This is a genomic window from Sphingomonas sp., assembly GCF_013816785.1.
In the GTDB taxonomy this organism is placed as follows: Bacteria; Pseudomonadota; Alphaproteobacteria; order Sphingomonadales; family Sphingomonadaceae; genus Sphingomicrobium.
This window is the reverse complement of record NZ_JACDDV010000013.1, coordinates 1-41,795: the sequence shown is the minus strand read 5'-3', so window position 1 is coordinate 41,795 and position 41,795 is coordinate 1. Positions and strand designations below refer to the sequence as shown.

Genomic DNA, 41,795 nt, shown 5'->3' with positions numbered 1-41,795 from the left:
TGAGCAGCAGGGGCACTTCGCCCGTGACATGGAACAGGGGCACGCCGACCAAAGTGCGCGGCGGATTGACCGGGGGGCGCCCCTCCGACTGTAGAATGCGGAGAAGGGTCAGGATGCTGGCCGCATAGACGTAGGCGCCGCTCGTGACCGCGCGGTGGGTCGACAGCGCCCCCCTGGCCTCGCCGGTCGAACCCGAGGTGAACAGGATCGTCGCGTCATCCTCCGGTGAGAGGTCCGGCAGCTCCGCTCCCTCGCCTTCGCCCAGCCAGTCCGCGAAAGCCCGCTCGATCGGTTGTTCGATCGCGATGGTGGCGACGTTCAGAGGCAAGTTGGTCGACGCGATGCGCTGGGCGCGCAGTTGATCGGCCAGGATCAGCGTGGGCTGGGTGAGCGCCAGCGCGTGGGCCAGTTCGCCGACCTGCCACCAACCGTTGATCAGCGTGACGATCGCACCGGCCTTGAGCGCCGCCATATACCCGACGATCCAGGCTGGGCAGTTGCGCATGGCGATGCCGACCCGGTCGCCCTTGGTAACGCCGCGCGCGACCAATGTATGGGCCAACTGGTCCGAGATCGCGTCAAGGTCGGCAAAGGTGAGCCGCTCGGCCCCCGCCACGACCGCCTCGACCGCGCCGTTCAATTCGCAGAAGACCTTGAAAAAGCCCGGCAGCGTGGCCGGGAAATTGGCGACCACCTTGCGCCCCAGCTCGTCCTGCTCGACGACGATCCGCCCACCCGGACCGGTGACCGCGGCGAGCGCCGCGTCATACTTCCGGTCGAGCTCGGACGCCGCCATTCGTCACTCCTTGGCCTTTGCTTCGCGTCACCCTATGAGGCGGCAACGGCAAGGGGAAGCCCCATGAGCGCATCACGATGAGTGCAATATTTTCGACGATCGCGGCCTCAACGGCGATCGCCTTTCCCGACCTCCATCTGTCGCCGGTCGCGCTCGACCTAGGCTTCTTTCAGTTGCGTTGGTACTCGATCGCCTATCTCGCCGGCATCTTCCTCGGCTATTGGTATCTGCTGAAGCTGCTCAAGCAGCCAGGCGCGCCAATGGCCCGCCGCCACGCCGACGACCTCGTCTTCTATGCCTCGCTGGGGATCATCTTCGGCGGCCGGCTCGGCTATGTCCTGTTCTACAATTTGCCCTTTTACCTCGCCCACCCGCTCGACATTTTGAAACTGTGGGACGGCGGGATGAGCTTCCACGGCGGGGTGATCGGCACCTCGCTCGGCATCCTCTATATTGCGCGCAAGGAAAAGCTGCCGTGGCTGCGCATCCACGATTATGTCGCGGCGTGCGTTCCCTTCGGGCTGTTGTTCGGGCGCCTCGCCAATTTCGTGAACCAGGAATTGTGGGGTGCCCCCACCACCGTGCCCTGGGCGATCCGCTTCGTCGAGCATCCCGGAGGGATCGCCACCCTCGGCCCGCCGCGCCATCCTAGCCAACTGTACGAGGCCGGACTTGAAGGCATTGTCCTGTTCGCCATCCTCGCCTTCCTGTTCTGGCGTACGCCGGCGCGCTATCAGCCGGGCAAGCTCGTCGGCGCGTTCATCTTCTTCTATGGAATCTTCCGCTTCGGCGTGGAATATATCCGCGAGCCCGATGCCCAGCTCAGCGAATTCGCCGCAGCGACCGGCCTCCATATGGGCCAGTGGCTTACCGTGCCAATGATCGTCGGCGGCCTTTATTTGATGGCCACCGCCGCCAAGCGACGCGTCCGCATCGAGCCGACCGTCGGGTCGGCCAGCGTGGCTTGAGCGGACTGGCGGACAAGCTGAAGGCGCGAATCGCCGCCGACGGCCCGATCGGGGTCGATGAGTTTATGGCCGCGGCCAACACCCATTATTACGCCACCCGCGACCCACTGGGCGCAGTGGGCGATTTCGTCACCGCGCCCGAAATCAGCCAGATGTTCGGCGAGATCGTCGGCGCCGCGCTCGCCGAAACCTGGGCACGCGCGGGGCGGCCGGGCGATGCCATCCTTGCCGAACTCGGCCCGGGGCGCGGAACGCTGGCAGCGGACGCACTTCGAGTGATGCGCAAGGCCGGGTTCGCGGGCGAAGCGCATCTGGTCGAAACCAGCCCAACACTCCGCAACGTCCAGGCTTCGCGCGTACCCAGCGCGATCTTCCATCACTCGCTCGACACTCTTCCGGATCGTCCTTTGTTGCTAGTCGGCAACGAATTTTTCGACGCTCTTCCGGTCCAGCAATGGATCGACGGCGGGGAGCGTCGCGTCGGGCACGACGGATGTCGGTTCCTCTTCACCGCCAGTGGCCCGATCGAGGAACGATCGCCCGCCCGCAGCTTGGCGGCCGAAGCAATCGGCAACCGGCTAGCCGTGCATGGTGGGGTGGCGCTGATTATCGACTACGGTTTCGCGTCGGGCGAGCGCGGCGACACCTTGCAGGCGGTCAAGAATCACCGCTTCGCCGAGCCCCTCGAGGCGCCAGGCGAGCAGGATCTGACCGCATACGTCGATTTTAGGGCCATGGCCGCGGCCGCATCGCGCGGCGGCGCGGTCGTCAGCCGCCCGGTCAGTCAGGGGACATGGCTCGAAACGCTTGGGATCGGCGCGCGGGCGATCGCGCTTGCCGCGAGAAATCCGGATCAGACCGCCGCTGTAGCCGAGGCCCGCCGCCGCCTGTGCGACGAGGACCGGATGGGGCGGCTGTTCAAGGTAATGGCATTGCGCGCGCCAGGCTGGCCCGCGGTCGCCGGGCTCGAGCCATGAACGTCGCCTACCGTACCGCAGCCCTCGCCGACGCCGATGCCTTGGCCGACTTTGGCGCGCGCACTTTCGCCAACACGTTCGGGCATCTCTATGATCCGGACGACCTAGCCATCTTCCTCAAGGCCCACACCCCGGAGTCTTGGGCCAAGGAGCTTGGCGATCCGGCGTTTGCCGTGCGCCTCGCCGAAGCGGACGGCGCGCTCGTCGGATACGCCAAGCTCGGTCCGCCGCATTTGCCGTTCGAGCCGCGCGGCGAAGCGGCGGAGCTTCGCCAGCTGTACGTGACCGAGGAGGTCAAGGGGCGAGGCGTCGCCCACACCTTGATCGAGTGGGTGATCGCCTGCGCCCGCGCCCGGCGCGCCGACCATCTCTATCTGTCGGTGTTCACCGACAATCCCCGCGCCCGCCGCTTCTACGAAAAGCTTGGCTTCGAGGCCGAGGGCACGCATCATTTCATGGTCGGCAGTCAGGCCGACGAGGACATTGTCATGCGGCTCGCCTTATGAGCCTCGATATAGTCCGCGCCGCCGCGCTCGACACCATTCCCCACGGTTTCTTTGGCCGGACCGGCGGGGTCTCTACGGGCGCGATGGCCAGCCTCAATACCGGTCTCGGCAGCGGCGACGATCCCGCCTCGGTCGAGATCAACCGCCGCCGCGCCGCCGACGCGATCCTGCCGGGCGCCCCGCTTGCCAGTGCCCATCAAATCCATTCCCCAGTCGCGGTCATTGTCGATGAGGCCCTCCCCCATGGTCGGCGTCCCCGCGCCGATGCGCTGGTTACCGACCGGCCCGGCCTGCTGCTCGGCATCGTCACCGCCGACTGCGCGCCGGTGCTGCTCGCCGACGTGGAAGCCGGGGTGGTCGGCGCTGCCCACGCGGGCTGGCGCGGCGCGATGGCCGGCGTCACCGATCAGGCGATCGCGGCGATGGTCTCGCTTGGCGCGAACATCGACCGCATCGCCGCCGCGGTCGGCCCCTGCATCGGCCTCGCCAGCTACGAGGTCGATCGGGCGTTCACGGAGCGCCTTCGGGCCGAGGACGCCGCCAATGAGCGCTTTGTGTCTGAGAGCGCAGGCAAACGGCCGCATTTCAACCTCGAAGCCTATGTCGTCTCGCGCCTGGCAGCGGCCGGGGTGCGGCAGATCGAGGCCGTCGGACTGGATACCTATGCGCTCCCAGGCCGCTTCTACAGCTATCGCCGCGCCACTCATCGCGGCGAGCCAAGCTATGGACGTCAGATCAGCCTGATCGGCCTTGCCGGGGGCAGGGCCGTGGATGGCTGACCTGATCGGCCTTGCGCCACTAGCGCCGCTATCGCACCCAAGCTAAGGCGCCCGGCAACAAGGAGAACGACGCGTGACCGACAGCCGCCGCCCGAAGGACGCCGAAACCCATATCGGCAATCACAAGCTCGACGCCTCGACGCTGATGATGGGCTATGGCTTCGATCCGGCGCTCAGCGAGGGTTCGCTGAAGCCGCCGATCTTCCTCACCTCGACCTTCGTGTTCGATTGCGCCGCCGACGGAAAGCGCTTCTTCGAAGGCATCACCGGGCGCCGTTCGGCTAGCGGCGATGGCCTGGTTTATTCGCGCTTCAACAACCCCAACCAGGAAATCCTCGAGGATCGTCTCAAAATCTGGGAAGATGCCGAAGCGTCGCTCAGCTTTTCAAGCGGCATGACGGCGATCACGACGCTATTCCTGACATTCGTCAGGCCGGGCGATGTGATCGTCCATTCGGCTCCGCTCTACGCCGCGACCGAGACGATCATCGCCAAGATTTTGAGCCAGTTCGGGGTCAAGTACGTCGACTTTCCGGCGGGCGCAGCGCGCGAGGAAATCGACGCCGCGATCGACAAGGCCAAGACGATGGGCCGCGTTTCGCTAATCTATCTCGAAAGCCCCGCTAACCCCACTAATGCCCTGGTCGATGTCGAGGCGGTCCGTGCCGCCCGCGACGCCGCGTTCGACGCCGACGCCCTCCCGCCGATTGCGATCGACAACACCTTCTTGGGCCCGCTGTGGGCGAAGCCGATCGACCAGGGCGCCGATATTTCGGTCTACAGCCTGACCAAATATGCCGGCGGCCACAGCGACCTCGTCGCCGGCGGCCTCACCGGTTCGAAGAAACTGCTCAACCAGGTGCGGTCGATCCGCAACACGATGGGCGGGATCGTCGATCCCAACACTGCCTGGATGCTGTTGCGCAGCCTCGAGACGCTCGAACTTCGCATGACCCGCGCCGGCGAGAATGCCGTGAAGGTCTGCGAATTTCTACGCGATCATCCCAAAGTCGAGCAGGTCGGCTATCTTGGGTTCCTCGATCCCGGATCGCGCCAGGCCGACATTTACCGGCGTCACTGCCTCGGCGCCGGATCGACTTTCTCGCTCTATCTGAAGGGCGGCGAGCGCGAGGCGTTCGCCTTCCTCGACACATTGAAGATCGCCCAGCTGGCGGTCAGCCTCGGCGGCACCGAAACGCTGGCGTCGGCCCCCGCGGCGATGACCCATTTGTCGGTCCCCGACGAACGCAAGGCCGCGCTGGGGATCACCGACAATCTGGTCCGCATTTCGATCGGCGTCGAGAAGGCCGAAGACCTGATCGCCGACTTCGATGCGGCATTGAACGCGATCTAGGGGGCATGTTCGACCGTCCCCTGACGGCCGAGCTTCAACCCCAGTCCTCCACTTGCCAGCCGCGCTCGGCGGCGAGCTTCCTGAGCCTATCATGGGGGTTCACTGCGACCGGCTCGTCGGCCCACTCGAATACCGGTGCATCGCTGGCATGGTCGGAATAGAAACGGACATGGCCGCGCTCGAGGCCGCTCTCCGCCAGCCATTCCGCGACCATCTTTAGCTTGGCCGGACCATAACAATTGTCGCCGTCGATCTTCGCATGAACCCGCTCGTCGAGGCCGAGGATGGAGTTGGTGCCGATGCAGTCGTTGAAGCCCAATTGTTCGGCGATTTCGCGGGCGTAAAAGCGGTAGCTGGCGGTGGCCATCACCACACGGCGCCCCTCGGCCCTGTCGCGAGCAATCGCGGCGCGCGCGCCGGGGCGGACGTTGTTGGCGAGCGTCGCGTTGGCAAAACTGTCAATGAGTAGCTTCAGTTCGGCCGGGTGCCGTTTATGCCCCAGCAACAGGCGATGGTTGATTTCCTTCAACCGCGCGCGGTCAATCGCCTTCGCGACATAGGCCAGCATCGACAGCCCCACGATCGGCAACAGCAGCAATCGCCACGGCGCGCGGTGGAGCGCGCAGTGCAGCAGAAACGGCGTATAGGTCGCGCGCCTGGTGACCGTTCGATCCATGTCGTAGATGGCAAGGTCGGTCATGCCCGCCCTTCGAGGATGGCGGTCACCAGTGCATGGTCGGCTGGCTTGTCGACATCGATCGCTGCCAGCGGATTGGCGAGCTCGACCTTGCGGATTGACAGACCGAGGCGCCGTCCGAGCGAGGCCAGCGTTTGATCAAGGGTGCGCAATCTCAGCGCTGCCCCAAGCAAGGCGACCGGCCCAAGCGCCGCGATCATCCGCCAGCCTTTCTTGCGATCCTGTTCGACCGAGCGCCACAGGCGCACGGCCGTCGCCGCCCTTGCGCTGTCGAAGGCGAACAAATTGGCGCCCGAATAAGCTCCGCCGCGAAACCGCAGCCAGGTCCGCTCGATTTGCGGCAACAGCGCATCGAGCGCCTGCTGTTCGACCAGCCCGATCGCCAGGTCGGCACCCGCCGCCCGTCCGCAGAAATCGGCGATCATCGCGGGATCGAGCAGCGCATGGTCGGCAGTGGTCACGAGCAATGGAAAGCGAGTTGTGGGATCGCTCAACATCGCCTCGATCGTCGCCGCGATGGTCGCGCCCGACGGTTCGACCGACAGGCGCTCATTGTTCGGCAGCACCCCCGCTATCCGCTCGACTTGCTGAGCCAACACTCGCACCCGGCCGACCTCGGGCGACGCCAGCAGGGCCGCCACCGGCCGCGCCACCATCGGCATCCCGTCGACAGAAATCAGCGCCTTGAGGTCAGTTCCATGCTGAGCAGCGAACTGGTCTATGCCCGGTCGCGATCCGGCCAGCACCAGCGCGGTCCAGCCAGTCATGAAAGCCAGCTAGTTACCGGAAGGCCCCGGTCGCGTCGGGCATTGGCCTTCGCCAGCCGCACGGCGTGGAAAATCAGCGACACTATCGTCCACAGCGCGACCAACTCGATGCCCAGGTCGGGCCGCCTCACCGCCAACGCGGCGACCAGGATCACCATGTTGGGGTTGCGCCGCGCGGTGATCAGCCGGAATCGGCTGTCGATCGGCTTCCACACATGGATGTGCATTCCGAAACGGCGCATGAAAATGCCTTCGATCACGCGCTGGGCGACGTAGCCCAAAACGATCGCGCCGACGATCAACAGCTCGAACACCCGCTCGAACGGCCGCCCGTACGCCGCCAGCCCCTCGGACCACGCCCACCACCAGAAGGGTGGATGGATCAAATCGATGCCATGGTCGAACACATTGCCCCATTTCGACGACTGACCGGTGCAGCGCGCCAACTTACCGTCGACCGTGTCGAGCACCATGAAGCCGAACGACGCCGCTACCCCGGTCCAATACCAACCCTGGTAGAAGAGGAAGAAGGCGGCGACGCACAAGGCCGCGCCGACCGCAGTCACAATGTTGGGCGACAATCCCGCTCGCGCCGCCCAGCGCGTCAGGTAGAAGGCCGAGCGCCGCCACAAATAAAGCGTCAGCGCGTCGGTCACCCCCTTGTAGCTAGCGTCGTAGGCGGCCCGCTCGACCGGCTCCGGGTCGGCCGGGTCCAGCTTCATCACAAATGGCCGCTCGCGCTTGCGCAGCTGGTGGTTGCTGATCTCGGCCTGCTCCGGGTCGAGCGCCTCATAACCTTCGCCCGACCAGCGTCCGTTCCGCATCGCGTCGACCACGGTCCCGGCGTTGCCGTCCGACGGCACGTGAACCAGAACAGTCGCCCCGTCGGCGACCAACCGCGCGCCGGGCCGCCGCTCAATCACGCCCAGCCAAACTGGATCCCAGGTGTAGGCAAGGTCGGCAATAATTGCTGATCGCCCAGGCTCGGCACTGTCGGCCGGCTCCAAGCCAGCTTGGGCCGCTAGCGCCCGCGCACGGTCGGCCGCGTCCATTCCAAAGGCCCGCGCCTCATTGGCTCCGACCGTCAGGAACAGCGGCCGCAGGCCGACGGGGGGATCACTCGTCATCGAACGCCGCTATAAGCCAACAGCTCTGGCAGCAAAGGGGCAAATCGTTCGGGCTTGCCGCTGGCAATCAATTCGAGCAGGGTCCGCTACCATGGGGGCTGCGACCACCTCGACCGAATCCGGCACCGACCGGGATGCGTTCCGCTGCGTCGGGTCGCTGACCATCGCGCGCGTCGGCTCGATCCAGCGCCAACTCGCCGAGGCTCCCGACCCGCTGACCATCGACTTGAGCGGCGTCGAGAAGATCGACACGGTCGGTGCCTGGCTGATCCACCGCACCGTGCGCGATCGCGGGGCGAAGGTAGTCGGCGCTTCGAAGGACGTTCAGGGCCTGCTCGAGCAAGTCGCCGAGGCCGACCACCCCGCGCGAATCCGCCCCGAGGAGCGCACTGGCCCCACAAAGACGCTCGACGAGCTGGGGCTTTGGGTATCGGAAACCGGCAAGACCCTGGTTGGTTTGGTCGGTTTCCTCGGTGCGGTCCTGGTCGCCTTCGCCGCGATTGCCCGTCGCCCAAAGCGGTTTCGTATCAACGCCGTCATTCAGCGGTTCGACCTTGTCGGAGTGCGCGCGCTCGGCATCATCGGGCTGATGACCTTCCTGATCGGCGTCGTCATCGGACAGCAGGGCGCGGTCCAGCTGCAGCAGTTCGGTGCCGAAGTCTACACGATCAACCTGATCGGCCGAATCTCGGTGCGCGAGCTGGCGACGCTGATGACCGCCATCATGGTCGCCGGCCGTTCCGGTTCGGCCTTCGCCGCTCAGATCGGGACGATGAAGATCACCGAAGAAGTCGACGCGATGCGCACCATCGGCGTCTCGCCGATCGAGGCGCTGGTCGTGCCGCGAATGCTGGCGGCGATCGTGATGATGCCGCTGCTCGCATTTTTCGCCATGATCATGTCGCTTCTGGGTGGCGGAATTTTCGTTTGGGTTTCGCTCGGCATTCCGCCTTCGACCTATATCCAGCGGCTGCAAGAAGTCGTCCCGATGTCCGACCTGTGGGTCGGCTTGATCAAGGCGCCGGTGTTTGGCTTCATCATCGCCCTGGCCGGCTGCTTTCAGGGCATGCTGGTCCAAGGCAATAGCGAGGAGGTTGGCTCCCGCACGACCAACGCGGTTGTCCAGTCAATCTTTCTGGTGATCGTGCTCGACGCGGTATTCGCCGTGTTCTTTTCCTCGGTTGGCTGGGCATGAGCGACGACACGATCATCACCGTCCGCGGACTCAAGAATGCGTTTGGCGAACAGGTCATCCACGACGGCCTCGATCTCGACGTCCGGCGCGGAGAGATTCTCGGCGTGGTCGGCGGGTCGGGGACCGGCAAGTCGGTACTAATGCGCTCGATCATCGGGTTGCAGGTTCCGCTTGCCGGCGAAATCGAGGTACTCGGCGAGACGATGATCGGGCGCGAAGAGGATGAGGCAAAGAACATCCGCCGCCGCTGGGGCGTCCTGTTCCAGAATGGCGCGCTTTTCTCGACGCTGACCGTGGCGGAGAATGTCGAGGTCCCGATCCACGAGTATTTCCCCTTCATCAAACCGCCGCTGCTTGACGAGATCGCCAGCTACAAGATCGCCATGTCGGGCCTCGAAGCCGACGCCGGGCCCAAATTTCCCTCTGAACTGTCGGGCGGGATGAGGAAACGTGCCGGCCTTGCCCGCGCCTTGGCGCTCGATCCCGAACTGCTGTTTCTCGACGAGCCGACCGCCGGCCTTGATCCGATCGGCGCCGCCGCGTTCGACGAATTGATCGAGGGATTAAAGCAAAAGCTTGAACTGACCGTGTTCCTCATCACCCACGACCTCGACACGCTGTGGGCAATCTGCGACCGAGTCGCGGTGATTGCCGATAAAAAGGTGATCGCGGTTGGAACGATTGAAGAATTGCTCGCATTGGACCATCCTTGGATCCAGGAATATTTTAACGGGCCCCGCGGACGCGCCGCCGTCGCCGGGCTGAAGGGGCAGTAAGCGCCGATGGAAACGCGTTCGAACCATGTGCTCGTCGGCACCGTCACCCTTGTCCTCTTGGCTGGGCTGCTATTGTTCATCGTCTGGCTCGCCGGCCTGTCGAACAGCGCCACCAAATGTTTCGACATTTATTTCAGCCAGGGAGTCGGTGGCCTGAACAAGGGCTCGGCGGTCAATTTCCAGGGAGTCCCGGTCGGCCAGATCGAAAAGATCAGTTTGCTGCCCGAACGGCCCGAATTCGTCTGGGTCCGGGTCACGGTCGATGCGCAAACCCCGATTCTCCAGGGTACCACCGCCCAGATCAAGGGGGTCGGCTTCACCGGGGTCAGCGAGATTGCGCTGGAAGGCGCAGTCAAGGGCGCTCGGGCGCTGCAGCAGTTGGGGCCCCAGGGCTGCCCGGTGATCCCGGCCAGCTCGGGCGGTCTCGGCGCGCTTTTGAACTCGGCACCGGAGCTGATCGACCGCATCCAGCGCCTTACCGAGCGCCTCACCGAGTTGCTCAGCGACAAGAACCAGAATTCGATCGCCGACATCCTCGAGAATGTCGACAAGACGACGCGGGTTCTCGCCGAGCGCGCGCCCGATCTCGCCGACGCAATGAGAGATGCCAGGATTGCCGCTCAGAATGCGGGCATCGCCGCGCAGCGTGTCGGCATCCTCGCCGATTCGACCAACCGCCTGGTCAACGAGCAGGGCAAACCCGCCGCCCAGGATTTGCGCAAGGCCATCGCCGGAGTGCAGCGCGCGACTGACAATCTCGATGCGATGATCGCCGATGCGCGGCCGGGCATTCAAAATCTGACCAAGTCGACGCTGCCCGAAGCCAACCGACTGGTGCGCGATCTGCGCGACCTGTCGGGCTCGCTCAGCCAATTCTCCGACCGCCTCAACAATGACGGCGCGCTGGGGGTGCTCGGCCCCGAGAAGCTGCCCGACTATAAGCCTGGAAAGACCAAATGATGCGCACGTCCCGCCGGTTGCTGATCGCCTTGGGCACGCTGTCACTCGCCGCCTGCTTCGGCGGCAAGAAGGTCCCGCCGACGCTGCTTACCCTGACCAGCGTCGCTCCCGCTCCGGCCAGCATTGCGCGCAGCGCAGCGCCTGGCGAAGCGCTGACCATCGACGTTCCGGTAATCCCCAAGGAACTCTCGACGACCCGCGTCCCGGCGCTCGTCGGCCCGACCGCGGTCGCTTATGTCACCAATTTGCAATGGGTCGAAAGCCCCGACAAGCTATTCCAGAACCTGCTCCAGGAAACGACCAAGCGGACTACGAGTCGCGTCGTGCTCGATCCGCGCCAAGCGACGCTCGACCCGGGCCTGAACTTGAGCGGAACGCTATCGCGCTTCGGCTATGATACGCAGACCGGCGCGGTCGTCGTGCGCTATGACGGCGCGCTGTCGAGCGCGGGCGGGACGCGCGTCGAAACCCGCCGCTTCGAAGCAAGCGTTCCCGCCGACGGCACCGCGGCGACGGTCGGCCCGGCGCTCAACGCCGCCGCCAACCAGGTCGCGGCCGAAGTCGCGAACTGGATCGGCGGCCGCCCCTAAGCCAAGCTCTTCGACGCCTGCTCGAACACGTCTCTCGATAGACCCGGCGTCCCCACAATTCGCTCCAATTCGGCGCGCATCAGGTCGGCTCGCCTGGGCTCCATCCGCCGCCAACGACCGAATACCGGCACTTGCCGCGCCGCGACCTGCGGATTGAGTTTGTCGGCCGCGATAATCATCTCAGCGACAAAACCATAGCCACGGCCCGAGGCATCGTGGAACGCCATCTGGTTGGCAGCAAGATTGCCGACCAGCGCGCGCCAGCGGTTGGGGTTCTTGAGCGTGAAGTCGGCATGCGCCGCTAGCCGTTCGACCACGTCGAGAGTGTCGCCGCGCATCGCCGCCGCCTGCAGCGCGAACCATTTGTCGAGCACTAGCGTGTCGCCGCGGTAGCGCTCGTAAAAATCGGCGAACGCGGCCTCGCGATCGGCCCTCTCGAGGCTGGCGAGCACTGCGAGCGCGCCTTGCCGGTCGGTCATATTGTCGGCCGCGTCATATTGCGCCTTGCCGAGCGCTCCACCGCGAGCAGGATCGCCCGCTGCAAGCAGCGAGAGCGCCACGGTCTTCAGGCGGCGAACGCCCTTGGCGCTGGGCGATAGGTCGCTACCTGGGGCGCTCGCCGATTGGGCAGCGGTGAGATCGTCGACCAGCGCGACGCCCACCGCCTGGCGCAGCGTCTCTCGGCTCGCGTGAATGGCGTCAGGGTCGACGATTGCCATTCGGTCGCCGATCAGGCTTTCCGAGGGCATGGTCAGCGCCTCGCCCTTGAAGGCGGGATCGAGCGCGTTGGAGCACAGCGTGCCGCGCATCGCCTCGATCACCGGCGCTCGATTGACTTCTTCACCTGCTGCGACGGCAATGAGCGCGCGCAGCATAAGCTCCTGCCCCGCCTCGTAGCGCGCAAAAGGGTTGGGATCGACCGCCGCTAACCGCTCGAGCTCGCCCCCGCGGCGCGTTACGTCGAGGATCACCGGTGCCGAAAAATCGCGGTTGATCGACAGCAGGGGCACCTCGCCCACATTCCCAAAGTCGACGCTGACCTCCCCTGAATCGAGCAAGATCAGCTGCTCCTCGCCCAGCGCCGTGCCGCTTTCCGCGCCGAGCAGGGCAACCTTTAGCGGTACCACCATCGGCGCCTTGCCTGTCTGGCCGGGCGCATCGGGCACCGCCTGCGTCAACGTCAGGATAGCCTTCGCGGCTGCCGCGTCATGGTCGAGCCTCGCGGTGACGCGGGGCGTTCCCGCCTGGCTGTACCACAAGCGGAATTGCCCAAGATCGGCCCCGCTGGCATCCTCCATCGCGGTGACGAAATCCTCGCATGTCGCGGCCTCGCCATCGTGCCGCTCGAAATAAAGGTCGCTGCCTTTCCGGAACGCGTCCGCGCCCAAAATCGTGTGCATCATGCGGATGACTTCGGCGCCCTTATTGTAGACCGTCGCGGTGTAGAAGTTGGTAATCTCGATATAGGAGTCGGGCCGCACGGAGTGCGCCAGCGGGCCGGAATCCTCGGGGAACTGCGCTGACCGGAGCAGGCGCACATCGTCGATCCGCTTGACCGCTTCGGACCCGATATCGGCCGAAAAGCTCTGGTCGCGAAACACGGTGAAGCCTTCTTTCAACGATAGCTGAAACCAGTCGCGGCAGGTCACCCGGTCGCCCGACCAATTGTGGAAATATTCATGGCCGACGACCCCGGCGATGGCGTCGAAATCGGCATCGGTCGCGGTGTCCTGGTCGGCCAGGACGAAGCGCGAGTTGAAGATGTTGAGGCCTTTATTCTCCATCGCGCCGAAGTTGAAATCGTCGACCGCGACGATGTTGAAACGATCGAGGTCATATTCGCGGCCGTACGCTCGCTCGTCCCAAGCCATCGCCTGTTTGAGGCTGGTCATCGCGTGCGCAGTACGCGGCAAATCCGCTTCGCGCACCCAGATGCCGAGATCGACCTTGCGCCCGCTCATGGTGGTGAAGCTGTCGCGGTTGGGCGACAGGTCGCCGGCCACCATCGCGAACAAATAGGAGGGCTTTGGGAAGGGGTCGTGCCATTCCGCCCAATGAGTGCCGCCTTCGCCGTCACCGCTGTCGACGAGGTTGCCGTTGGCGAGCAGCACCGGATAGCGCGCCTTGTCGGCGCTCATCCGCACCCGATAGACCGACAGCACGTCGGGCCGGTCGGGATGGAAGGTAATGCGCCGAAATCCCTCGCTTTCGCATTGAGTGCAGAGCATCCCTCCCGAAGCGTAGAGGCCCATCAGCCGGCTGTTCGCGGTGGGCGCCAACTCGACCTCGGTCTCGATCGTCGCCCTGGCCGAACCGAGCTCGATCACCAGCGAGCCGCGGTCCATCGTCCAGCGCGCCTCGCCGCCATCAACATGAACCGTCAGCGGCTCCAACCCGTCTCCCGCCAGCCGCAACGGTCGGTCATGATCGCCGTTACGCGCGACATTGAGTGTCGATCGGACCCGCGTCCGCGCCTCGTCGAGCAAGACATCGAGCGCGACCTCGCTCACCCACCAGTCAGGTGGTTGATAATCCTTGCGATGAATGGCGACATGCTCCGGCGCGGGCGGAGCTTCGGGATTGAGGCGGGCATCGTACATGGCGGCGACGCCTAAGGGCTGGCGCTGCTCGGCGCAACGCCCCGATCATCATTCAGCCTGCATCGGGCGCCGCCGCGGGCAATGGTCGCCGCCGCCCGACCAGCGCGACCAGCATTCCGCCGATCGCCAGCGCGCCGCCGGCAATCGACAGCGTGCTCCACGAATAGCCCTCGAACATTGTCGACAGGCCCATCGCGATGATCGGCACCAGCACGCTCGAATATGCGGCCTTGCCGGGGCCGATCTTGCGCACCACGGGAAAATAGAGGCTGAAGCACAGCACCGAGGCGGCCAACGCAAGATAGAGCAGGCCTAGCCAATAGCTCGGGCGGGGATCGAAGGTTGGCGGCCCGGCGACGGCCAGCGCGATTACCGCGTCGATCGCCGCCCCAATCGCCATCGACCAGGCGAGCAGCGCGAACAGCGGATGGCGTCGTGCCTCTTCCCCCGCCTGATAGACATTGGCCGCTGACGCGCCGAGCAGTCCGACTAGTGTCAGTCCCAACCCGATCCCAATCTGGCCTGCCGCAGCGGGACTGGTTCGCAGCTCATGCATGAACAGCAGCCCAATCCCGGAGGCCGCGACCGCTCCGGCGGTGAGAAAACGGGCACTCGGTTTCTGCCCGAGGAAGCCCCAGGCAAGCAGGCTGTTGGGGATTAGCAGCAGTGCGAACACCGTCGCCACGACGCCCGACGTGATGAACCGTTCGGCGAGATAGACGCCGTTGAAGTTCAGGCAAAATTGCGTGAAGCCAATGATGCTGGCCGCGATCAGCCCGCCGCGATCCATCTTGAGCGAATGCCCCCGCCACAGCGCCACCACCGCCATTGCCACCGCGGCAATGGCGAAGCGGTAGGCGACGGACCATTGCGGCGAAACCACGCCAAGCTGACCCCGAATGACGATCCAGGTCGAGCTCCACACCAGTGTGAAGATGATGAATGGAATGATGATAGACGCATCGATTCGGACAGCGGCCCGTGGCTCTTCCCGGCTCAAAGCGCGGCGATCGCCGCGGCCAGCCGGCCAACCGCTTCCATGTCCTGGTTCCAGCTAGTCACGAGCCGCACCTCGCCGGGCGCCCAGTCGTAGAAGTCGAAGCCTTGGGCGCGCAGCGCCACCGCTTCGTTTGCTGTCATGCGCACGAACAGCTCATTGGCTTCGACCGGATGGACCAGCCGTTCCTGCCCCGCGCCTTCGGCCAACGCGGCCGCGGCGGCATTGGCGGCGCGCGCGTTGGTCAGCCACAAATCATCCTCGATCATCGCCAGCAGCTGCGCGGCGAGGAAGCGGCCCTTCGACTGGAGGTGGCCCGCGCGCTTGAGCATCCGTCGCGCATTTGTCGCCCGCTCGGGTCCGAAGAAGATTAGCGCCTCGGCGTTAATCCCGCCATTCTTGACGAAGCCGAACGACAGCGCGTCGACCCCCGCGCGCCAAGTCAGTTCGGCCGGCGTCTCGCCGGTGAAGGCGACGGCGTTCGCGAAGCGCGCCCCGTCCATGTGCAGCCCCAAGCCGCGGCGTTTCGCCTCGGCACCGATCGCCGCAACCTCCGCGGCGCGATAGGATAGCCCATATTCGGTAGCGTTGGTGATCGAGATCGCGGCCGGCTGGACCTGGTGAACGTCGGGGCGAATCCGCTCGCACAGGTCGACGATCGCGGCCGGCGCGATCTTGGCGCCCGCCCCGCCCAGCAGCATCAACTTGGCGCCGTGGGTGTAGAAGCCGGGCGCGCCGCCCTCGTCGACCTCGATATGGGCGTCCCGGTGACAGATCACCGCGCCGGTCGGCGGGCACATCGCAGCGAGCGCAAGGCAGTTGGCGGCGGTTCCTGTGGCGACCCACAGCGCCGCGACCTTGGTTTCGAACAGGGTCGAAAAGGCGGCGTCGAGCCGCTGGCTCCAGGCGTCGCCGTCATAAGGGATATCGACCCGGTTGGCGTCGCCCAACGCGCGCATCACCTGCGGGCAGGCGAGGGCAGCATTATCCGAGAAGAAGCGCACTCCTGGGCCCATGCGTCGGGCGGGCGGGTCCGTCAATTGCTATCCGCAACTTGTCGGCAAGACACCCCAGTCAGGTCGCCGCGCCGTCTCGAAGCTGATCGAGAACGCGTTCGGCCTTAGGTTTCAAAGCGATCGGGACGCCGCAATAATCGAAAATTCCGCCCCGGGCTGAGTTCTGGCCGCAGATCACGAACACGCCCGTTCCAAGCTCGGCTTTCAAATGCGTCGCCAGCCAGCGACGAAGCCGCTGTTGTCTAGGCCCTCTTCAAAATGGAACGAAAACAGTCCGAACGTCTCACCCGCGTCGCTGCCGGCCGGACGCAGCACACTCCACACCTCTGCATCGCGGACAAACGCTACGGCGTCGGCCAATCCCTGTGGGGGCCCAGCGGCAGCGGGAAATTCGTAGAACGCAAACGGCTCACTTCGCCACTGAAGCGAGGCGCGTGCAATCACCTTTCGGAGCCGCGCATCGGTCTCTGCCGGACTTTCAATGCTCACATACACGTTCGACCTCTTCGAAAATGTTCGTCCCTTGCCCGTCGCGCGTGATTCAGGTGAAATGTTCGACCAGCCTCAAGCGGCCGTTCGGCGCATATTCGAACATTCCGTCGGACACTCCCGCATCCAGCCGCCCGTCGGTATCGGCCTGCACATAGCGAAAGTGAAGGCTCAGCCCGGAAAGACGGCCGATCAGATAGCCATCGACGATCGAACCGCCGCGATACCGCGCGGAAACGACGTCGCCCGACTGTTCGAATGTCATCACGGTCGACGCCGACACCGTTCCACCGGCATCGGTTTCCACCGTGACCATTTGCAGCTGGTCAAGGCGCGGGGCCTCGCTGACGACGGGTTCAACCATTACGCATTGCGCAGTCAATCATCGAGATTCCTCGAGCCTTCGTGGCGCCTGCTTCCGCGTTCGAAACGGGAATTCGCCATCGCGATGCTGGTGCTGCCGGTGAGGATTGAACTCACGACCTCAGCCTTACCAAGGATGCGCTCTACCACTGAGCTACGGCAGCATGTCTGGAGGACGCGCGGCCTATGGCTGACCCCCGCGATACCGTCAAGACGCTTGCCGATATGGGACCGGGATATTAGCCCCTGCACCATGGTCAAGCATGATGAAGAGAAGGCGAAGCGCCTGGCCGAGGCGCTCCGCGCGAACCTGAAGCGGCGCAAGCAGCAGGAACGCGCCGTTCAGAACAGCGACGATACGAAGGCAGCCAGCGAATAGCCGCTATCGAGCCCGCGATTGAGCGCCGCGCGCGGGCCCAAAATATAATGCACTGCCAACTCTCATCCCGGCGCCATATGCTAGCGGCTTAGCGGCGCACACTGCTTTTCGAGCCATGCCTTGTCCTCCCCTTCGAGCTGCGGGCCGATCTTGGCCAGCACCTCGGCATGATAGTCGTTGAGCCAGCCAAGTTCGGCATCCGACAGCATCACCGCGTCGATCAGCGTCGGCTCGATCGGCGCGAAGGTCAGCGTGTCGAAGCCGAGCATCTCCTTTTCCGCGCCGGCGACCGTTCTCACGGCTACCAGCACCAGATTCTCGATCCGGATGCCGTACTCGCCAGTCTTGTAATAGCCCGGCTCGTTGGACAGGATCATGCCCGCCTGCAGCGGCTCGTCGCCGCCGGACTGCGAACTGCCGACCGGCGAAATCCGCTGCGGCCCCTCGTGCACCGCCAGGAAAGCACCCACCCCGTGGCCGGTGCCATGGGCATAATCGAGCCCCGCCTGCCACAGCGATGCTCGCGCGAAGCTGTCGAGTTGCGACCCGCGCGTACCTTTGGGAAATAGCGCGGTGGCGATCGCGATATGGCCCTTGAGGACCCGCGTGAAGCGGTCGCGCATTTCCGCCGTCGGCTCGCCGATCGGCAGGGTGCGGGTGATGTCGGTCGTGCCGTCGGCATATTGCCCGCCCGAATCGACCAGATAGAGCGAATTCATTTCGAGCGGCCGGTTGGTCGCTTCGCTCGCCTTGTAATGGACGATCGCGCCGTTGGGCCCGGCGCCCGATATCGTGTCGAACGACAGGTCGCGAAGCTGCCCGCCCTCCTCCCGCAACGCCTTCAGCTTGTCCGATGCGATCAGCTCGTCGATGCCGCCCTTGGGTGCTTCGACCTCGACCCAGCGAAGGAAACGCGAAATGGCCGCGCCATCGCGCGCCTGAGCCGCCTGATGCCCGGCGATCTCGGCCGCATTCTTGATCGCCTTGGGCAGGACGGCCGGATCGCGCGCCGCCAGGATTGTCGCGCCCGCTCCCTCCAGCGCCTGCGAGATCGCCGCCACCGACCGCTCGGGATCGACCACGATGGTCTTGCCGGCGAGCGACTTCAGATAGGGCTCGAATTGATCGCGTTCGTGCAGCCGCACGCCGTTGCCCAGGTGCGCGCGCACATCGTCGCCGACCTTTTCGCCATCGACGAACAGTTCGGCGGTCCCGTCGGCATTGACCAGCGCATAAGCCAGCGCGACAGGAGTGTGGGTCACATCGGCGCCGCGCACGTTGAAAGTCCACGCGATCGAATCAAGCGCCGCCAGCACCGCCGCGTCCGCCTTCGTCTCGACCAGCCAGTCGGCCATCTCATGCCGCTTTTCGGCCGATCCCTTGCCGGCCAGTGCTTCGGGCTGGACGACCAGTCGCGCCTTCGACGGCTCGGGCCGGTCAGCCCACACGGCGTCGATCGGGTTGCGCTCGACCGCGGCGAGCTCGGCACCCTTGGCCTTGAGCGCCTTGGTCGCGGACTTGACCCACTCGGCGGTGTGCAGCCAGGGGTCGTAGCCGATACGCGCGCCGTCGGGCGCATGCTCCTTGAGCCAGTCGGAAATGCTCGTCTCGGGGACCGATTGATAGCTCCAGTCGTCGCCGCTGACCTGCTGGCGAACCTGGATGGTGTAGCGCCCGTCAGTAAAGATCGCCGCTTCCTCGGGCAGCACCACCGCCGAGCCGGCCGAGCCCTTGAACCCGGTCAGCCACGCCAGCCGCTGAGCGTAGCTGCCGACGTACTCGCTCAAATGTTCGTCGGTCAGCGGGACGACGAAGCCGTCGAGCTCATCCTCCTTCAGCTGGACGCGAAGGGCGGTAAGGCGGTCGGCATAGCTGGACATTCGGGTCACCATCTCTTGATTAGCGGGAGTCGGGCCTTCCTAGCGCCGATTTGCGCTGGACGCGACGGTGCGCTCTTGCTTGAAGGCGCGGCCATGACCAGGCCCCAAAATCTCCCCGCCCCGCCCCGCGCTGAGCAGCGCCCCCACAGCTATGAAGCGCATGGCGTGACAATCGACGATCGGTGGCACTGGCTCCGCGACCAGGGCTATCCCGATGTCAGCGACCCCGACGTGCTCGACTATCTCAAGGCCGAGAACGCCTATTTCGACGCGGCGATGAAGCCGCATGAGATGCTGACCGAGGAACTTTTCGAGGAGATGAAGGGGCGGATCAAGGAGGACGATTCGACCGTCCCCCTTCGCAACGGCGCCTATACTTATCGGTCGGCCTTCCTCACGGGCACGCAATATCGCGATTGGTACAGAACACCTGTCCTGACCGAAGCCGAAGGTCCAATCGAGGGCGGCGAAGAGCAGCTGATCTACTCCGAAAATGCCGAGGCCGAGGGCAAGGATTATTACCGTCTCGGCGTGTTCGCGGTCAGCCGCGACGGCAAGCTGTTAGCGACGATGGTCGACGACGACGGGTCGGAACGGTTCAAGCTGATCGTCCGCGACCTCGCCACCGGGCAGGATCTCGAAACCGTGACCGGGATCGGCATCGGCAGCGCGGTCTGGACCCCGGACTCCAAGGGCATCGTCTTTACCGAGGTCAACGACCAGTGGCGGAGCTATCGCGCGCGCTACCACCGCATCGGCGACGATCCGGTCAACGCGGTGACCTTATATGAGGAAAAGGACGACATCGCCTTTTCGGTCGGGGTCGATCGCGCCACCGACGACAGTGTAATTTTCATCTCGACCGGCAATAATTCGTCGAACGAGGTGCGCATCGTCCCGGCCAACGACCCGCTGGCGACGCCCGTGCTGATCCGCTCGCGCCAGCCCGACCTTCAATATCAGGCCGACGCCGCGCACGGCAAATTGTGGATCCTGACCAACGACGGTCACGTCAATTTCCGCCTTGTCTCCGCCGATCCCGCCCGCCCCGGCGCGTGGTGCGAGGAAATCGCCGGGTCCGACCGCACCTACCTTCGCGATATCACCGCCCACCGCGACCATCTGTTGCTCACCAGCCGCGTCGACGGGCTCGATCAGCTTGTCCTGCGCGACTATGCCAGCGGCGACGAGGAACGCGTCCCCTTCGCCGAGGCAAGCTACAGCGCCAGCTTCGCCGGCAATCCCGAATATGCTCCCGCGGCCTACCGCATCAGCTACTCGTCGATGGTCACCCCGGCGACAGTCTATGACTATCACTCGGCGGCGAAGGAGCTCGTGACCCTTAAAGTCCAGGAAATCCCGTCGGGTTATGACCCGTCGCGCTACATCACTGAGCGCGTCAGCGTCACCGCCCGCGACGGCGCCCGGGTTCCGGTGTCGATCGTGCGCCTGGCCGACAGCAGGCTCGACCGATCGGGCAAGCTGTTTCTCTACGGCTACGGCGCCTACGGCATCGCCATCCCGCCCGCCTTCTCGACCAGCCGCCTCAGCCTGGTCGATCGCGGCTTCGCCTACGCCGTTGCCCATATCCGCGGCGGCGACGACCTTGGCTACCAATGGTTTTTGGATGGCAAGCTCGCCAAGCGCACCAATGCGTTCAACGATTTCGTCGATGCCGCGAAGGGCCTGATCGACCTCGGATATGCCAAACCCGGCCGCGTCGCCGCGCAAGGCGGGTCGGCCGGCGGCGAGTTGATGGGCGCGGCGGTCAACCAGGCCGGCGACCTGTTCGGCGCGGTCGTCGCCGACGTCCCCTTCGTCGATGTGCTCGCCACCATGCTCGACGACACGCTGCCGCTGACGCCGGGCGAATGGACCGAATGGGGCAACCCGATCGACGACAAGGCGGCGTTCGACCTGATCCGCAGCTACAGCCCGTACGATAATGTCGCGGCCAAGCCTTATCCGCCGATGCTCATCACCGGCGGCCTTCACGACCCGCGCGTGACCTATTGGGAGCCGGCCAAATGGGCCGCCCGCCTGCGCGCGACCAAGACCGACGACAATCTCCTCCTCCTCAAGATCAACATGGGCGCCGGCCACGGCGGCAAGTCGGGCCGCTGGAACGCGCTCCACGAGGTAGCGGAGGCCTACAGCTTCGTGTTGACGCAGGTTGGCGAGTGATAAATTCTCCCTGAAGGGGAGGGGGACCATGCGCAGCATGGTGGAGGGGTAATGCAGCGAACGTCACCACGCACCGTCAAAAATGCTCGCACTCTCAGAAGAAGCATGACACTGCCGGAAGTGCTGCTTTGGCAGGCCCTCCGGTTGCGGCCCGACAGTCTCAAATTTCGCCGCCAGCATCCAGCAGGCCCTTACGTCCTCGATTTCTATTGCGATGCTGCCTTGCTAGGTCTTGAAGTCGACGGCGAAATTCATGGGTTCGAGCGCAATCGTCTGCAAGACGAAGCTCGTGATGTATGGCTTCGCAGTCAAGGCGTTGAAATCTTGCGTATTCCGGCCCGCGCTGTCCTCGCCGACCTCGATGCCGTCGTCCGCCTGATCATCGATCGTTGCATACCCCTCCACCAGCCTGCGGCTGGTCCCCCTCCCCTTCAGGGAGGAATTTCTTGACCCGCCCCGTCTTCACCCACGCCGTCACCGCCGGGCCCGAACACATCGACGAGCTCGGGCACGTCAACAATGCGTTCCGGCTGAAGTGGCCGCGCCGTTCCTTGGCTGAGATTTTCGCTGTCCTACTCGCCTCTGCGATGCCATCATCGCCCGATGAACACCGGCACCCTCCTGCTTGATCTTGCGCGGCAAGCGGACCCCCTCCGCCGTGGCAAGTGCGCCGTCAGTGCGAACATTGGGAACATTCGGGGGGGTCGCTGACCCATGCCCGGCGCCATCCTTCACGATTATTTCCGCTCTTCCGCAGCCTATCGGGTGCGGATCGCGCTCAATCTGAAGGGGGTCGAATATGAGCAGCGTGCGGTCAACCTCGCCGAGGGCGCGCAGAAGAGCGACAGCTATCGCGACCTCAATCCGCAGCGCTTGGTGCCGATGCTCGAAATCGACGGTCACCGACTGACCCAGAGCCTTGCCATCTGCAACTACCTCAACTCAATCGTCCCCGACCCGCCTTTCATGCCTGACGATGCCGCCGACCGCGCCCATGTCCTTGCCCTGGCGTTGACCATTGCCTGCGACATTCATCCGCTCAACAATCTCCGCATCCTCAAATATCTGAAAGACGAGCTTGGCGCGCGCGAAGACGCGAAAGACGAATGGTATCGCCATTGGGTTGCCGAAGGCCTTGCCGCGCTCGAGGCGCTGGCCGCGCCCCGCGCCGGCGCGTTCCTGTTCGGCGATGCGCCGAGCCTTGCCGACATTTGCCTCGTACCGCAGCTCTATAACGCGCGCCGTTTCTCGGTCCCGATTTCCGACTATCCGTCACTGCGTCGTGCCGACGAAACGGCCAGCGCCCACCCTGCCTTCGCCGCCGCCCATCCCGACCGCCAGGAGCAGTCCCAATGAACCACCCGATGGACAGTGTCTCCGGCATGAGCCGCGGCATGGAAGATGCCCTGGCCATGTCCGAAGTCGACATCCCCTCGATGAAGGGCAAGGTCAGCGACGAGGAATGGGCGATCCGCGTCGACCTCGCCGCCGCCTATCGCCTGGTCGCTTATTATGGCTGGGACGATATCATTTTCACGCATTTGTCGGCGCGGATTCCGGGGCCGGAGCATCATTTCCTGCTCAATCCCTACCAACTGATGTTCGAGGAGGTGACCGCCTCGTCGCTGGTCAAGGTCGACGTCGACGGCAATCCCGTAGATCCAACTCCGTTCATCACCAACCCAGCCGGCTTTACCATTCATTCGGCGGTGCACATGGCGCGCGAGGACGCCCATGCGGTGATGCATCTTCACACCCCCGCCGGCCAAGCGGTCAGCGCGCATGAGGACGGGCTAATGCCGCTCACCCAGACCGCAATGCTGGTTCGCGGCGATCTTGCCTTTCACGATTATGAAGGCGTCGCCACCAACCTTGAGGAGCGCGAGCGGATCGTCGCCGACCTCGGCGACAAGGGCGCGATGCTGCTGCGCAACCATGGCACGCTCGCGGTCGGCGGCAATGTCGGCGAGTGTTTCCTGAAGCTCTATTTCGTCGAGCGCGCCTGCCAGGCGCAGATCATGGCGCTGTCCGCAGGCGACAAGGTCAGTCGCCCGCCCCAGGGCGCCGCCGAACTCGCCGCCGAACAGGGTGGCGTGGGATTGAAAATGGCCGCCAATTTGCTCGCCTGGCCGGCGTTGAAGCGGAAGGCGTACCGCCTCGACCCAGGGTTCGCGACGTAGAGGATTGAATTGATCCTCTCACCTGTCCGCCGGACAGGAGAGAGGAGAATATGGTCGGGGAGAGAGGATTCGAACCTCCGGCCCCTGCCTCCCGAAGACAGTGCTCTACCAGGCTGAGCTACTCCCCGACCGAACAGGCGCGACAAGCGCCGGTCCAAGGCGCGGGCTTCCTAGCCGCGAGCCCGGCGTTGCGCAACCGCCTTGTCAGTGACCGAGGACTTTGAGCCAATCGTCGTGCCGCACCAATTTCTCGCGCGGGCTATCGGGGCGCGCCGCGGCGACTTCACGGGCCTCGATCGCCCGCCAATCCGCAAAACTGGTCGCCTTGACGCCCCTCTCGACGAGCAACGCCGCCAATCCATCGCCGCCCGCTTTGCCGCCATCCGATCCCGGCGACAGCGCCGCCGCGATCGTCTCGGCAACCTCATACCCGTCGGGCCGGTTAGTGCCGATCGTCCCCGACGGCCCGCGCCGCGCCCAGCCGACCGCATAAAGCCCATCGCCGATAACCCCGTCCTCATTGGCGAATTTGCCGCCGCGCTCGTCGTAAGGCACGCCCTCGATCCGCGGCGTCTGGTAGCCGATGCAGCTGACCACCAGCTCGGCCGCTATGGCATAGATTTCGCCGGTGCCGACGCTCTGCCCAGCCTCGTCGAGCGCGGTACGCTCGACGATCAATCGCTCGGCGCGCCGGTCGCCTTCGATACGCAGCGGCCGGGCGAAGAAATCGAACTCGATATGTTTTGGCTTGTCATCGTGCGGCGTCGCGAAGTCGCGCAGATGTGCGACCGATTTGCGCACGCCGGGATCGAGCGCCGCGTCGGCGCCGCTCTCGGGCAGGTCGTCCGGTTCGACATGCGGCACCGCCGCCTCGAGATGACCAAGCTCGCCCAACTCCTTGGGGGTCATCGCGATCTGGTGTGGTCCGCGCCGCCCGACGATGGTGATCGTCCGGATCGCCGAGCCTTCAAGCGCGTCGAGCGCATGACCGACGATGTCCGACCCGGCGAATTCGGCGCGCGTCTTGGCGAGGATGCGCGCCACATCGAGCGCGACATTGCCATTGCCGATCACCGCTGCCGCCTGGCCATCCAAGAGCGGATCGAGATCGGCGAAATCGGGATGACCGTTGTACCAACCGACGAATGCGGCCGACCCGACCACGCCGGGCAGGTCCTCGCCGGCTATGCCGAGCTTGCGGTCGTGCGGCGCCCCAGTGGCGAGGATCACCGCATCATAGACCGATTTAAGCTCGTCGATCGACACCGCCTCGCCCACCCCGACGTTACCGACAAAGGCGACCTGCCCGCCCTCGGCCACCTTGTCGTAGCGTTTGCTGACCGCCTTGATCGATTGATGATCGGGGGCGACGCCGAAGCGGATCAGACCGTATGGCACCGGCAATTTGTCGATGATGTCGACCATCGCGGTCTCGCCATAAGCCTTGACCAGCGCCTCGGCGGTATAAAAGCCCGCCGGCCCCGACCCGATCACCGCGAAATGCCGCATGCGTTGCTCCCGCTCGTTGCGGGCGCAGCCTAGTCGCGCTTGTCGTCGAGCAGCAAGTCGCTTCCCTTGGCCTTGAGCATCGCCTCGATCGGCGCAGCGAACAGCGACAAGATGCCGGGTAGCTGGATGCGGCAGTGAACCTTGGTCTCCTCGACGTCGATCGCCGCTTCGACGACTTGTCCCATCGCCGCGACCGTCAGGTTGAGCCGGTCGCCCGCCCAATTCGCGGTGACATGGCTCGCTCCACCCGGGATATGGTCCTTCAGTTTGTGAATGTTGTCGGCCAGCCGGCGGCGGGCCTCGTCTCGGCCAAGCTGGTGCGGAAGGTCGACATCGATGGGGCGTTGCATGGGCTCACAGATGAGACGGACGGCGTTGCTTTTCAATGCCATGCGCGGTTTGATGCGAAGATGATCCGCTTTCTCCCCTTGCTGATGATGTTGGTTTCCGGCCCCGCGTTGGCCCAAGCTCCGATATTCAATCCGGCCGCCGATTACATCACCCCGGGCCAGGACGAACCCGGCTACCGCGCCTGGATGGCGGCGTCGAACTGGCGCCCTGTCTATGTCAAAGCGTTCAACAATTACCTAGTCACCTACGGCGTCGGCGGGGTGATGCCGACCTGGCAGCTGCTGCGCACCGCGACCGACTGGCAGAAATGCGGCGCCCAGCCGTTCGAGGTCCCGCCGACCAGCGAATGGCCCAATGTCGTTGCGACGCTGCGCTACGTCGGCACCTACATCGTCCCGCGCATCGGCCCAGTCGAGGCGGTGTCGGTTTATCGCAACCCTCAGCTCAACGCCTGCGCCAAGGGTGCGCCCGAAAGCACTCATCAAAGCATGGGCGCGGTCGACATGGTCCCGCTGCGCGCCGTCACCCGCGAGCGGCTGATGAGCCAGTTGTGCGCGATCCATGTCGCCAGCGGCCCGGCCAACGCTTCGGGACTCGGCTTTTACAAGGGCCTGCGCTTCCACATCGACGCTAAAAAATATCGCGAATGGGGCACATCGGGCGTCCACGGCGGCGACGGCTGCGCGGCGGTGCTGGCCGAGGGTGCGCTTCCGTTCAGCGAGCCAGGCGCCACCCCCTCACCCCCGCCCTTTTCCGCCAAGATCGTCGTGCCGCCGTCCGACCCGCTAGCGCCGCGGCGCTGATCTTGTGTTACGGCGCTAACACACCACATCTGCGGCGAACCCAGGGGTGATCGATGGACCTTGAAAAACTGACCGACCGAGCGCGCGGTTTCCTCCAGGCGGCGCAGACGATTGCCGTGCGCGAACATCATCAGCGGATCACGCCGGCGCATTACGCCAAGGCGCTGCTCGACGACGAGCAGGGGATGGCCGTCGGGCTGATCGACGCCGCCGGCGGCAACGGCAAGGCGGCACGCGGCGCAGTCGATGCGCTGGTCGCCAAGCAGGCCGTGGTGACCGGCAGCGGCGCGACCTCGGCACCGGGCATCGACGGCGACCTAATTCGCCTGCTCGACCAGGCGCAGGAGATCGCCAAAAAAGCCGACGACCAATATGTAACGGTCGAGCGCATCTTGCTCGCTCTTACGCTGGCCAAGGGCAGCGAGGTCGGCGACGCGCTCGCCAAGGCCGGGCTCACCCCGCAGAAGTTGAATGCGGCGATCGACAAGCTACGCGGCGGCCGCACCGCGGACACTCAGGGATCGGAGGACCGCTACGACGCCCTGAAGCGCTATTCGCGCGATCTCACCCAGGCCGCACGCGATGGCAAGCTCGACCCGGTCATCGGCCGCGACGAGGAAATCCGCCGCACCATCCAGGTGCTCGCCCGCCGCACCAAGAATAATCCGGTGCTGATCGGCGAGCCCGGCGTCGGCAAGACCGCGATCGCCGAGGGGCTCGCACTTCGCATCGCCAACGGCGACGTGCCCGACGGCCTCAAGGACCGCCGCTTGCTGTCGCTCGACATGGGCTCGCTGATCGCCGGCGCGAAGTATCGCGGCGACTTCGAGGAGCGGTTGAAGGGCGTGCTCGACGAGGTCAAGCAGGCCGCGGGCGAGGTCATATTGTTCATCGACGAAATGCACACGCTGGTCGGCGCCGGGAAGGGCGAAGGCGCGATGGACGCTTCCAATCTGCTCAAGCCCGCGCTCGCCCGTGGCGAGTTGCATTGCATCGGCGCGACCACGCTCGATGAATATCGCAAGCATGTCGAAAAGGATGCCGCACTCGAACGCCGCTTCCAGCCGGTGTTCGTAGGCGAGCCGACCGTGCCCGACACCATCTCGATCCTGCGCGGCCTCAAGGAAAAGTACGAGCTGCACCATGGCGTTCGCATCACCGATGCGGCGCTGGTGGCGGCGGCGATGCTGAGCAACCGGTACATCTCTGACCGTTTTCTGCCCGACAAGGCAATTGACCTGATGGACGAGGCCGCGTCGCGGCTGAGGATGGAGGTCGAGTCCAAGCCCGAGGAAATTGAAAATCTTGACCGGCGGATCATCCAGCTCAAGATCGAGCGAGAAGCGCTCAAGAAGGAGAGCGACTCCGCGTCGAAGGATCGGCTCAAGGCGCTCGAAGGCGAGCTCGCCAACCTTGAGCAATCGTCAAGCGAACTGACGTCGCGGTGGCAGGCCGAAAAGGAAAAGATCGCCGCCGAGGCCGAATTGAAAGGCCAGCTCGACGCGGCTCGGATCGAACTCGACCAAGCTCAGCGCGGCGGCGACCTGGCGAAGGCCGGCGAGCTTCAATACGGTCGCATCCCCGAACTCGAAAAAAAGCTCGCCGAGGCGGCGGTCGCGTCGAAGGGCGCGATGTTGCGGGAGGAAGTCACCGACCAGGACATTGCCGCAGTGGTCAGCCGGTGGACCGGCGTTCCGGTTGAGCGGATGATGGAAGGCGAGCGCGAGAAGCTTCTCAACATGGAGGCCGCGATCGGTGCGCGCGTCGTCGGCCAGGCCGATGCGGTAAAAGCGGTCAGCGCCGCCGTCCGCCGTGCCCGCGCCGGCTTGCAGGATCCCAACCGGCCGCTCGGCTCGTTCCTGTTCCTCGGGCCGACCGGAGTCGGCAAGACCGAGCTGACCAAGGCGCTGGCCGGATTCCTGTTCGATGACGACAGCGCGATGGTCCGCATCGACATGTCCGAATATATGGAGAAGCACGCCGTTTCGCGCCTGGTCGGGGCCCCGCCGGGCTACGTCGGCTATGACGAAGGCGGGGTCCTGACCGAAGCCGTCCGGCGCCGCCCGTATCAGGTGGTGCTGTTCGACGAGGTCGAGAAAGCCCACAGTGACGTGTTCAACATTCTGCTACAGGTCCTCGATGACGGCCGCCTGACCGATGGCCAGGGCCGCACCGTCGATTTTACCAACACGCTGATCATCCTGACTTCCAACCTAGGCAGCCAGTATCTCGCCTCATTGGGCGAGGACGAGAATGCCGCCAACGTCGAAGCGGAGGTGATGAAAGTGGTCCGCGGCCATTTCCGGCCCGAATTCCTCAACCGCCTTGACGAGATCATCCTATTCCACCGCCTGTCGGCTAGCCACATGGGGCCGATCGTCGGCATCCAGATCGAGCGGCTCCAGAAGCTGCTCGAAGATCGCAAGATCAGGCTTGAACTGACCGACGCCGCTCGTGCCTGGCTGGGCCGGGTAGGCTACGATCCGGTCTACGGCGCCCGGCCATTGAAGCGCGCGGTGCAGAAATATCTGCAGGACCCGCTCGCCGACGAGATACTCGCCGGGCGCGTGCATGACGGGTCGACCGTCAAAGTCGATGAGGGCGAGGGCAAGCTGGTCATCGAGCCCACCTAACCGCGGAGTGGCTTGTCTGGCCGCTGGTTCTCGGAAATCTGGAACAAGCGGAGGACCATCGCCTGCTCATCCTCGCTGAGATGTGGGTTCCAGCAATCGAGGATGAGCATCGCCCGGTCGCTGTCGCTATTGTTCCAGGCTTCATGCTCGATCGTATCATCGAAAGCGAACGCCTCGCCCTCGCGCCATTGCCGCGTCTCCCCCCCGACGCGAAAGCCGCAGCCTTCAGGAACGATCAGCGGCAGATGGATAATCGTCCGTACATTGGTGACGCCGGTGTGAGGAGGAATCCTCTTCCCTGCCCTCAGTATGGAGAAGAAAACGGCCGGAGCGCGGCCGGGAATTCGTGCGAGCGGCAAGGAATCCACCAGCTCCGCGGTGCGCCGCGCCCGCGCGCATGCCTCGTCGATCCGCTCGCCGTCGCGCCACAGATGAAAGGCGCTCCAGTCAGCCGATTTGTCCAGCTTACTCCACAGATTGGTAGGCGTGCCGGCGGGCATTTCGATATACGGCGCCAAGCCCGGATCGACGCTGGCCAGGATTGCCTCGAGCTCGGCGCGGATCTCGGCCGTCGCCGATTCTAGCCGTTCCAACCATGAAAACTGGCCCCGGTCGAAGAATTCGTCGGCCGGCAGAAATGGATAGAAGAATCCGTGGCATTGATTGGCAAAAGCCTGGCGACGGCCAAGCATGAAGTCCGCTGCCGCCAACCCGCGCCGGCGGTCCCGCTCGTTCGCCCCGCCCAGCAGCGAAGCCATGCCGGCGCCCACAGCGATTTCGAGTGCCTCATGCCGGCGTTCGATAAAAGTGCGGGCGCGGCCCAGGATCGCTTGAAGTTCCGGGGTTGGATCCGGGATTTGTTCGCATAAGGTAAGGACCATCGCCCAGCGGTCCGTCGCCGATCCCAGCTCGCCCATCCGCTCGTGAAGTTCGGCAAGGCGAATGAGGGCCGTGACGTCGATCCGATCGATGGCCAGCGCCCGATCGAGCGCGGCCCTCTCCTCCTCGCTATCTCCACTCATCCGATGGGCCATCGCAAGGTTCGTCCATAGGGTCGCAACCTTGGGGTTGGCGCTCGCTGCCGCCCGGAAATGGTCGGCCGCCGCGCTGGCATCGCCGGCCTCGAGCGCGCTTAACCCCAGCGCATTTCGGGCATGAAGGTGGTGCGGGTCCAGAGCGAGCACGGCTAGGAAATGGCGGCCAGCATCGGCCGTGCGCCCTGCCGCTTGAGCGGCTTTCGCTTCGCTAAGGTGGTGCTCGAGTCCGTGCTGCGGCATCGTGACAATTGACTCGACGCGGTGCGTCCGGTCAAGCGGCGCTCCGGCTAGGGTTTGTCCGCCCAATAGCGCAGCAGATTCGACTGGACGAGCTGCAGCCGCGAGAAATTCTGCTGCTCCATCTTGAGCCCTTCCAGCGCCGCTACCTCGTTCAAATCGAACAACAGGGTCCGCCGGAATGGGTCGGCAATCTGACTCTCGATAAAGGTAATAGCGACCAGCCGTTCGCCGCGGGTCACCTCCTCAACCTCGTGGAATGTATCCGACGGATAGAGGATCGTATCGCCTGGCTTTAGCTTGAAACGCACACTGGCGTCGCCCAGGCGGATATGGAGTGCGCCGCCGTCGTAGCTTGCCGGATCGTTGAGGAAAATGGTGCAGCTCAAATCGCTGCGGATAACCGCATTGCCTAGGTTGAGGAATGCGGCGTCGGCATGCGCGCCATAAGACATACCGGGCTGGTATTTGGTCATCAGCGGCGGTGCGATCCTTGCCGGAAAGGCAAACTCGCGAAACTCCTCGCTGCGCGCGAACGCCTGAAGCATGATCTGCGAGCTTGCCTGGCTCGCCGCCGGATCATGTAGCTGCTGATTATTCTTGGTCTTGTTGTGCGGGTTGGTCGCGCGCCCGTCGATGAACTGCGTTTTGGACGCGATACGGCAACATTCCGCGACCTCACTCGCGCTCAGCAACGACAACACACGGTACATCTCATCCCCTTCCCTGGACGCGCCCGAGCGCCCGCGCGATCAGCGGCGCGTCGGCCGCTACCGCATGCAACGCAGAAACCGCCCGCTCGATATCGCCGCGATGGTCGCGCGTCGCTTCGGCAAGAAGTTCGGCGCGAAGCGAGGGACTATAGTCATATTCGAGCGACTTGGAATATCGCCGCATCAGCGGCCCGTCGACGATTGCTGCGATCCTTTCTTGATTGGCTGCCATGCCCAAGTGTTGGGCACAGCGTTCGAGCGCCGGGACCATGTCGGCTAGCATCGCGTCGAAATCGAGCCACATGACCGCCGCGTCCGGGCGCGCCGCGGCGGCGGCTTCGAGCGAGCTCATCTCGCAGGCCCAGGCCGCCGCCGATCGGTGCGCATCGCTCCGGTCGAAGCCGTCGAGAATCACGCCCCGCCCCCGAAGCCGTCGCTGTCGGTCGTCGTGAAGCGCGCGGAGTTCGATCACGCTGTTTTCCCCGGCCAGGATTCCGGCGATATAGTTTGGCAGTGAGGCGAACACGAACAACGCACGCGCGTCCGGTCCCATCAGCAAGGGCGCCCATTCGCTGACAAAACTCGACGCCTTGACCAACGCCGCCTGTCCGGGCGCAAACGTGCGCGCCATCAGTCTCCGCAAAGTCAGCGCCACGGCGTCGCGTTCGGAATCGGAAACGGCGCCAAGGTCGCGCAGAGACCGCGGCTCGCGGATCGCCAATATCCCGTCGACTTCGCCCAGCAGACGCGACACCAGTGTCGAACCGGTATGACCGATATGAAAAATCCAGCCCGCGTCGTCGCGAGTCAGTGCGTGGGCGTCGGCCATGACGGCATCGAGATCGCATAACCGAACGTCCATGCCCGGCTTCATCATTCGATCGTCAAGGAAGCTGCTGGCGCGATACCGTTCAGCATCCATTCCCACAAGGCGCAGCAGGCGCGCGTTGAGATCCATTGCCTGGGCGAGCCAGGCCGCGCCTTCGATCCAGCGGTCGGGCAGGGGCTGCGGATTCACTCGCTGCTGATGCGGCCTGCGGGCGCTTTCGCCAAGGTCAGCATTTTCCGGTGCTGGGGTTTACCACGCATAGCTGGGTCTGGGCGCGATCGAACGCATCCCGATCCTGTCGTTTTCGATCGGCCCATTCCGATCGCGTGGCACATACCCGGCGAACGGTGAGACGGCTACCGACGATCGATTGGGTTTCACAGATTTTTTCGTTGGGATCCCTTGCCTTGGCTGACTGAGGTGCAGCGTCCGCCGCCAAACCTATCGACGACAAGGTAAACGCGAATAACGAGGCAAATAGTGGGAGACTCGCCTTGACGGTCACGGCTACTCTTCCCTCACGCGAAATTGAGAATAGCCTAGTTGCCGTTCGTGGGCCGCGTAACCTGCGTCCGCTCAATGTCTTGGCGATCGCTCGCGCGGTCTACCTGCCATTCGGCTACGGTTTTGCATACCCGCTTGTGGGCGAGGCGCGATCCCAGCACCGGCTGTTTCTCGCAGACGATGCGGTTCGGATCCTTGCTTTCGACCTTGTCGGTCGCAAGGGCGGTTGTGCTAGCTGCAAGAATTGCGACAAATGTCAATGCACGAGATAACGCGGGACGCATGCCAACACTCCTGAAAAAGTACGATGCGCAGCAAACCAGACGAGGACTTGCGCGTCAATCCGCATTCGACAAACGACAAGGGCTCAGCGCGGATGCGCGACATCGAAGGCCACCGTCAGTCGCTCGCCTGACTCGAACGGCATCGTACCATGCCACATCGTCGAGGGAAAAAGGACCAGCCGCCCCGCCTTTGGTTCGATTTTCCGCCAGGGTTGTAGATCAAGGCCGAGCAGGTCATCCGGCTCGCCCAGCGTCAACCAGCCCGAATCATCCCGCTCCCCTGGCATCCTGGGCGGCAGCCCGAGGTAAAGCGCCGAGCTGATCCACCCAAGGGGGTGTAGGTGGTTCGAGTGGCGGCCGCCTGATCGCAGCCTGACCGACCAGCTCCCGGAGAATCTCGCCCGACGGTTGCGCCGGTGACGCAGCGTAGGATGCCGGGGATCATTCGGGGGCAATTGTGCAATATGCTTTTCAACCGCGGCCACGACGGCCTCCCGGAGTCCGCGAATGACCGGGTCGATGCGACTGAACAGCGGTCCGTCTGTCTGGGTTCCCCCGCGCACCGATTGGTCCAGATATTCGCCCCTGGCGACGTGAAGGGATCGCAATGTCGTGGTGAGTGCCTCAAGGGGTGGAAGCGATTCGGAGAGGTCGGTCACGCTCACCAAACGCGAGTCGCCCTCCAGCCACTCTAAACGAGCATCGCCCGCCAGGCGCCAAGCGGTGCCCGCATAGGCCCACATCTCGACGCTCTGCTCGGCCCGCAACTCGTCATCGATCAGGGGAAGAACGGCGTCCACGGCGCCGACGCGCAGGAGGTGGCGGATCCGCCATCGTCCCAGCGGACCTTGGGCGATGGCGGGGGCGTCGTCAAACAGTGCTGAGGGATAAGTGTCGTTTTCGAATTCAGCGGCGTGAATGCCCTTATAGATGGCGAACTCCGGGGAACTCGCGCCGGCCGCTTCGGCTCGCTCGACGATGTTTTTTAGCGATGGATAGGCTCCGCGCCGCAGCTGAACGTTGAGCAGCGTCTCCCACAGCGGAACCGCGCTCGGGAACCGATTGAGCGCCCTTTCGAGCGACGCCGTGGCTTCCGCCGCACGGCCCTCAATCGCCAGCAATTGGGCGAGCTGTTCATGGCCACCAAGCCACATCGGCGATTGTTCGAGCGCCGCCGCCAGCTCCGCGGCACCCGCTTCCCCGTTGCCAGCCGCAGCCCGTGCCGCCGCGCGGCCGATGATGATCGCTCCGTTCCGGGGCGCCAAAGCGCGCGCGCGCTCGTACAAATCCTGAGCGTCGAGTCCAGCTTCCATCGCCACACGAGCATGACCATGCGCGATGCTGACGTCCGACGGATCAAGCTGTGCCGCTCGGGCGAACGATTTCAATGCCCGTTCGTGCTCGTCGATCGAACGTTCGAGCAATCCCTTCCATTGCCACAATAAAGCATTGGGACTTTTCTCTAGAGCGCGCTCGAGAAGAGGCAGGGCCCGCTCCTCCTCGCCTTCGTCGAGCGCGATCCTGGCAAGCTGTTCCAGCGCCGCCGGGTCGAACGGTCGCGACGAGGCGCATGCCAATTCGGCTTCAAAGGTCACAGTCCGCCGACACTCCCCTCAGCCCCGATGACCCGCCGCACCCCCTCGCGCTCCACGGCGCTCAGGCCGGGATGCCAAACATCGAAAATGAAGACGACACGAAGCTGGTCGGACGGATTGGCGGCTTCATGTTCGATCGTATCGTCAAACAGAAACGCCTCACCACGGCGCCACGGACGAGTTTCCGCCCCGACGCGAAACCAGCAACCTTCGGGTATAATTAGTGGCAGGTGGCAGACCAGCCGGGTGTTGTTCACGCCGACATGTGGCGGGATGGACGTATTGGGCGCCAGCAGCGAGAACATCGCATTCGGCCCCGCACCCGGCACATCAGGCTGAGGCAGACGCGCCAGCAACGCCATGATCCCCGGGCAATGCCGCGCGTTCACCTCCACCAGTTCGCCATTCCTGATCAGATGGATCGCGGTCCAGTCGCGGTTCTGATTAAGATCACGCCACTGCGCCAGCGCTTCGTGCTGCGCATATTGAATATAGGGCACCAACTCGGCGCGTTCGGATGCCATCACCGCTTCAAATTCGCTAGCGATGAGGTCGGTCGCGGATTCTATCTCCGAGAGCCACTGATGTTCGCCGCGCGCGTGAAACTCACGCTCGACCAACCCAGGAAAGGCAAAATGCGTCGGTTCGCTATGATAAACGCGGGTCTTGCGGAGGGCATTGGTCATGAAACGGGCGATGCGGCCCGCCTCGTCTAAATTGGCTTTCGCAAGCGCTTCCCGCGTGGCGAAATTAAGTTTTCGCTCTCGTCCTGCAACCCAATTATCACGAATTGCTTCGCCCCTGGCGACAACGCCGGTGAGCTCTGGCGGGAGAGGTCCGCGCGGCCGTTGCGCCAGGGCGCGCGCCCAAGCTTCTCCTGCCTGATCGGGCGCCAACCTGTCCAGCAGTGTCGCGCGCATCGTCAGCGCCATGAAATCATATTCAGACAGCGCCAATGCGCGTTCGACAGCATCAAGCGCATTCGCCGGCTGTCCCGCTGCGCGGCGTAGTGCCGCGAGTTTGAGCCATAGCTGGACGTCTGCAGCTTCTCCCGTTCCGGCCTCTTCGAGAAGGCCGATCGCCCGCGAAAAATCGCCGGCGGCGGCGGCACGATCCGCTTCGGCGAGCAGGACGTTCATGCCGGCTTTGAGGGTATCTTGGCCGGGTCGTCCAACGAATAGCCAAATTTTTCGACCCATGGGGCCAGCACCGCGAATGCCGGCTCAAGATGCTTGCGATAATGCCACCAGCGTCCCGACGCGCGCGTGTAGATTGGCTCGACCACCTGGGAATAGCTGGCGGTCTTGATGCGCCCCCGGCCCTTCGCCGTCGACTCATGCTCAAGAACCCGGTCGTTCCAGTCCAGTTCGAGAAACTCAAACAGCGGCCTTAACTCCCGCTCCTGATCGGCCACCACATTTTCATAAGTGATCGTGTGCATTGGCAGCTTCATCAGTTCCTGCACGCGCTCAAGATAGCTGAAGCTGAGGTCGTAAAGTTCTGCGGCGGTGTCGAGTCCCAGAAAACTCACCATCCCGTCGTTCGCCCGGAAGTTGGTGATGAAGCAGCTAAGCACCACATCGCAGGGATGGCGCAGCGCCAGGATGACCTTGGCATCGGGGAACAGGCGACGAGCCACCGGCAGATTGTTCATCGTCAACGGGTTCTTGTCGATCAGCAAGTTGCCCGGCTTCAACGGCGTCAGGGACTTCGCCATGCGGAAATATGCATCGCGCGCTGCCCGGATCTGTTCGTCGCCGGCGGTCGACAGTGTTGCGAATTCAGGAAGCAGCGCGCCAGCTTCGCGTAGCGCCGGTTCTTCTTCGAGCACTTCAATCTGTGGATGGCCCATTAGCATCGTATCGAGCAGCGTCGTGCCCGACCGCGGAAATCCAACGAGGAAGACGGGCGAAGGCCGGGGGTCGCGTCCCTTTTCCTGACGCCAGCCGCCCACCCATTCCGGCGTGACCGTCCCGTACTGATTGCGGACATTGCCCCGGTAGTTGGCGCCCCGCTGCTCGGGCAGCACGGCATCTTCGTGGCCGAGCTCATTCATGCGCAAAAATGCGGCAAAGGCCTCGTCATATCGCCCGACACCTTCGAGCAATTGACCCAACAAATGCATGCGCCTCTGGGTTTCCAGTATGTCGGGCACCCCGTCGAGAGCCTTCAGCCCTTCCTCGAAGCGCTTTTCGCGCCGAAAATTGAAGGCACGGATGAAATTGACCGCGGCTTCTTCTACTCCGCGCTCTTCCGCCTCCGAAACCAGCTTCGATAGCTGTTCTCTCCGATTGGTGAGCTCGAAGACCAGCGCGAGTCCAAGGTTGGCGAGACTGTTGGCAGCATCGAGCGCTATGACACGACGGTACGCCGCTTCGGCTGCATCATAACGCTGCAGCAGCGACAATTGGCTTGCGAGCGCAAGCAACGATTCAATGTTCGCGGGATCGCGCTGGACGCTGGCCTCAATCGCTTCGAGCGCTTCCTCGTCTCGACCCTGTTCCCTCAGCAAAGCATGAAGCTCACCGAGCGGTCTCGCTTCTGCGGGATAATCGGCAGCGATCGCGCGCAATTGGCTTTCAGATTCCTCCAGATCGCCCGCAGCGCCGATGGCCAGCGCAAGGTTCAAGAGCACGGGTGGCGACTCAGGCTCAAGTTTAGCGGCCCGCCGCAAAGCCACGATACTTCCTTCAATGTCGCCTTCGCTCCGGCGGGCGTTGCCGAGGTTGTTCCAAGCCTCCCAGTCGGACGGGGCGGCGGCAACAACCCGCTCGTAGGACTGGATAGCGGCCGGGAAGTCATCAAGCGTTTGAGCGAGATAGCCCCGGAGCCGCTCAAGACGCATGCTCGCGTCGACCCGCGCCAAATCTTCGGTCAAAACTTCGAGCGCCTCGCGATGATGACCTCCCTCGGAAAGCGCTGTTGCAAGATTTGCGGCAATCTTCGGATCTGCCGGCTGGGCCTCGTGAGCGGCACGCAAGTGTCGGATGCCAGTATCGAGGTTCCCTGACTGGCACCGCAGCATTCCCAGCATCGCGTTCAATGCAGCGGCGTTACCACCCCCGGCCAACGCGCGATCGCCGATCGCGCATGCCTCGGCCAGGGCGCCTCTGCTGGCTGCGTTGATGGCCTGCCGAATAGCATCCGCGGTGCGGTCGTCGAGAACAAATGTCGCCGTCATTGCGCCCTCTCTAACGCAATCGCGCGCCTGTGACAGCATCGCCCTCAGCCTTCGTGGCCAAAAAAAAGGCGGCGGACCCGATGGTCCACCGCCCGAGAAGTTCCTTTGTAACGCTCCTAAAAGTCGAGCGTCACGCCGGCATAGATGTAGCGCCCAAGGGCATCCCAGGTGCCGGGATAGGTGTTGCCGTTGCACGCGCCAGCCGGACAAAGGTTGGAGCCGCTCCGATTGGCATTGCCGCCCGTTACCAACGGCGGATCATTGTCGAGTATGTTATTCACGCCGAGGCGGAGATTGTAATGGTCGCCAACGGTGAAGGTCGTCGCCAAGTCGAAATAATGCTGCGCCTTGATGTGCAACCCCGGATCGAAGTTGAACTGGCCGGCCAGCGAGTTGCTGTCCTCCAGCGTCTCGGCTTTGACTTTGCCCACCATGCGCCAACCCAGCGAAACGCCGATTCCGTTACGCATCTGGAGTGTCGCACGCGCCTTGTGCCGCCACTTGGGCAGCGGTGCCCCGCTCGCAACGGCGTTACCGCTGCAAATCGGGCCATAAAGACCGGCGCAGTCGTAAGGCTCAGTCAGACCATTATCGACCTTGTAATGCCTCAGATAGGTTCCAAGGAAGCTCAGCGAAAGACTGCCGAGGCCTCCCACTCCGTGACTGTACGAGCCGTTGAAGTCGAGGCCGCTCGTTTCGACCTCTCCTTCGTTGTTCGGAAGATCCCTCACGAACCCGCCCGGCGTCAGCCAGATTGATCCGGCGGCATCGCGATTGACCAAGGCGCAGGCTGGCGAAACGCTTGTCAATGAAGTCGTCCCGTCGATGCAAGCCTGGAGTATCGCGTCCGCGCCGAAACCCTGGATCGCCTTCTTCACGTTGATATTGAAATAATCGACGGTGAAGGCAAAGCGCGGCAGGAAGCGTGGCTGCAGGATGACGCCGGCAGTCTTGGTCGTTGCCTTTTCGGGCGACAGGTTTGGATCGCCGCCAAGCAGGCCATTATACTGTCCCGCCGGGTTCGACGGCGTGCCGGTGCCCGCTTTGACGCCTTGAGCAATACAGCCGAATTCTGTCGGCTGGATGATGTGGCCGGAACACGGGTCGTTCGATCCGTCAAGACCGACGAACTGCGGTGCGAACAGCTCCTGAATGTTCGGTGCGCGAACCGCCCGGTTATAGGCGGCGCGGAAGCGGATATCGCGGATCGGCGCAAATTCCGCGGACAGCTTATAGGTGTTCGTATTGTATTTTCGGCCGCTGCTCAACTTGTAATAGGATTTACGATAGCCAAGTCCCAAGCTCAGATTGTCGATGAAATTGTTCTGCACGATTGGCAGCTGTGCTTCGCCGAAATACTCGAACACCCTGAAGTTTCCGCTGACAGGCAGCGTCGGGGCACCTTGACCAGTGAGATCGCCGGTCTGGAATGACTGATCGGGATTCAGGGACAGCGACTCCTTGCGATATTCCACGCCGACGTTGACGCCGAATCCCTCCTCGGCCCACGGACTCTGGAGGCCATATTCGCCCAGCGCGCCGGTGAAGTTGGCGTTGGCGACCTGCTCCGACGTGTTGCCCTGGATCACGCCGAAGACGTTGAGGAAATTGACGGCCGCTGGTGATACAGGCGTACCGGTGAACACGTCGAAGGGCACGCAGGTTGGGTCACTGCCGTCAAGGAACGAACGGCAAACGGGCTGGAAGGGGTTGGCCGCCGTGTTGGCAACGTTGGGATTGTCGACGACGTCGAGCGCGCGCGTCAGCCGCGCCGCCGAGAATTCATTCTTGTAGACCTGATCGTAATTGGTGCGGCCGTATTGATAGTAAGCGTCGTATGACCAGGCCTTGCTAAGGTCACCCTTGGTTCCAAGCACGCCGCGGAAGCTGGTGTGGCGCAAATCGTTTATACGCGGCCCGCCTTCAGTGTTGCGGCGCAAAAGCTGAAAAAAGGCCTTGTTGAAGGGAGCACCGCCCGGCACCGTGTTGACGAAATCGATTGGCGCGCCTGGGTTCTTGGCTCCCGAGGTCAGCGGGAAATTGCCCACGAAACCGTTGATGAGGTTGACCGGCGAGCAGATTGTCGTCCGCTGAGACGCCGAGAGAAGCGGGTTATCGCAGTTGATGGTCAGCGTGTTGCCGAAATCGCCTGATGGCGCGATCTGCGCCAGTGTGTGGTCGTCCATGAACATGAATTCAAGGTACGGCTTGATCGCATTGTTGATTTCATAGTCAGCGAAGACGCCGCCGATGTAACGCTCGTCCGGGCGCAAGAAATAGTTCAACGGCGCGAAGTTGAAGAGGTTCGACGAGAACGGCGTGATCGTGCCCGGCCCGAGCGCCGCCACAGTCGAAGTCACCGAGCCCGACGAGGAGGTCGCAAAGATTACCGCAGTGCCCGGGTTGGCCGTTGCGGATCCACCGCACCGGGGGTTCCGCGGTCCCGGCGTCCTGTTGCCTGCGGCATTCTGCAAGACGCACGAACTGAAGTCGCGACGACCCTGAAGAACGGGCCTCACTTTGCGATAGCCGAAATAGGCCAGAGCATGACCCTTGTTGTCGTCGAAGCCGGAACCGATCGATACCGTGCCGTCGAAAGTGCCGCCATCGACAACACTTCCCTTTGGAAAGCCAAAGCCGCGGAGATTTAGAATGTCACTGACATTCAGCCCTTGACCTACCGACGAGCAAAGGCGTGCCTGAACAGCAGCGCAATTACCGACCGACGGGTCGCCGTTCGAATGCTGATAGACGCTGTACTGCCCGTCGAAGCGAATGCCGGTAAAGTTTGTGTCCATGATGAAATTGACGACGCCCGCGACGGCGTCCGCGCCGTAGACCGAGGAGGCGCCGCCCGTCAGCACTTCAACGCGCTTGACGACAGACGAGGGGATGAAGTTGAGGTCGGCGGCCTGAGTGGAGCTGTTCGGATCGCCCGGAACCAGACGCCGGCCGTTGATCAGCGCCAGCGTCCGCTTCGAGCCCAAATAGCGAAGATCCACTTCGGCAGTGCCGGTGGCGCCGTTGGAAAGGCCAGAGGACTGCGACGCGCCGACAGACGGCAGCGAGTTAAGCAAATCTTCCACGCGGGTCGTGCCCGAAAGTTTCAGGTCCTGGCTGCTGACAACGGTGACCGGCGCCGCCGACTCCAGGTTGGCTGAAGGGATGCGAGTGCCGGTAACGACGATGTCCTTGGTTTCGCTGACCGGCTCACCGGTAGCGGCGACAGACGGAGTCGGCTGCGCCTCAACGGGGCCAGATGGGGGAGCGGCCGCCGGATCGGCGGTCTGCGTGTCTTGGGCGAAGGCGGGCTGGGCGATCAAACCGGCACCGACTAGGAGGGTCGTGGCGAGCAGTCGCTGACGAAAATCGAGCTTCATAAAATGCTTCCCCTTATGCGCCGCGCCGGAGCGGAGCCATTGTGTGCGGCAGTGAGAAAAATGCCGAACGCACGACTTGAATAGGTTAAAGCGCCAAGCCAAGGCAACGCGGAGCCGCCGTCGGCCGTCGAGTTGTTTAACTTATGTAGTGTTTCTGCAACAGTCGCTCGCGCTTGCCCGACCTGCGCCGCGCCGCCTAAGATGCCCACTGGCGATCGGACGGGGAGAGACGGCAATGCGGTTTGGCCGGGGAAAATTGGCGGCGATCATTGGCGTCGGACTGATGTGCATGGCCTCCACGTCCACGGCGAAAAAACTGGAGGCCGGACCGCCGCCGGCCCAGGTCAATGCCATCCTCGCCTGCCGCGCGATCGCCGGCGGCGAGGCCCGCCTGGCCTGCTTCGACAAAAACGCCGCGGGCCTTGGCGACGCGATCGCCAAGCGCGACCTGGTCGTGTTCGATCGAGCATCGGTGCGCAAGACTAAGCGCGGGCTGTTTGGATTCGGGATCCCCAACCTCGGCATTTTCGGTGACGACAATGATGAGGTGGAGATCAAGCAAATTGACGGCGAAGTGGTCTCGACCGCCGTCAATGGCGACGGCGGTTACATCTTTCGCCTCGCAGACGGTAGCCGCTGGTCGCAGACCGACAGCAAGCCATTTGCCCTAGCGCCGCGGTCCGGCGACAAGGTCGTAATCAAGAAGGGCGCGCTCGGCAGCTACATGTTGAGCGTGGCGCGGCAACCGGGCGTCAAGGTCAAGCGCATCAACTGATTTTAGCCGGAAAAGTCAGCCCCTGACCTTCCGCCGCTCGGCCTCCAGGCCGGCGGCGGCATCGGCATAGGCTTCCTGGCGCTCGACCGACCAGTAACGCAGATCTTCGAGCGGGATGATCGCACCGGTCACCGCACAGCGCACATGGTCGCCCGACGACAGTAGTCGGAACGTCCCGTCCAGATAATGGATTTTCGCCTCGCGCGCGCCGCTACCCATTAGCATCGTCAGTCTTCCGTATCGAACAAGCCAGGTTGCCCTGGCGAATAGGACTTCGCGCCGCCGCGCTCAACCCGCCGCGCGAGGCGAAAGGCGACCGGCCCCGCGCCGCCCCCGGTCTGCGCCGCGACCCGACCGTCGGCGAAGTGCAGGTCGCCCGCGCCC

37 protein-coding genes, 2 tRNA genes and 1 pseudogene are annotated in these 41,795 nt (G+C 64.0%); 17 read left to right on the top strand and 23 right to left on the bottom strand.

Annotated elements, in window-relative coordinates:
- A partial coding sequence (locus H0W65_RS04675) for an AMP-binding protein (RefSeq protein ID WP_294004489.1) occupies positions 1 to 796 on the bottom strand: 796 nt, incomplete at its 3' end.
- Between the two features lie 77 nt (positions 797 to 873).
- Here H0W65_RS04675 and lgt point away from each other — a divergent pair.
- The 5 genes from lgt to H0W65_RS04650 all read left to right on the top strand — a co-directional run bounded on the left by lgt (position 874) and on the right by H0W65_RS04650 (position 5,380).
- Positions 874 to 1,764, top strand: coding sequence for a prolipoprotein diacylglyceryl transferase (gene lgt / locus H0W65_RS04670; RefSeq protein WP_294004486.1), 891 nt, complete (start codon positions 874 to 876; stop codon positions 1,762 to 1,764).
- Positions 1,761 to 2,741: a class I SAM-dependent methyltransferase gene (locus H0W65_RS04665; RefSeq protein ID WP_367120124.1), complete on the top strand. Its 981-nt coding sequence runs from the start codon at positions 1,761 to 1,763 to the stop codon at positions 2,739 to 2,741. The genes lgt and H0W65_RS04665 overlap by 4 nt, the downstream gene beginning before the upstream one ends.
- Positions 2,738 to 3,247, top strand: a complete 510-nt coding sequence (locus tag H0W65_RS04660; protein WP_294004483.1) for a GNAT family N-acetyltransferase — start codon at positions 2,738 to 2,740, stop codon at positions 3,245 to 3,247. The genes H0W65_RS04665 and H0W65_RS04660 overlap by 4 nt, the downstream gene beginning before the upstream one ends.
- Positions 3,244 to 4,026: a peptidoglycan editing factor PgeF gene (gene pgeF, locus H0W65_RS04655; protein ID WP_294004480.1), complete on the top strand. Its 783-nt coding sequence runs from the start codon at positions 3,244 to 3,246 to the stop codon at positions 4,024 to 4,026. The genes H0W65_RS04660 and pgeF overlap by 4 nt, the downstream gene beginning before the upstream one ends.
- Before the next feature lie 73 nt (positions 4,027 to 4,099).
- Positions 4,100 to 5,380, top strand: a complete 1,281-nt coding sequence (locus tag H0W65_RS04650; RefSeq protein WP_294004478.1) for a cystathionine gamma-synthase family protein — start codon at positions 4,100 to 4,102, stop codon at positions 5,378 to 5,380.
- 34 nt (positions 5,381 to 5,414) lie between these two features.
- Here H0W65_RS04650 and H0W65_RS04645 read toward each other — a convergent pair whose 3' ends face one another.
- Genes H0W65_RS04645 through H0W65_RS04635 form a run of 3 tightly spaced genes read right to left on the bottom strand, consistent with a single transcriptional unit; the run spans position 5,415 to position 7,971 of the window.
- The gene (locus tag H0W65_RS04645; RefSeq protein WP_294004476.1) at positions 5,415 to 6,080 is read right to left on the bottom strand and encodes an HAD family phosphatase; all 666 of its coding nucleotides are present in this window, start codon (positions 6,078 to 6,080) and stop codon (positions 5,415 to 5,417) included.
- Positions 6,077 to 6,844, bottom strand: coding sequence for an NTP transferase domain-containing protein (locus H0W65_RS04640; RefSeq protein ID WP_294004474.1), 768 nt, complete (start codon positions 6,842 to 6,844; stop codon positions 6,077 to 6,079). Before H0W65_RS04640 ends, H0W65_RS04645 begins: the two co-directional genes overlap by 4 nt.
- Positions 6,841 to 7,971, bottom strand: a complete 1,131-nt coding sequence (locus H0W65_RS04635; protein ID WP_294004471.1) for a CDP-alcohol phosphatidyltransferase family protein — start codon at positions 7,969 to 7,971, stop codon at positions 6,841 to 6,843. The genes H0W65_RS04640 and H0W65_RS04635 overlap by 4 nt, the downstream gene beginning before the upstream one ends.
- Before the next feature lie 91 nt (positions 7,972 to 8,062).
- On the opposite strand from H0W65_RS04635, the gene H0W65_RS04630 reads away from it, so the two are divergent.
- The 4 genes from H0W65_RS04630 to H0W65_RS04615 are packed head-to-tail and all read left to right on the top strand — an operon-like array spanning position 8,063 to position 11,492.
- Complete coding sequence (locus H0W65_RS04630) at positions 8,063 to 9,166, top strand: MlaE family lipid ABC transporter permease subunit (RefSeq protein ID WP_294004468.1); 1,104 nt, start codon at positions 8,063 to 8,065, stop codon at positions 9,164 to 9,166.
- On the top strand, positions 9,163 to 9,942 hold the full coding sequence (locus H0W65_RS04625) for an ABC transporter ATP-binding protein (protein ID WP_294004465.1): 780 nt from the start codon (positions 9,163 to 9,165) through the stop codon (positions 9,940 to 9,942). The genes H0W65_RS04630 and H0W65_RS04625 overlap by 4 nt, the downstream gene beginning before the upstream one ends.
- Positions 9,943 to 9,948: 6 nt before the next feature.
- Positions 9,949 to 10,902, top strand: coding sequence for an MlaD family protein (locus H0W65_RS04620; protein WP_294004463.1), 954 nt, complete (start codon positions 9,949 to 9,951; stop codon positions 10,900 to 10,902).
- Positions 10,899 to 11,492: an ABC-type transport auxiliary lipoprotein family protein gene (locus H0W65_RS04615; protein WP_294004460.1), complete on the top strand. Its 594-nt coding sequence runs from the start codon at positions 10,899 to 10,901 to the stop codon at positions 11,490 to 11,492. Before H0W65_RS04620 ends, H0W65_RS04615 begins: the two co-directional genes overlap by 4 nt.
- On the opposite strand, the gene pepN is transcribed toward H0W65_RS04615, so the two are convergent.
- The 6 genes and pseudogenes from pepN to H0W65_RS04585 form a co-directional block, all read right to left on the bottom strand.
- Positions 11,489 to 14,092, bottom strand: coding sequence for an aminopeptidase N (pepN, locus tag H0W65_RS04610; protein WP_294004457.1), 2,604 nt, complete (start codon positions 14,090 to 14,092; stop codon positions 11,489 to 11,491). The genes H0W65_RS04615 and pepN overlap by 4 nt on opposite strands.
- Positions 14,093 to 14,144: 52 nt before the next feature.
- A complete protein-coding gene (locus tag H0W65_RS04605; protein WP_294004454.1) occupies positions 14,145 to 15,092 on the bottom strand; it encodes a DMT family transporter in 948 nt (315 codons plus the stop codon).
- Complete coding sequence (locus H0W65_RS04600) at positions 15,089 to 16,093, bottom strand: low specificity L-threonine aldolase (protein ID WP_294004495.1); 1,005 nt, start codon at positions 16,091 to 16,093, stop codon at positions 15,089 to 15,091. Before H0W65_RS04600 ends, H0W65_RS04605 begins: the two co-directional genes overlap by 4 nt.
- A 70-nt stretch (positions 16,094 to 16,163) precedes the next feature.
- Positions 16,164 to 16,549, bottom strand: a pseudogene (locus tag H0W65_RS12180) (DUF6196 family protein).
- 97 nt (positions 16,550 to 16,646) lie between these two features.
- Positions 16,647 to 16,958, bottom strand: coding sequence for a hypothetical protein (locus tag H0W65_RS04590; protein ID WP_294004448.1), 312 nt, complete (start codon positions 16,956 to 16,958; stop codon positions 16,647 to 16,649).
- Between the two features lie 88 nt (positions 16,959 to 17,046).
- Positions 17,047 to 17,121, bottom strand: a tRNA-Thr gene (locus tag H0W65_RS04585).
- Between the two features lie 89 nt (positions 17,122 to 17,210).
- Here H0W65_RS04585 and H0W65_RS04580 point away from each other — a divergent pair.
- Entirely contained in the window at positions 17,211 to 17,336 is a 126-nt protein-coding gene (locus tag H0W65_RS04580; RefSeq protein ID WP_294004445.1) for a hypothetical protein, read from the top strand.
- 80 nt (positions 17,337 to 17,416) lie between these two features.
- Here the strand turns inward: H0W65_RS04580 and H0W65_RS04575 are convergent, their stop codons facing one another.
- A complete protein-coding gene (locus tag H0W65_RS04575) occupies positions 17,417 to 19,216 on the bottom strand; it encodes an aminopeptidase P family protein (RefSeq protein ID WP_294004443.1) in 1,800 nt (599 codons plus the stop codon).
- 93 nt (positions 19,217 to 19,309) lie between these two features.
- On the opposite strand from H0W65_RS04575, the gene H0W65_RS04570 reads away from it, so the two are divergent.
- The 4 genes from H0W65_RS04570 (at position 19,310) to H0W65_RS04555 (ending at position 23,580) form a co-directional block, all read left to right on the top strand.
- Positions 19,310 to 21,400 (top strand): S9 family peptidase, encoded by a 2,091-nt coding sequence (locus tag H0W65_RS04570; RefSeq protein ID WP_294004440.1) that lies wholly within the window; start codon positions 19,310 to 19,312, stop codon positions 21,398 to 21,400.
- Positions 21,401 to 21,451: 51 nt separating this feature from the next.
- Positions 21,452 to 21,850, top strand: a complete 399-nt coding sequence (locus H0W65_RS04565; protein ID WP_294004437.1) for an endonuclease domain-containing protein — start codon at positions 21,452 to 21,454, stop codon at positions 21,848 to 21,850.
- A gap of 264 nt (positions 21,851 to 22,114) precedes the next feature.
- The gene (gene maiA / locus H0W65_RS04560) at positions 22,115 to 22,756 is read left to right on the top strand and encodes a maleylacetoacetate isomerase (RefSeq protein WP_294004434.1); all 642 of its coding nucleotides are present in this window, start codon (positions 22,115 to 22,117) and stop codon (positions 22,754 to 22,756) included.
- Positions 22,757 to 22,812: 56 nt separating this feature from the next.
- On the top strand, positions 22,813 to 23,580 hold the full coding sequence (locus H0W65_RS04555; protein ID WP_294004492.1) for a class II aldolase/adducin family protein: 768 nt from the start codon (positions 22,813 to 22,815) through the stop codon (positions 23,578 to 23,580).
- 51 nt (positions 23,581 to 23,631) lie between these two features.
- Here H0W65_RS04555 and H0W65_RS04550 read toward each other — a convergent pair.
- The 3 genes from H0W65_RS04550 to H0W65_RS04540 form a co-directional block, all read right to left on the bottom strand.
- Positions 23,632 to 23,708: transfer RNA gene (locus tag H0W65_RS04550), tRNA-Pro, on the bottom strand.
- Positions 23,709 to 23,784: 76 nt separating this feature from the next.
- A complete protein-coding gene (locus H0W65_RS04545) occupies positions 23,785 to 25,089 on the bottom strand; it encodes an FAD-dependent oxidoreductase (RefSeq protein WP_294004431.1) in 1,305 nt (434 codons plus the stop codon).
- A gap of 29 nt (positions 25,090 to 25,118) precedes the next feature.
- On the bottom strand, positions 25,119 to 25,439 hold the full coding sequence (locus tag H0W65_RS04540) for a polyhydroxyalkanoic acid system family protein (protein WP_294004428.1): 321 nt from the start codon (positions 25,437 to 25,439) through the stop codon (positions 25,119 to 25,121).
- A gap of 60 nt (positions 25,440 to 25,499) precedes the next feature.
- Between H0W65_RS04540 and H0W65_RS04535 the strand changes: the two genes are divergently transcribed.
- Together H0W65_RS04535 and clpB are read left to right on the top strand one after the other, a co-directional pair.
- Positions 25,500 to 26,243, top strand: a complete 744-nt coding sequence (locus tag H0W65_RS04535) for a hypothetical protein (protein WP_294004425.1) — start codon at positions 25,500 to 25,502, stop codon at positions 26,241 to 26,243.
- A 53-nt stretch (positions 26,244 to 26,296) separates the two neighbouring features.
- Positions 26,297 to 28,876, top strand: coding sequence for an ATP-dependent chaperone ClpB (clpB, locus tag H0W65_RS04530; RefSeq protein WP_294004422.1), 2,580 nt, complete (start codon positions 26,297 to 26,299; stop codon positions 28,874 to 28,876).
- Here the strand turns inward: clpB and H0W65_RS04525 are convergent.
- From H0W65_RS04525 to H0W65_RS04490, 8 genes are all read right to left on the bottom strand, one after another.
- On the bottom strand, positions 28,873 to 30,153 hold the full coding sequence (locus H0W65_RS04525; protein ID WP_294004419.1) for an aspartyl/asparaginyl beta-hydroxylase domain-containing protein: 1,281 nt from the start codon (positions 30,151 to 30,153) through the stop codon (positions 28,873 to 28,875). The two genes, clpB and H0W65_RS04525, sit on opposite strands and share 4 nt — an antisense overlap.
- Positions 30,154 to 30,200: 47 nt before the next feature.
- The gene (locus H0W65_RS04520; RefSeq protein WP_294004416.1) at positions 30,201 to 30,863 is read right to left on the bottom strand and encodes a Fe2+-dependent dioxygenase; all 663 of its coding nucleotides are present in this window, start codon (positions 30,861 to 30,863) and stop codon (positions 30,201 to 30,203) included.
- A gap of 1 nt (position 30,864) precedes the next feature.
- Positions 30,865 to 31,881 carry a hypothetical protein gene (locus H0W65_RS04515; RefSeq protein ID WP_294004414.1) on the bottom strand — a complete coding sequence of 339 codons (1,017 nt, stop codon included), beginning with the start codon at positions 31,879 to 31,881 and terminating at the stop codon, positions 30,865 to 30,867.
- A gap of 350 nt (positions 31,882 to 32,231) precedes the next feature.
- Entirely contained in the window at positions 32,232 to 32,480 is a 249-nt protein-coding gene (locus H0W65_RS04510) for a hypothetical protein (protein ID WP_294004412.1), read from the bottom strand.
- An 83-nt stretch (positions 32,481 to 32,563) separates the two neighbouring features.
- Complete coding sequence (locus tag H0W65_RS04505; RefSeq protein ID WP_294004410.1) at positions 32,564 to 34,075, bottom strand: putative 2OG-Fe(II) oxygenase; 1,512 nt, start codon at positions 34,073 to 34,075, stop codon at positions 32,564 to 32,566.
- Positions 34,072 to 35,007, bottom strand: a complete 936-nt coding sequence (locus tag H0W65_RS04500; RefSeq protein ID WP_294004408.1) for an aspartyl/asparaginyl beta-hydroxylase domain-containing protein — start codon at positions 35,005 to 35,007, stop codon at positions 34,072 to 34,074. Before H0W65_RS04500 ends, H0W65_RS04505 begins: the two co-directional genes overlap by 4 nt.
- A 203-nt stretch (positions 35,008 to 35,210) precedes the next feature.
- The gene (locus H0W65_RS04495) at positions 35,211 to 37,256 is read right to left on the bottom strand and encodes a tetratricopeptide repeat-containing sulfotransferase family protein (RefSeq protein WP_294004406.1); all 2,046 of its coding nucleotides are present in this window, start codon (positions 37,254 to 37,256) and stop codon (positions 35,211 to 35,213) included.
- A 116-nt stretch (positions 37,257 to 37,372) separates the two neighbouring features.
- Positions 37,373 to 40,636 carry a TonB-dependent receptor gene (locus H0W65_RS04490; RefSeq protein WP_294004404.1) on the bottom strand — a complete coding sequence of 1,088 codons (3,264 nt, stop codon included), beginning with the start codon at positions 40,634 to 40,636 and terminating at the stop codon, positions 37,373 to 37,375.
- Positions 40,637 to 40,871: 235 nt separating this feature from the next.
- On the opposite strand from H0W65_RS04490, the gene H0W65_RS04485 reads away from it, so the two are divergent.
- Entirely contained in the window at positions 40,872 to 41,411 is a 540-nt protein-coding gene (locus H0W65_RS04485) for a hypothetical protein (RefSeq protein WP_294004402.1), read from the top strand.
- A gap of 15 nt (positions 41,412 to 41,426) precedes the next feature.
- Here H0W65_RS04485 and H0W65_RS04480 read toward each other — a convergent pair whose 3' ends face one another.
- On the bottom strand, positions 41,427 to 41,636 hold the full coding sequence (locus H0W65_RS04480; RefSeq protein WP_294004400.1) for a DUF2093 domain-containing protein: 210 nt from the start codon (positions 41,634 to 41,636) through the stop codon (positions 41,427 to 41,429).
- Between the last annotated feature and the right edge of the window lie 159 nt (positions 41,637 to 41,795).

Coding starts and splice junctions, on each gene's coding strand:
- H0W65_RS04615 (WP_294004460.1), top strand. CDS start 10,899: ATGATGCGCACGTCCCGCCGGTTGCTGATCGCCTTGGGCACGCTGTCA.
- H0W65_RS04495 (WP_294004406.1), bottom strand. CDS start 37,256: ATGACGGCGACATTTGTTCTCGACGACCGCACCGCGGATGCTATTCGG.
- H0W65_RS04485 (WP_294004402.1), top strand. CDS start 40,872: ATGCGGTTTGGCCGGGGAAAATTGGCGGCGATCATTGGCGTCGGACTG.
- H0W65_RS04525 (WP_294004419.1), bottom strand. CDS start 30,153: ATGCCGCAGCACGGACTCGAGCACCACCTTAGCGAAGCGAAAGCCGCT.
- lgt (WP_294004486.1), top strand. CDS start 874: ATGAGTGCAATATTTTCGACGATCGCGGCCTCAACGGCGATCGCCTTT.
- H0W65_RS04640 (WP_294004474.1), bottom strand. CDS start 6,844: ATGACTGGCTGGACCGCGCTGGTGCTGGCCGGATCGCGACCGGGCATA.
- H0W65_RS04490 (WP_294004404.1), bottom strand. CDS start 40,636: ATGAAGCTCGATTTTCGTCAGCGACTGCTCGCCACGACCCTCCTAGTC.
- H0W65_RS04500 (WP_294004408.1), bottom strand. CDS start 35,007: ATGGCGCTGACGATGCGCGCGACACTGCTGGACAGGTTGGCGCCCGAT.
- H0W65_RS04565 (WP_294004437.1), top strand. CDS start 21,452: ATGCAGCGAACGTCACCACGCACCGTCAAAAATGCTCGCACTCTCAGA.
- pgeF (WP_294004480.1), top strand. CDS start 3,244: ATGAGCCTCGATATAGTCCGCGCCGCCGCGCTCGACACCATTCCCCAC.
- clpB (WP_294004422.1), top strand. CDS start 26,297: ATGGACCTTGAAAAACTGACCGACCGAGCGCGCGGTTTCCTCCAGGCG.
- H0W65_RS04660 (WP_294004483.1), top strand. CDS start 2,738: ATGAACGTCGCCTACCGTACCGCAGCCCTCGCCGACGCCGATGCCTTG.
- H0W65_RS04540 (WP_294004428.1), bottom strand. CDS start 25,439: ATGCAACGCCCCATCGATGTCGACCTTCCGCACCAGCTTGGCCGAGAC.
- H0W65_RS04535 (WP_294004425.1), top strand. CDS start 25,500: ATGATCCGCTTTCTCCCCTTGCTGATGATGTTGGTTTCCGGCCCCGCG.
- H0W65_RS04510 (WP_294004412.1), bottom strand. CDS start 32,480: ATGCGTCCCGCGTTATCTCGTGCATTGACATTTGTCGCAATTCTTGCA.
- H0W65_RS04645 (WP_294004476.1), bottom strand. CDS start 6,080: ATGACCGACCTTGCCATCTACGACATGGATCGAACGGTCACCAGGCGC.
- H0W65_RS04630 (WP_294004468.1), top strand. CDS start 8,063: ATGGGGGCTGCGACCACCTCGACCGAATCCGGCACCGACCGGGATGCG.
- H0W65_RS04620 (WP_294004463.1), top strand. CDS start 9,949: ATGGAAACGCGTTCGAACCATGTGCTCGTCGGCACCGTCACCCTTGTC.
- H0W65_RS04555 (WP_294004492.1), top strand. CDS start 22,813: ATGTCCGAAGTCGACATCCCCTCGATGAAGGGCAAGGTCAGCGACGAG.
- pepN (WP_294004457.1), bottom strand. CDS start 14,092: ATGTACGATGCCCGCCTCAATCCCGAAGCTCCGCCCGCGCCGGAGCAT.
- H0W65_RS04570 (WP_294004440.1), top strand. CDS start 19,310: ATGACCAGGCCCCAAAATCTCCCCGCCCCGCCCCGCGCTGAGCAGCGC.
- H0W65_RS04625 (WP_294004465.1), top strand. CDS start 9,163: ATGAGCGACGACACGATCATCACCGTCCGCGGACTCAAGAATGCGTTT.
- H0W65_RS04635 (WP_294004471.1), bottom strand. CDS start 7,971: ATGACGAGTGATCCCCCCGTCGGCCTGCGGCCGCTGTTCCTGACGGTC.
- H0W65_RS04580 (WP_294004445.1), top strand. CDS start 17,211: ATGGTCAAGCATGATGAAGAGAAGGCGAAGCGCCTGGCCGAGGCGCTC.
- H0W65_RS04520 (WP_294004416.1), bottom strand. CDS start 30,863: ATGTACCGTGTGTTGTCGTTGCTGAGCGCGAGTGAGGTCGCGGAATGT.
- H0W65_RS04590 (WP_294004448.1), bottom strand. CDS start 16,958: ATGGTTGAACCCGTCGTCAGCGAGGCCCCGCGCCTTGACCAGCTGCAA.
- H0W65_RS04480 (WP_294004400.1), bottom strand. CDS start 41,636: ATGCTAATGGGTAGCGGCGCGCGCGAGGCGAAAATCCATTATCTGGAC.
- H0W65_RS04575 (WP_294004443.1), bottom strand. CDS start 19,216: ATGTCCAGCTATGCCGACCGCCTTACCGCCCTTCGCGTCCAGCTGAAG.
- maiA (WP_294004434.1), top strand. CDS start 22,115: ATGCCCGGCGCCATCCTTCACGATTATTTCCGCTCTTCCGCAGCCTAT.
- H0W65_RS04545 (WP_294004431.1), bottom strand. CDS start 25,089: ATGCGGCATTTCGCGGTGATCGGGTCGGGGCCGGCGGGCTTTTATACC.